We start from the raw sequence: 57,671 nt of genomic DNA on the forward strand, positions 1-57,671 counted from the left end.
TCTCCAAACGTAACACAACCGCCCAGGGCATCCTGAGGCGGTTTTTTTGTGTCTTTTCGGTGGGTTATGCCGTCTCGGAGGCGTCGCGAGCGTGCCAGCGAATGTTTTTGAGTGCCAGGACGTCGATTTACAACTGGGGGTATTCTTCGGGGCGAGATGCCTGCCTCGGCCGAAGACATCTCCGTGACTCTGAAAGACCTCGAAGTGGGCTACACCACCAAACGTGCCGAGCGCCGCCGTCTACTGCGCAACCAAATACGCGGTTTGGGCGATCACGGAGGGGTTGCGCCAGGAGCATGACGACATCCGCACGACGATCATCTCGCCGGGGGTCGTGGCGACCGAATTGGGCAACGACATCACTGACTCTGATATCGCCTCGGCGCTGAGCACGTGGCGGCAGAAGTCCCTGACCCCGTACGCGATCGCGCGAGCGATCCGCTACGCAGTGGAGCAGCCCGAAGGGGTGGACGTCAACGAGGTCATTGTCCGCCTGACGGCAGCAGGCATGTAGGCGAGGTTGCGAAACTTTGTCCGGGCGGACTTCGAGTCTGCCCGTACTGGGTGTCGAGGTGAACGGACGTTCTCCATCGAGTCGAACGAAAGAAGCCATGAATGTCCGCGATTGTGTTGTTGGAGATGCCTGATATCGATGTGAACGCCAGCGATCATCATCGATCAGTATGTCTATTCATATGGTCGGGAGGCGAGCGCTCCAGCGAGCAGATATCATCCCCTCAGGCCCCTAGGCGTTCCGGTTTTACCTTGAGCGTGACCACGACGCCCTCTTCGGCCCAGTCATAGTCTATCGAGCCGCGTAAATGTCCCGTCACGCTGCGTTCGACGAGCATGCTGCCATAGCCTCCTGGGCCGGTCGGCTTGCGGACCTTGGAACCGCCACGTTCCGTCCATACGACGGTCACGGCTTCGTTGTACGCGGAGCAGGAAACGTCGAGCGTTCCCGTCCGCGCGCGGAAATCCACTTCACCTCATCATCGATCATGATCCGAAAATCGATTTTGTACGGCCCGATCAGCGCGCGTGTTGCATTGAAGGCGGCGCGAACCCTGTCCCGATCGGCCGGGTGAATATGTGCGAAGAGATCCTCGAACTGGACGTTGATGCCGCGGGGGATACCCCAAAGATCATAGGCCTTGTCGTCCATCGCGAAGGCATCGGTGTCGACGTTCCACGACCAGAGCGTGACGCCGGCTGCCTCGATGGCCCGAACCAGATTCTTGGTTTCCCAGAGCAGGGGTTTTAGTCCTTCGGGGTGCTCGTCATTGAAACTCCTGTATCGGCCGGGCGCGCTGGACGGAGACTGGCAGCGGGGACGAGCGGACAGCGATAAGCGCGGCTATTCGCTGTCCGCTTATAGATGCCGGCATTCAAACGCCAAGTCGCGTTCGTCCCATCCGATGATCGTAAGCAGGCGACCGCGCCGACACTTGCACATGAGTCGACCGCCGACCTGCTGGATGCGCTTTCAACGAAGTCTATCGCGGGGTAGGCTGCAACGGCATCTCTGACCCTGAAATCTTCGATCGGAGCAGTGTAATGGCAGAGAGGTTGGTAGACGTGCTGGACCGCAATGGCGCGTCATTCATACGTACCCCGTCACGCTGGACGAGACGGGCGAGGCGGTCGGCGATGCGGATTATCAAGCCAAAGCCTTGCAGACCGCCGCGCACGGGCAGCTGGTCGCCGATGCGGAACTCGAAGGCTTGATCGCGCAAATGCATCAGAGCCGGGGCGGGCGTATGGAGCCCCTCGATGACAAGATCAGCTTGAGTTCCGAAACGAAACTCGGCCTCGAACAGGCCGTGAGCGACCGGGCCTATGCGCTTTGGGACGAAGACGGTCAGCCGGAGGGGCGGGCGGACGAATATTGGCATCGCGCGCTCGATCAGCATCTTCGCGAGCGTGTCTATGTCCTTTGGCAGCAAGGGGGGAGTCGCGAAGGCGGGGCCGGCGAAGATTGGGATCGGACTCGCGAGTTCGAGGCGCGGTAGCGCTTGCCCACACGGCCGATCTTGTAGCGGCACGCCTGCGCGGGCGAAACGCGATGGCGCTCGACCTCGCGCTGCGAGCACCGGGGCTAAGCCCACCGTATCAGCGTGATTTCTCTGCCGCGATCCACTTCATCATCTCGGCTTCCATCGCTGGCAGGGGGACCGAGCCCATGTTGAGCAGGGCGTCGTGAAAGCGGCGCTGGTCGAAGCGGTCGCCCAATTCCGCCTCCGCTTTTGCACGCAGCGCGCGCATCTTCATCTCCCCGAGCTTGTAGGCCAGCGCCTGGCCCGGCCAGCTGATGTATCGGTCGACTTCGATCTCGACGTCGAGCTTCGCGAGTGCCGTATGTCCGGCGAGGTAGTCGATCGCCTGCTGCCGGCTCCATCCCATCGAATGGATGCCGGTGTCGATGACGAGGCGCGGGGCGCGCCACATCTCGAAGGTCTCACGACCGAATTCCTCATACGGCGTGCGGTACATGCCGAGCTTGGTGCCGAGCCATTCCGAATAGAGCCCCCAACCTTCGCCATAACCCGAGAAGTATGTCTGGCGGCGGAAGGCGGGGCGGCTGGGGGCTTCCAACGCCATTGCGGCTTGATGGCTGTGACCGGGGACGCATTCGTGCAGCGTCAGCGCAACGATGTTGTAGAGCGGGCGTGACTTCAGGTCGTAGGTATTCATGAGGCATGCGCCGAGCCCACCGCGACCCGAGGTGTAGACCGGCGCGATCGCGTCGGGCACCGGCTGGATGGTGAAGCGGTAACGGGGAAGAGTGGTGAAGACATCCTTCAGCCGACCGTCCATCCGCTTCGCCACATAGGCCGAGAAGCCGAGCAGCTCGTCGGGGGTTCGGGCGTAGAATTGCGGGTCGCTGCGCAGGAACGCGAGGAAGTCGGCGAAGCTGCCCTTGAAGCCGGTGGTGGCGATCGTCGCCTTCATGTCGGCGTCGATGCGCGAAACTTCCTTGAGGCCGATCTGATGGATCGCTTCCGGTGTGAGATCGAGGGTCGTGTATTCGCGGATCTGGCTTTTGTAGAACGTCTCGCCGTCGGGCAGTGCGGCGGCGCTGACCGTCGTGCGCGTTTTGGGCAGGTAGGTGCCGCGGTAGAAGACGAGGAGCTTCGCATAGGCAGGGGCCGCGGCGGTATCGATCGCAGCCAGTCCCTCGGCGCGCAGCGACGCCTGCTGGCTTGCCGGGATCGAAGCGGGCATCGTCTTGAACGGTTCGGCGAGCGGGTTGTCGGCGCCCGGCTTGGTGAAGGCGGCAATGGTCGCATCGCGCCCGGCGAGCGACACGCGTGGCGGCGTGAAGCCGCGCTTCAGTCCGGCGCGCATGTTGGCGATGTTCTGGTCGAACCAGCGCGGCACGTCCTTGAGCCGGCCGATGTAGCGGCGATAGTCGTCGGCGGTCTCGAGCGGGGCATAGGGCTTCACTTCGCCCCAGAAGTAGGAATCGCTGTTGAGCGGCGCCTCGTAGGTGCGGAAGTCGATGTTCGCGACTTTCCCGCGGAGCGATTCCTCGAGGACAGCGGCATTCAATCGTTCTTCGGGCGAAAGTTGCGCTGCGGGAATACGCGCGATGCGGTCGAGAACTGTGCTCCAGTAGGTGCGCCGACGCGCCCAGTCAGCGGGGGCGACGGCGGGGAAATGATCATCGGACTTGCTGCGCAAGCCGTCCGTAATCTGCGCGAACTCCTTCTGTCGCCATTCCCATTCGGCGTCGTAGATCGCCTTGAGCTGCGCATCAGCCGAGCTCGGCTGGGCCCACGCCGTTGCTGGAGCAAGTGCGAGAAGCACCGTCGCCGCGACATATTTAAATCTCATCGTGTCCCCATTTCCCGCTTGGTGCGGCAGTCGTATCTGCCTCGGTCGGCAAGGGGAAGCGCGCTGGCTTCGCTTTGGTCGGCCGCGTGAATTCGACCGTGTCGTGTCCTCGTTGCCGCATCCTGGCGGCTGTGGATGAAAGAACGGCTGAAGTTAGGAAGCGTCTAGGACGCTCGCGAATGTCCACAACCGGATCGGAAAGGCGCGGTAGGAACGGGCTGTTTCCGCCGCGAATGCAGCTTACACCGGTAAGCGGTAGGGCTCGCGGTAGCGAGGCGTAATGAGTGCGTTGGCCTCGGCATCGCCCTTGAACTGTCCAGCCGCAGCATCCCATTCGACCTTCCGGCCAGTGCGCCAGGCAACGTTGCCCATTTGACAGACGATGGCGGTGTTGGCCGCTGACTCGATCGGGCAGGCGGGGGTACGAGCACGATCCTTTACGCAGGCGATAAAGTCCGCGGTGTGCCGATCGAGCCCGTCGTCCTTGGCCTGGGTCACCGGAATTTCACGGGTCAGGGCCCTGCCGTCACGCATCTCGGGCGAGACCCACCATTTGCTGCGGTCTACAACCAAGGTGCCCAGCTCGCCCACGAAGGCCACGCCATGATCGTGGCCGCCGAACGGACCGCGGCTGATGCCGACCGCATGCTCCCATTCCACCGAATAGTCGCCAAAGTCGAAAAGGGCGGTCTGGGTGTCGGGGGTCTCCATAGCCGAGTCCGGATAGCCGTACGCTCCGCCTAGCGAACTGACCGAATTGGGTACCTGCGCCCTCATCCCCAGCAGCGCGATGTCCATCAGGTGGACGCCCCAGTCGGTCATCAGGCCACCTGCATAGTCCCAGTACCAGCGCCAGCTGAAGTGGAAGCGGTTAGGGTTGAAGGCGCGCTGCTGCGCCGGGCCCAGCCAGCGGTCGTAATCGACCCCCGGCGGCGGCGCCTGGTCGGGCTTCGGCGCAACGCGCGTCATCCATCCCATATAGGCCCAGGCCTTGACCTTCCGCACCCGGCCGATGCCACCCGAATGGACATGGGCGATCGCATCTGCCCAATGCTGGTTGCTGCGCTGCCATTGGCCGACCTGAACGACGCGGTTGTAGCGTTGTTTGGCGGCGACCATCGCGCGGCATTCAGCGATGGAATTGCCGAGCGGCTTTTCACAATAGACATCCTTCCCCGCGGACATCGCATCGACGAGTTGGAGCGCGTGCCAGTGATCGGGGGTGGCGATGATGACCGCATCGACCGATTTGTCGTCGAGCATCCGGCGGTAGTCGCCGTAGAGGCGCGGCGCGCGACCCGATGATTTCTTCAGCTCTGCGCCGCGCTTGGCGAGGACCTTGGCATCGACGTCGCACAGTGCGACCGGCGTGACATCGGCACCCTTGCACATCGCGGTGAGGTCCGCCCATCCCATGCCTTTGCAACCGATCAGCCCCACCTGGACCTTGTCGTTGGCCGATCCGCGGCGGCGGGTCTGGGCGAAGGCTTCTTTCAAGGGAACTGCGCTGGCAGCCGAGGCGGCGAGGCCGCCGACCAAGAGAGCTCGGCGATCGAGGCTGTCGGTCATTTTGATCCCCCCTGATTATCGTTGCAACATTGGTAGCGCCAAATCGTCGGGCCGCAAGGCCGCAGGGCGCGCGCTGGCGGACCGTCGAAGCTTGCGGGGTTGTAAGGCAATCCTGAGGAGCGACATGGTGACGATGCGGTTTATCGTTTCTCTGCTCATCCTCCTTACCGGCTGCGAGGGACCGACCCCGTCAGCAGGTGCGACTATCCCAGGCGTGGTCGCCGGATCGGACACGCGGGGACTCGATGCCGCATCCATGCGCGACATGCAGGCACGAGCCTCAGCGCTGCCGCGGCTTCGTTCGCTCCTCGTCCTTCGAGACGGACAGACGCTGACAGCGCAGGTGTTCAACGGCGGTCCCCCGCTGGATCGACCGGTCAACATCAAGTCGGCATCGAAGTCGGTCATGTCGGCACTGATCGGCATCGCCATCCAACGCGGTGTCTTTGAGGGCGTCGACCAGCCGATCCTGCCGCTGCTCAGGCGTGACGCGCCCGCCGATCCCGACCCACGGCTAGCCAGGGTGACCATCGGCAACCTCCTGTCGATGCAGGCCGGACTCGAGCGCACCTCTGGCGAGAACTACGGTCGGTGGGTATCCAGCCCCAATTGGATACGGTTCGCGCTGGCTCGCCCCTTCGTCGCTCATCCCGGTACGGCAATGCTCTACTCGACTGGGTCCACCCACCTGCTCTCGGCGGCGCTCACACGCGCGACGGGACGGAGTACGCTCGCCAACGCGCGCGCATGGCTCGGCGAGCCGCTTGGAGTTACGATCCCGTCCTGGCCGGCGGACCCGCAAGGGATCTATTTTGGCGGCAACGAGATGAGGCTCTCGCCGCGCGCACTTGCCCGGTTTGGCGAGCTCTATCGGCTAGGCGGCATCATCGATGGCCGGTGCATCCTCCCGGCCAAGTGGATCGAGCAGAGCTGGACACCGCGCGCCGTCTCGCCGTGGAGTGGGAAGGCGTATGGCTTCGGCTGGTTCCTGACCGAGATGAAGGGCCATCCGGTGCGGTTCGCCTGGGGCTATGGTGGCCAGATGGTCTACGTCATCCCCGATCTACGGATGACGGTCGTCATGACGTCGGATCCGAACGGCGCAAGGGACACGGGGCACATCGATGCGCTGCATGGCATCGTCGAGAACGCGGTCGTGCCTGCTGCCGAGCGGGGTGCGTCATGAGTTTTGCGTCGCTGCCATCCGCTGAAAGCGGGAACAGCACAGGGGAGGCGTGATTAACTCGTCGGCATGGCCGAGTGAAAGACGCCCACGACCAGCAGCACGAGGACGAGGGATACCGCGCTCGACAGCGCGACAAGGATCGCCGCCGCCTTGCGGTTCGTGTCGAGAAGGGTCGCGAACAGGGTCACGTTGCTGGCGATCGGGAACAGGGCGACGAGCCCGACGATCACGCGGTCGCGTGGGCTCAATACACCGACGAAGGCCGCTTCGAGTGCGAGTGCTGCGCCGAGCAGTATCACGCCGGCGACCTGCCTGACTGCGAGGATGCGCGTCATCAGTCTTGGCCGCCAGTCGTCGCGGCCGGTTTCGGCAAGGTTGAGGCCGATCACCGCCATGCCCAGGACCGACACCAACGTGCCGGCGATCGAGACGATAGGCGCTGCCGCTTCAGGCATCGTGACGCCGCCCCACTTTGCCAGGAGCGAGCCGATGACCACATAGACGAGTGGCACCCGCAACGCCTTGGTAGCGGCCTTGCGCGTACCTTCCTTGGTACGCGCGATGAGGAAATACCCGATCGTGTTGCCGTACAGCGCGCTGCCGATATACGCACAGATCACCGTCGATACGCCGACCTCGCCGAACAAGGCCTGGCTGACGGGCACCCCGAAGAACGCAACGTTGAAGAACGAGAAGGATGCCGACAGCAGTTTGGGGTCGAAGTCGTCGCCGAGCCGCTTGGCCAACCGGTATGCCGGGATGCTCATCAGTGCCGAAACGACGAACATCAACGGTGGTATCACCATCAGTTGTTGCACGTCCGCGCCGAGCACCTTGTCGATGACCAGCAACGGGATGAGGCCGAAGACGAGTGCCTTCGAGCACAGCTTTGCCGCCCAGGGAACGCGGGAGCCGACAGCCCAGGCGAGCAGGATCACCCCGTAAAGCGGCAGGAGTGCCGCCGCGATGTTACCGATCGCGCTCATTGCTGGCGCAGGATGTCGTCGACCGCACGACCGGCGCATTCGACATTGAACCAGACCGCGTTGGTGTCGCGCAACTCGCCGTTCAGCAATTGGCCGAGCGCGTATAGCCGTGGTGCATCGCGCGTGGCGGATATGATCCGACACGTCGCCCGGTGCGCGATGGCCCCACCGACCGGGTGTGGTTGCAGCCAGTCATTCGCGAGCAGATCCTTGACCAGCGTCTCCTTCATCTCCTCCAGTGCCGTGGCCTGTCCGGTGGCGTTGACGACGATCGGTACGTCGAGCGTATCGCCATTCTCGAACCGGACCGTGAAGCCCGTACCGGTCTCGCTGGCAACGGTTTCATCGATCCGGCCACGTACGCTGAGCAGTCCCCGCGTCATCGCATCCGCCAGGCGCCGCGCGTTCACCATCGGCGTGACGAAGCGCGCCGCGGCGAAATGCGGTGCCAGCCAACGCCCGAACCGTTTCTGGTCGGCGGGGCGCAACAGGTTCCATATCGCCGTCGAATCGTGGCGCGTGGCGGTGAGGATGCGCTGGAACGGTTCGTCTCCGGACTCCGCGGCGGCGATATCGCGCAGCAAGGCAGCCTCGGCGTCCCCGTCGTAGCGATCCTCCGCCTGCCAATCGATCGCACGTCCCGCGGCGGTTTCGGCCTCCAGACGAAAGAGGCGGAACAGATCCGCCACCGAGAATGCGCTGCCCCGCTCGCGGATTAGGCGATGGACATTTTCCAGCGTGAGGTGCTGGCGGTCATAGCCTGTCTCGGGCGCGGGGATTTCGACGCGTGGCAACATCCCCTCCTTCGATACAAGATGGATGTGGCCGCGGTGCCCATCGTCGAGCAGTGTCATGACCGCGTCGATGGCACTGAGGCCGCTGCCGAGGACGACGACGGACTGATCCCAGTCGATTTCCTGGGTCATGCGGTGGGCGGGGTAGGGGGAGTCGAAATAGCCGGGCGTACCGTTCAGATTGCCGAACCGATCCGGATCGGGCGTGCCGATCGTCAGAAGGACGACGTTTGTGGCGATCGTCGACCCGTTTGCGAACCGAACCGTCGCCGCGGCGTGATCGCCCTCGATGGCGACTGCTTCCTCGCGGTGAACCTGGACATCAATGCCGGCGGTGCGCGCCTGCCGGAGCGCATTGTCGAGAACTTCCTGCATGTAGACGCGGTATTCGCGGCGTTGCGGGTATTCGACGCCATCGGGATCGAGCGGCGTGCCCGATGCCGCGCGCCGCGCCTCAAGCCAGGTTCTGAAATGACCGGGCTCGCGGTCGTAGAGCCCCATGAGACGGGATTCCGTGTTCAGAAGATGGCCGGGCTGCACCGTGCCGAACGCCAGTCCGCGCGCAAGTTCATCGTCACGCTCGACCAGATGGACCTTCCACCCGTCGCCTGGATCATAGCATAACCGGGTAACCGCCTCGGCGAACGCAGCGACGCCACAGGCGCCCATGCCGATAATAGTCAATGTTTTCGGCATGATATCCCGTTCGCTGAGGAACGGCGACAACGCGCGGGCGCTGTTTCGTGCCACGACGAACGTGAAAATTATGTCATTTTGATTCTGCGTCCAGTTCGACAGCCTTGGCCTGTTGCCGAGAGCGGGATTCCTGAAACGTCAGGAATTAATCGTCAATACTGTCCAACTCACGGATATCCATGATTGTCAGGGGGTTACTCTTTCGATCATGATCCGGGAGACATTATGAAAACGATCCTTGCTGCCGCCGGCGTATTGAGCCTTGCAAGCGGTGCCGTCGCACAGAAACCGCCGTCGGTGGTGGGGCTGAAGACCCAGGCAGAGCCTTATGCGACTGCATCCGTGGTCAACCATCCCAAGACGATCGGCTGGCCCGAAGGACGTAAACCGAAGGCGCCGCACGGGTTTGAGGTCGTCAAATTCGCAGGTGGCTTGGACTACCCTCGCCAGGCGCTGTTGCTGCCCAATGGCGACGTGCTGGTCGCAGAGGCGCGTACTAAGCCCAAGCTGGATGCCGAGCCGGACGTCCAGCGTGGCCAGGCGCTGTCGAAGACCACCGGCTTCAGCGCCAACCGTATCACCCTGTTACGCGACGCGAACCGCGACGGTGTCGCCGAACAGCGTTTCGTTCTGATCGAGGGGCTCAACCAGCCGTTCGGGATGCAGTACGGCAACGGTCGTCTGTATGTCGCCAATACCGACGGCGTCGTCAGCGTCCCGTTCACGCCCGGCCAGACGCGCGTGACCGCCACGCCGCAGCCGCTAGTGTCGCTGCCTGCGGGTGGCTACAACAATCACTGGACGCGAAACCTGTTGCTCAGTGCAGATGCGCGGACGCTGTATGTGTCGGTCGGATCGGCATCCAATGTCGGCGAACACGGCATGGACGAGGAGACCCGAAGAGCGGCAATTCTCGCAGTCGATCTTCGTACCGGACGGGAGCGGCTCTATGCCTCGGGGCTTCGTAACCCGGTCGGCATGGCTTGGGCGCCGGGATCGAATGTGTTGTGGGCCGCCGTCAATGAACGCGACCAGCTCGGCGACGATATCGCGCCGGACTATCTCGTCGGCGTGCGTGACGGCGGGTTCTACGGATGGCCCTACAGCTATTACGGGAGGCAGGATCCACGTCATGCGAACGACAAGCGCGAGTTGTTGGCGACGACGTTGATGCCCGATGTTGCCGTTGGTCCCCATGCCGCGGCGTTGGGCGTGGCGTTCGCAAAGGGAACGCCGGCCGCGCAACAGATTGCGTATGTCGCGCGGCATGGCTCGTGGAACCGGTCCGCGTTCATCGGGTATGACGTGCTCGCGGTACCATTTGCAAATGGGAGGCCGACGGCCGCGCCGCAGCCGTTCCTGACCGGGTTCGTCGCGGACGAGAAGACGAATGAAGTCTATGGTCGACCGGTGAGCGTGCAGACGCGCGACGATGGTGCGATCTTTGTCGTCGACGATGCCGGGGATACCGTGTGGATGGTGCGACGCACCTCGTGAACACGACAGCCCTGATGGCTCTCGCAGCGACGCTCGTCTGCGTCGCCGCGCCACCCGCGTCGGCGCAGACCGTGCCGTTCATCGACACCGAGGATGCGACGTTATCCGAAGTCGACGTGGGCGACGGCGCCGTTCATCCGATCGTCTCGTTCGATGTCCGTAACGGCGATTACGCGCGCGGAGCGTATGATGACGATGACGCCGGCCTCGGCAGAGTTCCTGTCCATGTCGCGATCGGCGGCGCCGCCGTGCTGAAGCGCCGCGCGGATGGGGAGGGGGTCCTGTTCCTGACAGGGCAAAGTTCGAACGGCTTCCATGCGCCGCGATCCGACGAAAGATCCCGACCGCGCAGCTGGTACGAGAGCAACACGATCGTCGGTCTCGCATGGCGGCCTGTCGATGGGCTGTCGGCAGCGGGGGCGTATGCCATCAAGGCCAGTCCCAACGGGGTGGCGGGCACGACCCATGAAGCCAGCCTGACGTTCCTCTACACCGGCAAGGACGTAGTTGGGTTTCTCGCGCCACGCTTTGCCGCGACGACGCGGACGAAGGGGCAGGGGGGCTTCTACACGATCGTCGGTATAGCCCCCGCGTTCCCGCTTACGCGCGCGGAGGACGGCCCGACGCTCACGGTGCCGGTTTCGGTCGGCGCCGGTTGGCGCAGCTTCTATGCAGCGGATAGCGGAGACAGGGTTTACGGCAGCGCCGGGATGAGCGTTGCCCAGCCGTTGAAGATCGCGGGCGCAAAGGCATCGTTGCAGGGCGAAATCCTTGCTCTCGTTCGAGATCCTCAGCTTCGAAGGCTCGACGCTCCCGGCGGCACGACCGCGTCTGTCGTGCCGTTGGCGACGATATCGATCGCCATGGCCTGGTGATGGAGCTTTGCGCGTCTTGACCAGCGACCGCCGGGCGTGGACGAGAGGGCGCGAGGGCGGCCAATCGTTATGTGCGGCATCGCGGGTTTGATGCTTGGCCCTGCCGTCGCGCTCATCGAGCGTTAAGCCGAACCGGACCTATACGCTGCCTGGTACGACAGGAGCGACCCCATGAAATATCTGATCCCCCTGGTCTTTGCCCTCACCGCAACCGCCTCGGAAGCCCGATCGTGGCAGCGTGACTATCCGAGCTGTGAGGTAGTGCAACAGCGTCATCTGAAGAGCGGCTCGGGCAAGACTGCGATGCAGGACCATATCTCGATGCGGGCGAACATGCTGCAGGCTGACATCGGCACCGCCAGCAAGGCGCGCCCGATTACCAAACAAACGTCGCAACGCTTGTGGAACCGCGTCGATGCGATCCGCAAGGCGAGCGACCGACTTGCCGCCAAACAGGGCTTCCTGAGTGCGGCGGAGCGAGCGAGCTACGATCGTCAGCTTGATGCGATCGCTCTCCAGCTCTGCAAATAAACGCCGCACCGTCACCCGATCAGACGCCTGCTAACCGCATGATCACGTCAACTCGGGATCGACATCGCCTTCATCGACCCGACACACACGACGGCAATGCCGACGCGCGACAGGATTTCGAGCGGGCGATTGCGCCGACCCGCGCCGTGTTCGCGAAATGGGATCGTCTCGCGACCACTGCGCGCGAGAAACGTGATCTGGAAACCGTGAAGACCGCGCATGAGAGCCTGATCGGCGCGGCGCGCGATGTGTTCGTTCTCGCCGGGCAGGGGCGCCGGGCAGACGTCGTGCGGCGGGTCGACGATCGGCTGGATACGGGGGATTATGCCGCATTCCGGGCTTTGACCGAACGCATCGCCCAAGCCGATCAGGTACGTGGACAGGTGATCCGCGACGAAACCAGGAAATTGCGACGGTCTGCCAATGTGATGGCTGAGGTCGCGATCCTTGCTGCGCTGTCGTTGTCGCTGTTGATCGCAGCCTATCTCGCGTCCGATCTGTTCGGCCCGCTCCGCCAGTTGGGCAAGGCGCTCGACGGGCTGGCCTCGGGCGATACGGCCGAACGTCTCGATCAGGATCGCAAGGATGAAGTCAGGGCCGTGGCGCGTGCCTCCAATCGGACAGCCGAGGCGATGGCGTTGCGTGAGGCGGCCCACCACGGCGGGGCCCGAGATGCGAAGTCCGACGGCCTTTCTCGCCTGACGGTGCACCGGTTGGTCGACACCTTGGAGAGTCGCATCGCTTCGCTCAGAAGGTCGGAGACTATGGAGGAGACGTTGATCGAGGTAGAGCAGATCATGCGTTCGATCGGCCGCGTGACGCAGATCGGCCATCCGGTCGATCTGCACCTCGAACCCTGTGATCCATGCCGTCCCTCACAAGTCGCACTCACGCGGTTCGGTCCGGAAATCGCCGCGCGGGGGGATCAGTTGCGAACTCGCCGCGCGGATCGCCACCAGCGGGGCTATCGCGACCCGCCGTGCCGCGTTGCGGCTGCGCTGGTGGTGGTCGGGAGTCGGGATCGCGGCGACGCTGGCAGGGGCGGCGGCCGGTACGGCAGCGGTGGCGATGAACGTGCCGATCGATCTCGGCCACCGGGTGGGTGCCGCCGCCGATCCGGGCGCGATAAACGGCAGCACGTCGTTCGGCGACATCGCGGGATCGGATCGATAGATGACGGCGAAACTGCGCATCGGGCTGCTCGTTTCGATCATTCTCAATCTGTTTCTCGCGCGCGCGCTGGTCGCCGGCTACGCGTCGCTGCGCACCGATACGCGCATGCTCAACGCCGGTTCGCTCCGCATCGCGGGGGCCGAATTGTCAGCGGCCGACCGCCGGCCGTTCCGGCGCGCGCTGCGGCAGGCGCGGCGTGCGATGCGGCCGACGATCGCAGTCTCTCGCAAGGCCAAGGCGGAGGCCGCCGCGCTCCTGCGGCGAGATCCGGTGGATCAGGTCGCGGCGCTCGCCGCGCTGGATCGGGCGCGAACCGCGGACATGGCAGTACGCTCAGCGGTCGAGCGCCGCGCCGTCGCCTTCGCAGGCCTGCCCGTTGCGGATCGTGCGAAGCTTGCGGACGCAGTCGAACATCGCGCGGGCCGGGCGATACCCGGCCGGGAATGACCTTGCGCCGGGTCTTCGTGGCGGGGCGTCGGACGATTGAAGTTGTGACCCGTTATCGCGGATCGGAAGGGCGGACGCGCGGAATTTTCGGAAATGTAGCAGTAATCGCCGCAGTGATGGATAAATTCGGCCGGACGATCTTTCATCTGCCTCGTTCCGTTGACGAGCCGGTTGCAGGCGACCCGCATGATCTCGACCTCGCTCAATCCGTCTAGCTGCTTGCCAAGTTAGCCTTCTTGCCGTTCCGCCGGCGCGGCGATTGGTTTCGCTAACCGCCATACCGTCCAATCAACGCTCGCCGTAGCATCCGGTCCTCCAGCGAATAATACAGCGCTATCAGGTTGCCAGCTGCCACGGCCGACGCTGCAAACGCGATGTCGGTTGCCTCGCGGGTCACGGCAGGCGGCGGCACGAGCAGCGGTTCGAGCCCACGCCCTGTCACTCGCGCGAAATCGGGACTGAAGCTGATCCAGCCGATCCGCCAGCGCGCGTCGTGCGTCGCGCCGTTGTAGAACATCACCGGATCCTGCCCCGCCTCCTGCCAGATAGGCCCGGTCGACAGATGCCAATTGTCCCAGCTGTCCGCGCGGATGTCGAACGGATCGGGAAGTACGGTCCACGGGCCCTTTGGCGTCGGGCCGCCCGCCATGCCGATCCGCGACGCGCCCTGCGCGGCATATTCGTAGAATAGGCGCCAGTCGCCGGCCGCGGTCCGCGCGAGCGTCGCTTCCTTGATATTGCCTTCGCCCGGCGGTGCCTTCAGCACCAGGTCTTCCTTGACCAGCGCGGTAAGGTCGGGACCTGCGGCCAGGATCATGCACCCTTGGGTGCGCGCTTTATCGACGCCGGTATAATAAACGAGATACTCGTGGCCAGCCATGAGAACGGTTGGATCCTCGCAGCCGCCCAGGTCTTCCGCACCAGGGCCAGGCGTGATCGCAAGACCCGGATCCATGAGGAAGGTCAGCCCGTCGCGGCTTTCCCCGCGCGCGATGATCCCGGTCGGATCACGGGGCTCGAGCGGATGCGGTACGCCGCGCACCATGATCCGGTACAGGTCGCCTTCCTGCCAGACGAACGGACTCATAAGGTCCATGCCCTCGATTACCGACGCGGCGGAAATCGTGACGGTGTCGACCTGCTCGACTGCGTACGTGATTGTCATGCGCCCTGCGCCACGGTGAGCGATAGCGCGCCGTCGATCGTCACGGTGGTACCGGTGATATAGTCGGCCGCTGGCGACAGTAGAAACGCGACCAGCGCCGCGACCTCGTCGGGCCGCCCGGCGCGCTTCCATGGGATCGCCGCTTCCTTCGCCGCGAGCTCGTCCGGATGATCGAGCGCGGACTGGTTCATCGGCGTCAGGATCATTCCCGGCGCGACTCCGTTCACCGCGATACCCTTTGGGGCCAGTTCCAGCGCCAAGGTCGCGGTCAACTGCGACAGGCCGCCCTTTGCAGAATCGTAATCCACTCCGCCCGGGCGCGGCGCGTGTTCGTGAATCGACGATATGTTGACGATCCGGCCCCTGGCATTCTTCGCTTCGAGCGCGCGGACCAGCCGACGGCAGGTCAGGAACGGGCCATAAAGATCGGAACGGATGACCCGGTCGAACTGCCCGAGTTCCATGTCGACCAGCATCACGCCGCTCATGTTCAATCCGGCCGAATTGACCAGCAGGCTGACCGTGCCGAACGCCTTTTCCGCTGCCGCGAACAATCGTTCGACCGCGGCTTCGTCACCGACATCGGCTTGGACCGCGATCGCGCGATCGTCGCCGCCGATCGACGCGCAGACCGCCTGCGCCGCTCCCGCATCTTTGAAATAGGTGATCACGACACGGGCACCACCGTCGCCAAGCGCCTTGGCACAGGCGGCACCAATTCCAGACTCACCGCCAGTGACGATAGCGATTTCATTGTCGAACAGGGTCATCACCGCTGAACCGGCGGGATGACATCCCAGTTGCATGAATTCGCTGCCATGAAGGCAGCCGCCGCCCGGTTCGTAGACAGGGGGCTGGGGCGTCGGTGACCTTTCGATGCCTTAGGCTGACGTGCAGCGCCCAACCTAGCCGCTGAGGCATGACGCAAGTCAGCCAGATCGTTGTCATTTGTCTGTCGAACAGCCGCAACGCGCTTGCCATGAAAACCCGCGTCACGGCTGGGGCATACTAAAAAGCGCGCAGTTATTGCTGCATCGTAACATGCACGTCACAAGTTTCACGCATGCAACATCGAGCCGGATAGCGGTGATTGGGAGCGCTATGTGCTAAATATTGAATGGTTGCCGACGTTCGTCGCTGTGAAGGCCAGATAGAAACGGCAAATCTCGCAAGCCCTGTGCTTGCCGCTGCAATGCGACTGCGAGCAACGATATCTGAGTAGCTCGATTATTGGTTGGCAGGTGGTGCAAGAGCCGGTGCATCACCGAGCGTGAAGTGCCGCTCAACTCTATAACATCTAACACTATCTCGAACTCATCGAGTTCGGGATGCGAAGTCGCACGTCTGGAGCTCGGCTCGGGAAGTGTCACTGACCTATATGCATCGGGGGAAGCAGAAAAATGATCCGCAATTTGAAGCATGTCGACCGCATGGGGCACCTCCTGCTGGGTGCCGCGATCGCAGCGCTATCCGCCGCGCCGGCCCTCGCCCAAACCGTACAGGCTCCAGCCGGTGAGGAAGCCGAGACCGATGAGGACATCGTTGTAAGCGGCTATCGACGCAGCCTCAAGAAAGCGATCGAGATGAAGCGCGATACGATCGGCTTTTCGGACTCGATCATCGCCACCGATATCGCCGATTTCCCCGAGCAGAACCTGTCCGAAGCGCTGCAGCGCGTGCCCGGCGTGACGATCGAGCGCGAACGAGGCCTTGGCACGCGCGTCAACGTCCGCGGCCTGCCGAGCGAATTTACTTTTGTGTCGATCAACAAGCTGGCGACCGCCTCGGGTTCGGGCGGGCGCGACGTGGAATTCGACATCTTCGCCTCCGAACTGATTCAGTCCGTCACGGTGCAGAAGTCGCCGGTGGCGGCAGACGAGGAAGGCGGCATCGCCGGCTCGGTGCTGATCCGTACCGCGCGGCCTTTCGATAATCCCGGGCTGCGCCTGGTGGGCAGCGCCGACGGCGCGTACAATTCGATCTCCGAGAAGATCGATCCCAACTTCTCGTTCCTGGGAAGCAAGACCTTCGGCGACTTCGGCGTGCTGGTATCGGTCGCCAAGCAGCAGCGTAGCAACCGCACCGACTCCAATTCGGGCATCAACTTCCGACCGATCGCACGTTGGACCGACCGTACCGGCACCGTCTACCGCAACCAGGCGATCGCCGTGCTGCAGCGCGACGCCGGCATCACCTTCACCAATGCCGACAAGAACAAGATCGTCTTTCTCGATAAGGTCGGCGATCGCGTCTACCAGAACGATCAGGATCGCCTCGGCCTGTCCGGTTCGGTGCAATACAAGCCGAGCGAGAATTTCAACATCGCCTTTGACGCGTTCCTCGGCTCGTACGATACGACCGAGGACGAATATGACGCCGCCGGCTATGCGGCGTCGAGTAACTCGACGCTCGAGACGATCCACGATTTCGACGCCACGACGCTGGCCGACAGCGGCATCGTCGTGCTCCGCGATGTCTCGTACACCAACACGCAGCACGAATTCCTGAGCAAGGAATATATCAACGAGACAGACTATCGCCAGTTCGGCAGCGAGATGAACTGGTCGACGGGCAACTGGAAGATCAATGCGCTGGGCGGCTATTCCGGCGCGAAGAAAACGCTCGATACCTCGAACCTCAAGCATGTCGCCTATGCGCCGTCGCGCACCCGCTATACCGAGAATGGCGGCGAGACGATCCCGAGCGCCGATCCGCGCACGATCGACATGTACAATGCGCCGAACGCCTATCTGTTCGAGGCGTATGAAACCTTTCGCGAGCAGATCAAGGACGACAAATACGCCGCGCAGATCGATCTGAGCTATAATTTCGAAACGTCCTTGCTCAAGCGCTTCAACTTCGGCGGCCGCTACACCAACAAAAGCAACGAGCGCGAATATGGCGAGGAGAAGATCCAGGGCCCGACGCGCGGCAGCACGGCCTATGTCAATGTCCGCAAACTTGGCGACAGCCCGCTCGAGAACGTGACCGACATCACAGGTGGCAAGAGCTATCAGGCACGCGACCTTAGCTGGGCGCAGGTTTCCAACGAATATGCGCGCGACTTCTTCCGGCCCGACGGGTTCGTCACGCCGTTCAACGACGCCAATTATTACAAGGTCCAGGAAGAGACGATCGCCGGTTATGCGATGATCGACCTCGAATTCACCGTGGCCGTGCCGGTGTTCGTCAATTTCGGTGGCCGGTATCTGCGCACCAGCATCCATTCGGAAGGCTTCCAGCAGGTCCAGAACCCGAACGGCTCGATCGGGCTGACCCCCGCGCCGGTGTCCAGCGACGGCAGATATGAAAAGTTCCTGCCGTCGTTCAACGCGCATGCCGAGTTGACCGACACCCTGTTCCTGCGCGCCGCGGCCTCCCAGACGCTGATCCGTCCGGCGTTGACCGATCTTGCTTACAAGCGGATCGCGAGCATCGGCAATTTTCGCTACACCGATGGCAATCCGGGTCTTGAGCCCACTCTGGCCGATCAATGGGAGGTCGGCGTCGAGAAATATCTGCCCCGCGGCGGCATTCTCGCAGCGTCCTATTTCTGGAAGAAGATCAAGGGCGTGGTGCAGAGCCAACTGACCGGTGTGGTGCCCGGCGTGACGGTCTACAACGCCAACGGCTCGGTCAACGGCGTCTATGAGTTCGACGTCTACCAGCCCGTCAATGCCGAGGGGTCTTACAAGGTCAGCGGCGTCGAGGTGAACGCGGTTATCCCGTTCGGCATGTTCGCGGACTGGGCGGACGGCTTCGGCATCAACGCCAACGCCACCTTCCTCGACAGCTCGCTGACAGGCGAGTCCGACCTCGGCATCGATACCTCGCCGATCGGTCTTGCTGACAAAACCTACAATGCCACGGTCTTCTTCGACAAGGGGCCGCTCTCGCTGCGCGCCTCGTACAATCGCAAGGGCGCCTATGTGGAGCGGATCGAGCGTAACATGTATCCGGTGTACCGCGATGCGTACGGCCAGTTCGACGTCGCCGCCAGCTATCAGGTGACGCGCAACTTCCGCGTCGAGCTGCAGGGCATCAACGTGGGGAACGCGAAGACCACCGGCTACACGATGGATCCGCCTTTCCCGACGACCTACGAAGCCTCGGGCAGCCGCATCAGCCTGGGCGTCCGCGGGCAGTTCTGATCCTCCGCAGGCCCCGCCGCGGAGGTGGGGCTTGCCACGCAATATCCAGTTCCGGAGCATCCCCATGATCTCGCATATCGCCCTTGCTGCGCTGCTTGCCGCGTCCGTCCAGCCTGCGGTCGCCCAGCGGGCAGCACCCGATCTGTCGCGCTCGGCGCGCGGCGATGTGCGCGCGCCCGGCGGCGCACGGCGTCTGTCCGGCGACATGCGCGAAACCTATCGTGCACTCGCCGACAAGAGCGAGGTGCGCAACGTCATCCTGCTGATCGGCGATGGCATGGGCGATTCCGAGATCACCATCGCGCGCAACTATGCGGAGGGCGCCGGCGGCTATTTCAAGGGCATCGATGCGCTGCCCTTCACCGGCCAGTACACGCATTATTCGCTCGATCGTGAAACCGGCAAACCCAATTACGTGACCGACAGCGCGGCCTCGGCGACCGCATGGGCATCGGGGGTCAAAAGCTACAACGGCGCGATCGGCGTCGATATCCATGGCAAGCCGCACAAGACGCTGCTCGAGCGCGCCAAGTCGGCCGGGCTCGCCACCGGCGATGTATCGACCTCGGAAATCCAGGACGCCACGCCGGGCGCGCAGCTCGCCCATGTCGTGCGGCGCAAATGCTACGCGCCGGCCGCGACGAGCACACTCTGCCCGCAGAACGCGCTGGAGAATGGCGGCGCCGGTTCGATCACCGAACAGCTGCTCGATACCCGCGCCGACCTGGTGCTGGGCGGCGGCGCGGCAAGCTTTTCCGAGGCGGCAACGGCAGGCCGGTACAAGGGCAAGACACTCTTCCAGCAGGCGCAGGTGAGGGGCTATCGCATCGTGCGCGATGCCGCCGAGCTCGAAGCCGTCTCCCGCGCCGACGACACGCGGCCGCTGATCGGGCTGTTCGCCGACGGCAACATGCCGGTGCGCTGGACCGGTCCGCGCGCCAGCCACCACGGCAACATCGACAAGCCCGCCATCACCTGCCAGCCTAACCCGGCCCGCCTGGCTACGGCCCCCAATCTGGCGGCGATGACCCGCAAGGCCATCGCCTTGCTCAAGAACCGGCCCAAGGGCTTCTTCCTGCAGGTCGAAGGCGCGTCGATCGACAAGCAGGATCATGCCGCCAATCCGTGCGGCCAGATCGGCGAGACGGTCGACCTCGACGAGGCGGTGCAGGTCGCGCTGGAATTCGCCGAGGCCGACGGGCACACCCTGGTGATCGTCACCGCCGATCACGCACATACCAGCCAGATCATCGGCAACGGCGCCCGCGCGCCCGGCCTCACCGCCGCGCTCAATACGCGCGAGGGCGGTGTCATGACGGTCAATTACGGCACGGCCGAGGAGGGCTCGCAGGAACATACCGGCACACAGCTTCGCATCGCGGCCTATGGTCCGCATGCGGTCAACGTGTCGGGACTGCTCGACCAGACCGATCTGCACTACATCATCCGAAATGCACTCGGACTGGATCGAGTGGACTAGACATTCCAAGATCAAAAAGTGAGATTTGCCGGACGTGAAGCCGCTCACGCCGGACTTTATCGCACATCTGTCGGCGCAACCTGGTTTCCGAGCCGATTGGTATGGGACCGTGTTTAGTCCGCCGTCCGCTAAAAGCGAGACGGTTGCGCTCGACCAGCGATGATCGCCCAAAGTCGGACGTAACATGCCGGTATGGGTGTCCCAGTAAGCTGCCGTTCCTTAATGCCGGAAGCGTTGCCGCAACTTCGTCGCGAGCGAGACGATCAGCGCAGCAGGAATGCCGCCAACGACGCATCCCGCCGCAACCCAAAGCGCGAGCATCACGAGCATAATTGCGAACATGCCGAGTTCTTGCCATGCCGCGATCTTCCATGGCTCCATGAAGATTGCGCCAAAGCCGTAGGATACGAGAAACGGCGCTCGAAAGCCCGGACCATTCTTTGATAGGACTGCCGCGCCAACGATCCAGAAGGCAGTGATTAGCGCAGCGAGCGGGAGCACGATGAGGCCGGAAAAGTCCATCGGGTAGAGTTAGTGGCAGCTTTGACTATGATCCAGCCGCAAACCCGCCCGGCCGCTATCCTTCCCAAACCGGACATTCACGCAACTCGATCCTAATCAGGAATGCCGTTCGCTTCGCAACGTGGCTCAAGTCAGGCATAAGGCTGCCGATATGAGGGGTCTGCGCGTTGGCGGAGGTAAGGCTTAGGGGAGGTTGGGGTTGGCTGCTTCTTGCCACGCTCACGCTTTCAACCATCGGCGATGAAATCTCGCTCATAACCCTGATGCTTCGTACAGCCGGTGATTGCACACCATTCGCTGTGCCGATGCTACTGGTCGCCGGGCTGCTGCCGGGCCTGTTGGCCACACCTCTCATCGGTAGGCTCGTCGACTCCCGCGATGCGGGCAAGCTGCTAGTGGCAACGGCGCTGACCAATGCCGTCATCATCGCGTGGATGGCTTGGCATCCTGATCTAACCTCTACCATCGTCGGTGCTAGTATCCTCAGCGTGGCGTTCGCGATCGGCGGGACGGCCAGTTTCGCCCTCATCCCCGTCCTAGCCGCAGGGCTGGGCATGACGCTGCCACGCGCCAATGCGGTGTTGGAGTTCGTGCGCAGTGCGGGGATGCTTGCCGGGCCGGTCGTGGGCGGCGCGCTGGTGGCGTGGGGCGGGACCGGGAACGCGCTGCTGATCGATGCTGCCAGCTTCGCGCTTCTAGCCGCCGTCGTGCTGGCGAGTGGCCTTCGCCGCCCCGTTAAAGCGGAAGAAGACGGCGAGGCCAGAACCCTGCTGTCCGAATATTTGCCGGTCCTGCGTGATCGTAGGATCATGATCATGATCGGCGCGCTGACGCTAGAGGTCTATGCGACCGCCATTGCCGATGTAGCATTCGTGTTTCTCGTGACCGTCACATTGGCGGCCGGCCCGACCGTGTTTGGTTTGCTGACGGCATGCTGGGCTGGAGGAATGATGGCGGGGGCTGCTGCATCGGGAACTATGGCGATGAAGCGGCCGGCACCGATCGCCTTCGTTTCCGGGACTGTGATGGGCGGAATCATGCTCGCGATCGGTATCAGCATATCCACAACGATTGGCAGCATCGCATTCGTGGGGATTGCGTTCGTCATCGGGGGTGCAGCTAACAGCGCCCACAACGTCGCAGTCCGAACGATGCTGCAACGTGAGGCTCCGGCTAACGCGCAAGGCAAGGTCGCCGCGATCTACAGCGCCAGCACAAGCAGCGCGGGCATTCTTGGATATATGACTGGAGGTTTGTTCGCGCCGAACGGGGCGGTCGATGCCTATGTCCTCGGTGGTACGCTCGGGGTTGTAGCAGGTTTGGTGGGATGGCTGCTGTTCATCTCTATCAAAGTCCGCCCTTCATAATCGGTGGCGGAAAGATCTCGATCATTCCTACCGCATTGGCTGTACTAATTTTCCATCCTTTTCGGGAAGGCCGCAGCGCCAGCCGACGTCCGCTAACACTATCCGCCTTACCCAATAGCGGTCGGACCGTAATCCTCCCCATCCCGGCCATTCGGCTCACGCCCAACTGCGTTCGTTAGCTCCGGGCAACCGCTGCCATCACCTCACCGTCAAATACAGCCGTTGCGAATTGAGCTGTCCGCCTTCGCGCTGCCTTGCGTTTCAATTAATCGTATGACGGCCCAGCGTATCCGGCACATTCTCAGAGCGCGGCGGAGCAGGGCCCGGGTCGCACCAGCTCCGGGCTTTTCTCGTTACTTGCTGAACTATGGTGGCGGGGAGGTCGAGTTGCGCGTCGTCAGAACGGCGGGGACCGTGACGGGTGTGGTGGTCGTCAGACGCGCGCCGAGATCGGCGATGATCAGGCTGACTGCTTGCGCGGTGACTTCGGCGATCGGCTGGACGATCGCGCTCAATGGCGGATGCGCCAGGCGGATGATCGGCGTGTCGTCGAAACTGATCAGCGACAGGTCGCGAGGGACCACCAGGTTCCGCTCGCGCGCCAGTTCGAGCGTCGCGAGCGTCATCTGATCGTTGCTCGCGATGATCGCGGTCGGCGGCTCGGCCAGCGCCAGCAATTGCGCCGCCGCCGTGCGTCCCGACGCGTGGCTGAAGTCCCCCACCGCTAACAGGTCGTCGTCCGCAACGCCCGCCGCCTGCATCGCCGAACGCCAGCCATCGACCCGCCACGCGCTGAGTTCATACTCCGCCGGTCCGGCGATGAATCCGATCCGCCGGTGGCCGAGTTCGAGCAGATGCTCGGTTGCGATCGCCGCGGCGCGCGTGTCGTCCATGATCAGCCGGATACCGGGCCCGTCGGTCAGCGAGCCGATCCGCGCGAAGCTGATGCCCTGCGCCTCGAGCAGATTGATGATCAGCGGATTGCCCGAATGCGGCGGCGTCAGGATCACGCCATCGGGTTGCAGCGCGGCGATCGCCGCCAGCAGCTCGCGTTCGATATGATCGCTGTGCGTGTCGACCAGCTCGACGATCAGGCGGTAGCCGTGCTCGGCGCAGGTCAGCATCCCGCCCAGCATCATCTGGTCGAACCAGTCAGTGCCCTGCCGCGCGCGCCAGTCGGCGATCGTCCGCTCGCGGTCGTTGAGCGCCAGGATCAGGTAGGAACGGGAGCCACCCATGCGCTGCGCGGCGATCGACGGGACGTAGCCGAGCTTGTCGATCGACGCCTGGACGCGGGCCATCATCTCGGGCCGGACGCCCGAATCCTTGTTCACCACGCGGCTGACGGTCTGGAGCGAAACGCCCGCATCTGCCGCTACATGCTTGATCGTCACCGCCTGACGTCGCCTTGCCATGCGTCTGAACTCAGGCTGCTACGGCGGGCGAGGGGGCACGGGCTGACGCAGTGCCGCAATAGCGCGCGACGTACTCCGCATGTTCGGGCAGCCCCGCCACGGTCGTGTTGGTCCCGTCGCGCAAGCCCCCGAGCAGCCGCGCCAGTTCCTCGTCGCGCAGCTTGGTCGCGATCGGGTGATAGCTTTGCGGCACGATCCCCTGGCCGAGCATCACCTGCACCCAGCTATTCTCCGCGAACAGCTCCTCGTTCTTGCGGAACACGCGGCCGGTTTCGCGGAACAGCTCGATCTTCTGTTCCAGCGACTCCGGGATCGGCATCGCCGCGCAGTGCCGCCAGAACGCGCTGTCGCGGCGCTCGGTCGCCTTGTAGTGCAGGATCAGGAAATCGCGGATCTGCAGCATGTCGGTATGCTGCTGGTCGTTGAACTCGGCGACGTCGCGCGGACTGACCGCGCCCGACGGGAACAGCCGCAGCAACCGCAGCACGGCGCGCTGGATCAGGTGGATGCTGGTCGATTCGAGCGGCTCCATGAATCCGCCCGACAGGCCGATCGCGATGCAGTTGCGATGCCATTGCTGCCGCCGCGCACCTGTGACGAAGCGGATCATGTTCGGCTCGGTGAGCGTCTTGCCCTCGATATTGCCGAGCAGCCGGTCGAGCGCGGCATCGCGATCGAGATAGCGGCTGCAATAGACGATGCCGTTGCCGGTGCGATGCTGGAGCGGGATGCGCCATTGCCACCCCGCGTCGTGCGCCATCGCCCGCGTATAGGGGAGCGCCGGGCGGACGCTCTCGGTCTGGATCGCGATCGCGGAATCGCACGGCAGATAATGCGTCCAGTCGTCGAACCCGGCGTGCAGCGCGCCCTCGATCAGCAGCGCGCGAAAGCCGGTGCAGTCGAGGAACAGGTCGCCCTCGATCCGCGCACCGGATTCGAGCACCAGCGCGGCGATGTCGCCACTCTCGCCGTTCAGCTCGACCTGCGCGATCTTGCCTTCGAGGCGGCGCATGCCGTCGGCTTCGGCCATCCCGCGCAGATATTTGGCGTAGCGCGTCGAATCGAGCTGGTACGCGTAGTTCATCCGCTCGTCGGGCAGATGCGCGAACTTGCCCTGCAACGCCGCGCGCAGCTCCAGACAGTAATCGTCATAGGGCTGGTCATGCCCCTTGGTCAGGCCGTGCAGCCAGAAATGCTGGAAGCCCGCGGACCAGTGATCCTTGCCGGTGATTCCGAACGAGTGGAAATAGCTTTCGCCGCGGACTTTCCAGTCATCGAACAGGATGCCGAGTTTGAACGTCGCCTGCGTCTCGCGCATGAACTCGGCTTCGTTGATCCCGAGCAGGCGGTTGAAGGTGATCATCGGCGGGATCGTCGATTCGCCGACGCCGACGGTGCCGATCGCGTCGGACTCCACAAGGGTGAGTTCGATCGTGCTGCCCATCGTGCGGGCGATCGCGGCGGCGGCCATCCAGCCGGCGGTGCCGCCGCCGGCGATCACGATACGACGCATTGGGTGTTCGGTCATCGGCTGAGCGCTCTCAGGAGGAAGGCGCGGAGGCGACCCGCGGTTTCGGTGGTGAGTGGCGCGAGCACGCCGCGCGCCGCCTCCGGAATATGGTCGACGACGTCGGGACCGTTGGCGAAGACGTAATGATCGAACATCTCGCGCCAGTGCGCCTTTTCGTCCGCCGGCAGATCGCGGATCGCCAGCATCGCGTGGTTCAGCGCGTCCTGTGGCTGGCCGAGCCACCGCGGCGTCTCGCGCCACCAGTAATTCACCAGCACGTTGAAGTCGGACAGCCCCTCGACATGATGCCACCACATCGCCGGGATGTAGAGCGCATCGCCCGCCTCCAGCTCGGCGACCTGACCGTGCTCCAGCGCCTCGCGAAACCGGGGATGCGCGGCGAAGTCGGGATCGTGGAAATCGACCATGCTGACCGCGCGGCCCGCCGGCGTGTTGTCGACCGGCCCGAGGTAGAGATTGCGGAACTGGTCGCGCGGAAAGACGGTGAAGCGCCGCCGGCCGACCGCGACGCAGGCGAGATTGTCGGGCACGTCGTTATGCGCGGCGATCCGCGTGCGCGTGCCCATCCAGATGCTGGCGAGCGGCGTCCGTTCGCCGAGATCGACATGGTTGGCCTCGTGCAGCCCGGCGAAGAACTGGTGCATGTCGATCGACGCGAGATAGATCGCGTGGGCGTCGGCGGCGTGTTCGTTGGTGTCGATCCGTGCGAAGATTTCGGGCAATTTCGCGCGCAGCATCTGGAAGTTCATCGCGTGCGCGGCGTCGTAGAACAGCCGGCCACCGCTGTCCGGCATCGCGACGGAGACCGCGAAGTGCAGGTCGCGTGCATGGTGCTGGATATAGTCGCGCGCCGTCCGCGCGGAGTGGAGCCCGGCGCGGACCATCGGCCAATCCGCGATCAGCCCGCGCACGATGAACGGCGTGGTCGCCTCCCGCAGCTGCACGTCGAGGTCCGCGGGATCGCCGATCGTGATCTCGCGGATCCGTGGCATGGTCGCGAAGATACCCGGCTCCGCGTCAGCCACGCGCCGTCCGCCGGTTCTTGCGCGCGACGAGATCGCCGATATTGCCGAGCGAGGCGAGCGCCATGAAGATCGGCATCATGTGCCCAGACGCGTGCAGGTCCGCTACCGCAACGCCATCGAGCGCGACCAGTCGGTCCTCGTCGATGACGTGGTAGCCGACCAGCCGGTTCTTCGACCCATCGTCGAGCGTCACGTCCATCGTCAGCGGTTCGAGCAGCTCGTACCGGCGCAACGCGGCGAAGAAGTCGGCGGACGCGACATAATCGGTGTCGAGCGCACGCAGCTGATCGGCGATCCGTTCGAGATACGGAGTCGGCCGGCCGGTATCGTCGAACACGCGCGTGCCTTCACCTGCTCCGATCCGCGGGCTCGTCATGTCGATATGGACCTGGCGGACGTCGCCAGCGCCGCGCCCGACCAGGAACGGCTGGCTGTCGATCGCGAGGGGCCGATAGCGCGCGTCCCATCCGGCGTCGGTCAGGAACAGGTTCTCGCCCGGCTCGAACCCGAACATCGCCAGCGCGATGAAGGTGTCGCGCGTCTGGTCGAGCTGGAACAGGATCGGATAGTGCGTCTGGACGCGGCGGAACTCGCTCGGGACGGTGATGCAGGTCATCACCGCGTCGCCCAGCTCTGGCGCGCGCTCGGTCCGGATACGCAGGTCGCGGTGGTCGTCGGCGGTGAGGATGACGTGATCGGACATCAGGCTGACAATTCCATAACTTGGGCGGTCGCATGCCGCAGGGCGTCGAGATAGGCGCGATTGGTCGGCAGGCCGGCGGCCAGCATACGCCTGCGCTGATCGACCTGTGCGAGCAAGGTTTCCGTGCGCGCCCGGTCCGCCGTGGCGATCGGTCCGCGGGTCGGCGGCGGAAAGCCCATGCCGTACAGGACGTAGTGATAGCTCGCGGCTGGAAAGACCTCGTCGATCATCGGGAAATCGGCGCGCGACGGCGGCTGGTGCCGCCAGAGCGTCAGCAATTCGGCGAGGCGCGGCGGGATCGATGCGGCGTCACGGTGGTCGCGCCAATAGGGTTCGTCGCGTTCGCTGAGCACGTAATGCAGCTTGAGGAACTCGACGATCCGGTCCCAACGATAGCGGAACAGCGCGTTGAAGCGCGTCGCGTGGATATCCATCGCGCCGTGGTGGCTGGGGAAATTGTCGAGCAGCGCATCGATCGACAGTTCGATCAGGACGATCGCCGACGCTTCGAGCGGCTCCAGGAACCCGGCCGACAGCCCGACCGCGAGGCAGTTCCGCTCCCAGAATTTCACACGGTGGCGCGACTGGAACTTGAGCTCGCGGAAGGTCGGCAACGGCGCGTGGGATGCGGTGGCGCGGAGATACTTGGTGAGCGTGTCTGCCGCCGCATCGTCGCTCAGATGCGCGGAGGAATAGACGCAGCCGACACCGCGCCGGGTCGGCAGGCCGATGTCCCAGATCCAGCCCGCGGCGTGCGCGGTGGCGTTGGTCTGCGACGCGATCGCGCTGTCGGCCGCGACCGGCACCTGCACCGCGAGCGCGCGGTCGTTGAACAATTCGCCGCCGCGGTCGATCGCGCCTATGCCGTAATGCTCGCCGATCAACAGCGCGGCGTGGCCGGTGCAATCGAGGAACAGGTCGCCAGCGATCGCGCCTGACGCGCGCGTGCGCACCGCGGCGATGTCGCCGTCGTTGTTCGCATCGATCCCGACGACGTGGTCGCGGACGTGGCGTACGCCGAGCCGCTCGGTCGCGTGGCGCATCAGCAATGCGGCGAGCTTGCCCGCGTCGAGATGGTAAGCGTAATTCAGCGTGCCCGCATAATCGGGCATCGCCCGCTGGCGTGGCGCGAGGTCGCGGTGGCAGATCTCGCCTTGCGCGCCGACCGTGTCCGCGAACTTGCCGCCGTTCTCTGCCCAGGCTGCGACGAGATCGCGGGGGTCGCCGTCGACGGGCGCGGTGAAGGGGTGAAGATAGCTGTCGTCGGCGGCCCCGGTCCGCCATCCGTCGAACCGCGACCCTTGTTTGAACGACGCGTCGCAGGCGAGGAGGAAGTCGGTCTCGGCGATGCCGATCCGTTCGAGCGTGCGGCGCATCGTCGGCCATGTGCCCTCGCCGACCCCGATCGTCGCGACGTCGGGGGATTCAACGAGGGTAACGGAGAGCGGCCGCTGCACGCCGCGATCGGCGCGCGCCGCGATCAGGCACGCGGCGAGCCAGCCCGCCGTACCGCCGCCGACGACCACGATGTTCGTGATCGGGTGGTCGCTCGTTGCTTCGGGGCCGGTATCCTTGGCCATCGTCCGCTGCCTGTTTCCCTATCTGCGCCTGCCAACTTGCTCCGTCCGCCGCGGCTGCGTCATCCCTGGCGGCCACCCTTCGTCGTCATCCTGACGAAAGTCAGGACCCAGGGTAGCTGAAGACGGTCCTCATTGGCTCTGGGTCCTGACTTTCGTCAGGATGACGGAGCGTTTCGAGGCCGTCCATACCCTGTAAATTCTCCCCCTTGCGGGGGAGGATCGTGAGGGGCCACCTCAGAAGGTGAAGCGCACGCCGCCCGAATAGCGTGCATACCCCGGCTGCGCGAAGGTCGCGAAATTGTCCGAGCGACGATGCCCGCGACGGCCCTGGCCGGTGAGGTTGATCGCCTCGACGAACACCGCGAGCCCCTTGGTCATCTGGACGCTCGCACTCGCATCGACCTGGCCATACGCCTCGACATAGGTCGGGTCGAACGCGCCACCCGCATAGAACTCGCCGCGCCAGTTATACGCGACGCGCGCCTGGATGCCGTTCTTGTCGTAATAGCCGACCGCGTTGGCGCTGTCGCTGAGCCCGGTCAGCGCGAACTGGCCGACATTGGGATCAAGCGTGTTGTCGTATTTCGCATCGCCGTTGACGATCGTGTAGTTCAGGATGACGCCCAACCCGGTTTCCCAGAAGCGGTGCTGGATCGCGAATTCCCAGCCGTTGATGTTGGCGGTCTGGTCGCTGTTGAACGGCTGGCTCAACTGGAAGTTGAACAGATCGTCCTCCGGCAGGCCGAAGATGTTGCCGTTCAGCAGCCCGGAATCGCTGGTGCCGGTGACCTGCGAGGAGGCGGGGAAGTTGCGCAGGATGTAATCGCGGACGCGCAGATTGTCCGTTGTTCCCAGTGCCGCCACCGCCTGACGATAGCGGGGGCCCGAGCCCGGATTGCGCAGGTCGAACGCAGGCGTGTTGATCTGGTTTGTGCCGATGAAGTTCTTCACGTCCTTGTTGAAGTACCCGACCGAAATATAGCTTTCGGGGCCGTAATACCATTCCGCCGACAGATCGATGTTCTTCGACTTGAAGGGAAGCAGGTTCGGGTTGCCCTGGCTGCCCGTGCCGCCGCCGATCCGCGGGTTGGAGTCGATGTTCAGGCCACCCTGCAGGCTGCCATAGTCGGCGCGCGTGATGGTGTGGCTGTACGACGCGCGCAGCTTCACGTTGCGCATCGGTTCGATGTCGAAATCGACCGCGGGCAGCCAGTTGTGATACTTGCCCTTGAGCGAAGTGAACGAATTGGCGCCGTAGGTTAGCGCGAATTCGTTGGCGCCGGTCCAGCGCGTCCCGTTCGGGATCGGCACCAGTGCCGACGAGTTCACCTGCGTTTCGTCGTAACGGACGCCGCCGATGATGTGCGCGGGCATGTCGAAAACCGAGAACTTGCCGTTGAATTGGATGTACGGCGAGATCGTCTGCTCGCGGATGCGGCGATCGTTGGTGTAGTTGGCAAGGCAGGTGCCGGGCGCGGCCACCCCCGTCTGCGGCGCGCTGCATATATTATATTGCGAGCGCAGCAATTCGGCCATCTGCTCGAACTTGAAGGTATAGATCGACGGCGGCAGCGCGGGATCGTTCGAGCCCGAGACGCCCTGGAACTTGTCGGGCAGGCTGGTGAGGTTGAAGAAATCGTCGGGCACCGCAGCCGCGCCGAACGAGGCACCGCGGGGGTCGATGCCGCCCCAGGTCTCGTTCTGGATGAAGCCATAGGCCGAGCGGACCTTGTTATCGACGTACGAGAAGCCCCAGTCGATGCTATCGAGGAAATCGCCGTCGTGGTCGTAATGCCCCTTCAACTGGAGCTGGTTGATCTCGTCCTTGAAATACGCGTTGCGGAACGCGTTGCCGGTCGGCGTGATCAGCGATGCGTTCAGCGGGTCGATACCCGGATACATGTGGTACGAGATGATCGGCAGGTCGTTCTCGAAGTTCACGGTCTGCGACTGGACGCCGAAGATCGCGCCGCCGATCGACGTGCTGCTGCCGTAATCGTTGGTCGGCTTGGAGACCGCGGTCGAGTGATGCGCGTCGAGCGACATCGTGACGTTGCCGGGCGCTTCCCAGGTCAAATTGCCGCCGAGCGACTTGTTCTCGGACTTGTTGGCGCTGAGCGCGCTGCTGTACGACAGATCCTTGCCGGGCGCGAAATTCTCGGAATAGAATAGCGGGCCGGCCGAGGGGCCGTCAGTCCACGCGCTGCGCGTGTCGCCGAAGTTGAACCAGATGCCGACGCTGCTGTCGCGCACCTCAACCTTGTTGCTCGAATAGGTGAAGTCGAGCGTCGCGGTCAGCGTGTCGGTCGGCTTGGCCTGCAACACGAGCTGGCCGTTGATGCGCTCGCGGTCGATGTCGATGACGTCGTAGGCGGCGCTCTGCGGGATCTCGTAGACATCGGTCGGACCGGGGCGGTTGGTGATGTTCGCGCCGCCCGGCGTGCCCGGTTGCGCCAGCGTGCCCCAGTTGTTCTCAGCCCCCAGGAACCCGTCGCGGAAGCCGACGCTGGCCGAGTTGTTGCTCGCCTTGCGCCGCTGGTACGCGCCGCTGAACAGCACGCCGATACGATCGTCGGCGAAGGTCGTCGACAGGATGCCCGACACTTCCGGCGTGATCGGGTCCTTGCCGTTGCGCGAGCTGTCGAGCACGCCCTTCGCGGCGATGCTGCCGCGTGTGCCCGGCTTGTCGAGCGGACGCGGGGTGCGGATGTTGATCGACGAGCCGATCCCGCCCGACGGCACGGCGGCGCGGCCGGTCTTGTAGACCTCGACCGCGGCGACGCCTTCGGACGCGAGGTTGGCGAAGTCGAACGAGCGCGATGCGGGCGCGCTGGCGCCGTCGCCGAGCGTCGAGGTCGGCATCTGGCGACCGTTGAGCGTGACGAGGTTGTATTCGGGGCCGAAGCCGCGGACCGTGACGGTCGAGCCTTCGCCGTTCGAGCGGTCGATCGACACGCCGGTGATGCGCTGGAGCGACTCGGCAAGGTTGGTGTCGGGGAACTTGCCGATGTCCTCGGACGAAATCGCGTCGACCACGCCCTGGCCGTTGCGCTTGATGTCGATCGCCTCGCGCAGCGATGCGCGGATGCCGGTCACGACGATATCGTCGGTGGTCTCGTTCGGATCGGCGGGGGTGGCCTGCGGTGCGATGTCCGAGGAGCCTGGATTGCCGACCGTGGCGGCGGCGTCCTGCGCCATGGCGATACCGGGCAGGCCGACCAGTGCCAGTGCCGAAGTGCCGATGACGAAACGCGAAAGCGAGCGAGCTGCGAAGCCACGCATGATAGTCCTCCCCTGTAGACGGCGCTATGACCTGCGCCTTCCCGTGAACGTTCACTTCGCATTTTGTAACACTGTGTCAAGCACGGTAGCGCTACACTTGTGAACGTTCTCAAATTTGGTTCTCGATAGTGGCTATGACGCAACAGAGGGCGCAATCGCGGCGGGTGAGGTCAGTCGGGCCTGAGGTGGCGCAAGGCGCGTTTCCTCGCGAAGGCGGAGATCCAGACTGGGCTTCCGTCTTTGCGGGAGAACGAGATCCGGTCACGACGATCCATGGGCCCATCCGAACCACCGGCGGAGCAGTTGCCTGTCCGGCCCGCCGCAGCTTAGGGTTGCGGTATGGCGCGCCCTCCCGTTTCCCGCGATCCAGCGCCGCGCCGCGATCGTCGCTCGACCGCGTTCCTGCTGGTCTTCGCGCTCGCCTATGCCGGCGGGGTCGTCGGCTACCTCCCGCTGCTGACGCTGTTGCTGCCGATCAAGGTCGACGCCGTCGCGGGCACGGGCCGGCTGGGCACCCTCACCGCGATCGTCGTCGCGGGCGCGGTGGCGGCGAGCGTGTCGAACATCGCGTTCGGATGGCTGAGCGATCGATCGGTCGCGCGGGGCAGGGGACGTCGGGGATGGCTGGCCGGTGGAGTCGTCGCCACGGCACTGTCCTACGCGGCGATGACGACGGCCGCGACGCCCGGCGCGCTGATCCTTGCGGTCGTCGCGTTCCAGGTCGCGGTGAACGCGGTGCTGGCGCCACTGCTGGCGATCATGGCCGACGAAGTGCCCGATGCGCAAAAGGGCGTGGCCGGCGGATTGCTCGCGATGGCCTGTCCGGTCGCGTCGGCACTTGCGGCAATGCTGATGGCGACGGCGGCGCTGGACGAAGCGGCGCGTCTATCGATCGTGCCGCTCGTGATGGCCTGTGGCATCGTGCCGTTATTGCTGACCAGGTCGCGGACGGTGGCGCGGATCGAGCCGACCTCGCCCATGAAGGCCATGCTCCGCCGCGACCTCGCGCTCGCCTGGAGCGCCCGGCTGTTCGTCCAGGTCGCGGGCAGCGCGCTGTTCGTCTATCTCTTCTATTATCTCGAAAGCGTCGCGCCGACGCTGGCGCCGGGCACGATCGCGGCGCGGATGGGGACGGTGATGCTCGTCGCCTACACGCTGCCGCTGCCGATCGCGGTGCTGGTCGGCCGGTTCGCGGATCGCTCCGGGCGGACCAAGCCGTTGCTGTTCGCCGCCACGATCGTTGCGGCGGCCGGGCTGGTCGGGATGGCCGTCGCGGACGATTTCGATGGCGGTGCGGTCGCGTTCTGCATCTACACGACGGGTGCGTCGGTGTTCCTGGCGCTGCACGCGTCGTTCGCGATGCAGTTGCTGCCGAATGCCCTGCATCGCGGGCGCGACCTGGGGCTGCTGAACCTCACCAACACGCTGCCCGGCCTGCTCGGGCCGACGCTCACCTGGGCGCTCGCGACGCCGACCGATTTCGATGCGGTGATGCTGGTACTCGCCGCACTGACCCTGTGCGGCGGCGGGACGATCCTCGCCGCGCGCGGTCGGCGTTAGCGCGGCTGCCAGTACCGGACGTAATCGACCGTCATGCGCTGTGGGAAGGCGGCATCGTCAATCCCCTTCTGGCCGCCCCAATCGCCGCCGACCGCGAGGTTGAGGATCAGGTCGTAGGGGCGCGTAAACGGCCACGCCGCCTTGCCGCCGGGCTGGTCGTTGGCGACGCGCATGATCGCGCGACCATCGACGCCGATCGTGATCGTATCGGCGCGCCAGTCGAGCTGATAACGGTGATATGCGGTGCAGGCGGTTGCGATCTTCGTCTGGGCGCCGCGCTGCGTGCCCTTGACGTGGTTGAAGGCGCCGCTGTGCAGCGTCGCGTGGACGGTGCCGGCGTCCCAGCCGACCATCTCCATGATGTCGATCTCGCCCTCGTCCGGCCATTTGCCGCCCGACGGGAGCAGCCAGATCGCCGGCCAGCTGCCCCGTCCGCACGGCAACTTCGCCCGGACCTCGTAGAAGCCGTAGCCGCGAGGCTTGCGCGAGACGAGCTTGGCGGAGGTGTACGCCTGGCCGCCCCAGTCGGCGAACCGCGTCTTGGTGAGTTTCTCGCGCCGCGCCTCGATCACCAGCGCGCCGTCCTCGATCCGCGCGTTCTCGGCGCGGTCCTTCGCATAATATTGGCGTTCGTTATTGTACCAGCCCTCGGCGTTGCGCGACACGTCGAAGCGCCATTTGGTCTGGTCGATCGCCTTGCCGTCGAACTCGTCGGCAAAGCTCGGCTTCCCCCTGGGCGCAGGCATCGGCGCATCTACGCCGTAGTTGGTTGCGCCCAATGTTGCGGCTTGCGCGGCGAGTATCAGCAGGATCATCGAAAGGCCCCTCGTCGTCATGGATAGCGCGTCGGTGTCTGGCGGACGGCACCCGGTCGCCGCTTGGGTCCTGACGGTATCGGCGACCGGACTAGGCCAAGCGTATCCTTACCTCAACCGCGTCATTCGATTGCGAGGAACGCGGTGACCGTCAGTCGCCCAAGCGCCGGATCCGCCGAGAGTATCGCGTCGCGTGCGATGGCGCCGCTGTGAAGGACGTAGCTTCGATAGAGCAAGGCGCGGTTATACGTGGCTTCGACCAGCGCCGTGCGTTCGAACAGCGCGGTATCCTCGGCAATGTACCCCGCGGGCGGCATCGCCTCGACCTCGCTGCCGAGCCGCGCGAAGAATTCCGGTGCGCGCGTCTCGTCGATCGTCTCGAACCCGGTTCGACGATGTCGGAAGAACGCGGTCCCGTCGCGATGCGCAGGCGACAGATAATGGATGAGCGCGATCCGGTCGCGGCCATAGGCGTCGACATGCGGAACGCGCTGCCGGATATCGAGTGCGTCCGGAGAGATCGTCACGATCGAGAATTGCGCATCGACGACGCGGATTCGGCGGCATGATCCGAAATCGCGTCCCAGGCCGCGGGCGACGATGGGAAGCTGGTCCTGCAGGTAGGACTCCGGGAGCCGGGAGCACAGGCCGGGGTAATGGGACCCGGCGGGTCCGAATGGGGCGTGTGCCGCTGCGCTGCGCAACGCGTCCGGGTCGGTTGCGAAGCCGTCGATGACGATCAGCGGCTCCGCCTCGGTACCGATACGCTGCCGGGTGATGCTGCGCGGTGTCATGACTGTCGGTCGCCCATTGCCGGGGGATGCCACGAGGTCGGTGCAAAGTCTTCAGCCGGTTCAGACGCGGTAGCGGGTTTCCAGCAGGTCGAGTTCGCGGATGAGCTTCTGCGCCGTGACGCTGCCGATCTGGCGCTCGCGGACGCGCTCGACCACCGACGCGCGCTCTGCCTTGATGCCGGCCAGCCGGAACGTCCGCTCGAGTTGATCTTGCAGCCGAGCTTCCGCGGTCGCCTTGGCCGAGCCGCTACGGCTTTCGATGCGTTCGCGGTACAGGTCCATCACCCGGGTGCCGGCTGCGGCGAAGAAGTCGGCATTGCCGTCCCGCTCGGCAAGATCGTGTTGCGCACGTTCGACCGCACAGATCGCCGCCTCGGCGGCGGCGACGCGCGCTGCGTCCTCCTCGGCTTGCAGCGAAGGTTCGGGCGGCATGGTCAGCCCGTTCAGCAGGATCGGCAGCGCGACGCTTGCCACGACCAGCGAGACGATGATCACCCCCGCTGCCAGGAAGATCGCGAGATCGCGGGCAGGGAAGGGCGACCCGTCGGTCAGCGTCAGCGGAATGGTCAGCACGCCGGCGAGCGTGATCGCGCCTCGGACCCCGGCCAACGACATGGCGGCAACAAGGCGCCAGTCGGGGCTCTTCTGCGTCGTCTCGTTCCCGTGGCGCCGCCGAAACATCGTCAGGCGGAAAGATACCCAGACCCACCCGAAGCGCAGCATCGCGAGGCCGGCGACGATCGCCAGCACATACAGGCCGAGCCACGCCGGCCCGTGATGCCCGGTCAGCAGCACTGTCGCCTTCGCACCGGCAAGGATGGCGGGAAGCTGCTCGCCCAACAGCACGAAGATGATGCCGTTCAGCGCGAACTGGATCGTGTCCCACACCGAATTGCGCCGCATCCGGGTGGTCGCCAGCGCCTGACGCGACCGTTCGGCAAAGGTCATCGTGACGCCGGCCGATACGGCGGCCAGGATCCCGGATGCGTGGAGATGCTCGGCAAGGAGATAGGAGCCGAAGGGGATCAGCAGGCTGACCAGGATCTGCGAACCGGGTTCCTCGCCGAAGCGCCGCGACACCCAAGCCTTGATGTAGGTCGCGACGATCGTGACGACGATACCGACGGCGAGGCCGGCACCGGCGACCCAGACGAAGCTGGTGGCGGCGGTGGTCGCCGAGAACGTACCCGTCAGGACGGCGGCGATCGCAAACCGCAGGCACACCAGCCCCGACGCATCGTTGAGAAGCGATTCACCCTCCAGGATGTGCATCATCCGTTTGGGGATCGGAACGCGCGCAGCGATCGCCGAGACGGCAATCGGGTCGGTCGGAGACACCACGGCCGCAAGCGCGAACGCGACGGCCAGAGGCATTGCGGGGATCATCCAGTGGATGAACAGACCCATGCCGATCACCGTCAGAAGTACCAGGCCCAGTGCCAGTTCGACGACGGTCGACAGATCCTTGAGAAGCTCGTCTTTGGGTATGCGCCAACCGTCCAGGAACAGCAGCGGGGGCAGGAACAGCAGCAGGAACAGCTCCGGATCGAGTTCCACACGATACGACGTCGATAGCCCGATCACCGCGCCTAGAAGGATCTGAACCAGCGGCGTCGGTATGGATACCGGCACCATGCGGGACACTGCGCCGCTCGCCACGACCGCGAGCAACAGGACGAGTACAATCGAGACGGATTCCAAGCGATGCTCCCAGGGTAAGCCCGGGTGTTATCGGTTTTCACCGACCGGCGACACCCCGCGTCTCGCTTTGCTTGATCGCGCGCATGAGGCTGCGGGTATGGCCGGACAAGTCACTCTGTTGCCGCGCAGGCCTTCAGCGGCGCCATTAGCTGCACGGGAGCAAGCATTTCGCCCGGCAAAAGGCGGTCGGTCGTGCTAATCACCACAGACCGCGCCGATGCAGCCGCCGTCGAGAGGACAAGCCGGCGCATCGCCCGACCTGCCCTCGTTGCGAACGTCGTCAGCCTAGAACCGCATCGTCCCGCCGAACGCCACGGTCCGCCCGCTCACGGTGTTGGTCATCACCCGCTTGGCGGTGCCGTCGGCATATTGGACGATCGGCTCGTCGGTGATGTTGATCACGTCCAGCGACAGCTTGAACTGGCGCGTGACGTTGACATAGGCGGACGCGTCGAGGTTCGTCGTGCCTTTGATATATTCGCCGATATTGCCGTTGCCGCCGTCGCCCCAGCGATAGCGCGAGCGGGTCGCGACGGAGCCCCGCACGCCCCAGCGATCGGTATCGTAATACAGCGTCGCGTTGGACGAGAATTTCGACAGCGTCGGCAACGGCAGGCGAACCGCGACGCCCGCGTAGAACACGTCGGTCGATCCCTCGGCGAGGGTGACGTTGCCGAGCACGCCGAGCTTGTCGAACGGCGCCGGGAGGAAGTCGAAGTCCCGCTTGGCCGCGATCTCGATGCCCTTGATCGAAGCGCCCGGCCCATTGACCGGCCGCGTATAGTTCACCAGCACCGACGGATCGACGCCGACGGGCAACAGTGACGACGGATACCCCGTGCTGTTGTACGCGACCAGCCGCGTCTCCGACGTGATGTACGAGTCCATGTGCTTGTAGAACGCACCGATCGCCAGCGAACCGCGCTGGCCATCGTAATATTCGAGCGACCCCTCGACGGATTCGGCGATGAACGGCGCGAGGTTGGGATTGCCCGCGGTGATCGTGCCGCCGAACGAGGCAAGGTTCAGCGTCCCCGCCGCGCGCATGTCGCTGAGCGCGGGGCGGCTCAAATTGCGGTTGCCGCTGATGCGAAAGACCAGCGACCGGCTGAGGTCGAACGCCAGGTTCGCCGCGGGCAGGAAGCCGTCGTAACTGTTGGTCACGTTGACCGGGACCAGCGCGGTGCCGACCAGCGCCGTCCCCGACGAGCCGAGATCGGTATGATAATAGCGCACGCCCAGATTGGCGCGCAGGCCGATGCTGCCGACCTGCGTCTTCAGGTCATATTGCAGATACGCGCCATAGGTCTTCTCGACGAGGTCATAGGCAGTGCCGGCGACGGTGTCGCTCGCGTCGACCATCATGCTCTGGCCCAGCAGCGCGTAGGTGGCCGCCACGTTGCCGATGACATAGGGGGCAAGGCTGCTGTCCGACAACACGCTGGTAGGGACGTCGGGCACGCCGGGTTTGCCCTCGTAGCTCGGTGCGACCTTGCGCTGCCAGCCGCTGTTGGTGAAGCGCTTGAACCCGCCCCCCGCCTTGATCGTCGAGCCCGAGCCGACCGTCCAGGCGAGTTCCGCCTTACTGTTGTAGAACTCGCTGCGGATGCGGTCAGCGCGCGTTTCCAGGCCCTGCAAATCCCATTGCGACGCGTCGGCGATGTCGAAGCCGTAGCTGGTTCGCGGCGATCCCGTATTCAGGCCGCTGAACGCGTAGCTCTTGTCGACGGCCTCCAGATACACCTGGGCATAGCCGGAATTGAACGTCGATCGGGACCAGCCGCCGAGAAAGTTGACCGTCAGGTTGCTGGTCGGATCGGTATGTCCGTTCAGCGCGGCCTGCCAGAAGGTCGTCTGGTCCTGCGTCACCTTCGATTCGGTGCGCATGTCGACGTGATCGAACGACGCGCCGACGATGTTGTTATACTCGTCGAAGCTCACACCCGTCAGAACCTGCGTTCCGGTGACGTTGTTGGCGGCGATACCGTTGGTGCCCGCAGCGCCGATCACGCCCGACCGGCGATCGTTGGTCAACTTGCCGTACAGCACGTCGAGTGTCAGGTCGGTGCGGTCGTCGGGGTGATATTGCAGCGCGGTGGTGAGGCCCAGGCGCTCGCGCTTGTTGAAGAAAGTCGCATAGGTCTGCGCGCGGCTGTTCCATGCGCGATTGGCGCCGGTCGCACCGACCAGCACCGCCCGGTCCGCCGCGGAAACGCCCGGGCCGACATTGGCGGCACCGAAGTTGAGCTGTGACCAGTTCCAGTTGCGATAGCCGAATTCCACCGTGTCCGCGGTGCTGTACGCCACCGAGGCGAGGAACCCGAAATCGCCCCACCGGTCCGAGATCAGGCCGACCAGCCGGGGCGTGACCGACTTGGTATATTGGTTCGACTGGCCCTTGGCGGACGCCACCACGGTGAGCCCGTTGAAATCGAACGGCTTGGCCGTGTGCAGCCCGACCGTGCCGCCGATGCCACCCTCGTCCTGCTCGGCCGCGTAGGATTTCTCGACGACGACCTTGTTGAACAGTTCGGACGCGAAGATGCTGTAGTCGAACGAACGCGAACGGCTGACAGACGATCGGCTGTCGAGCCCCGACGAGGTGTTGGTGAGCACCTCCATGCCGTTCAGCTGGGTGCGCGTGAAGTCCGCGCCCAGGCCACGCAGCGAGATCTGCCGGCCTTCGCCACTGTCGCGCGTGATCGCGACGCCGGGGATGCGTTGCAGCGCTTCGGCGAGGTTCTGGTCGGGAAACGCCGCGATATCCTGCGCCAGGATCACGTCCTGCGAGCCGGTCGCGGCCTTCTTGATCTGCTGCGCCTTGGCAACGCTCTCGCGATACCCCGTGACCACGATATCGGTACCGCCATCTGCCGACTGATCGGCCAGCGCTACCGGCGCGGTCGCCATCTGCGCTTCAGCGCCGCCAAGTGCCACGGCAGAGGTGTTCGCCCCCGCCGTGGCATAGGACATGCGCCGGACGACCGTCACGGTGCAGCCGACGATCCTGCCGTCGAGATCGCTACCCGCGGTAAGCCGCGCAAGCGCTTCCTCGGCGGTCATTCGCCCGTGCAGGCGTTGGCTGCGCGCACCTTTCAACAGCGATGGCGAAGACGCCAGTTGCAGCCCCGTCCGCCGCGAAAAGGCCAGCAGTGCCTCGCCGAGGCCCTGCGCCGGCACGTCGAAGGTGAAATGGCGCGGCGCTGACTGCGCGCTCTGTGCTGCTGCCGGCGTTGCAACGCAGGCGAGCGAGGCAGCAGAGCTTAATAGAAGATGCGGTAGGCGGATCTTGCTGAACATGTTTTTCCCCGGATGTCTTGAGGGGGAGACGGTAAATGCGCGTGAAACCCGACAAAGTATTTGGTTTCAATTATGTGACATGTCGTCGCGGCGGTTGGCGCGTGAACCAAGCGATCCGAAACCTCGCATATACTTGGTATTTGCGATCTTCATGACGCTCTCCGAGATTGTCACAAACAGGGCCTAGAGCGCCGGGACGAATAACCCGGATATCCCATGCCCGCGTCGTCGCATCAGATCGAGAGCCTCGCGGGCGAACCCCCGGCTGAGGACTGGCGCGCGATTGCCGCCACGCTCAGCCGGTATGTCCGGGCGCGCACGAACCGCGCCGACGTCGCCGAGGATGTCGTGCAGGAGACGCTGTCGAGGCTGGTGCACCAAAGCCGCCTGCAAAAGCTGGTCAGCATCTATGCGCTGGGCTTTCGGATCGCCGCGAACCTGCTGGTCGACCATCACCGCCGCGACAAGAGGTACGTCGCCGAACGCGAGGAGGAGCCAGCCAGCCAGGCGCCCTTGCCCGATCGCGTGCTCGTCGGGCGGCAGGAGCTTGCTATCCTCAACGACGCGCTGGCGGCGATGCCACCGCTGCGCCGCGACGTACTTGTCCGCCGCCGATTGCAGGGCCAAAGCTGTGCGGCGATAGCGAGGGATCTGGGGTTGAGCCCGAAGGCAGTCGAGAAGCACATTACCCGCGGTCTTGCCGATCTCCACAAGGCGATGCCGGGGAACGCGGTCATGCGTGGCGGCGAGCGATGAGCCGCGAGAACCAGATCGTGGAGGAGGCCGCCGGCTGGATCGACCGGCTCAACCAGCCTGCTTTCGATGCTGCGGCCGGGCCCGACTTCGACGCCTGGATGGCGGCGTCGCCGCGCCACCGCGAGGTCTTCGCGGATCTCCAGGCGCTGTGGCATTCGGAGGGCTTGGTGGAGGCGCTGGGCCAAGCCGGACGCGCTCCGAGCATTGCTCAAGCGCCGCCCGAACCGGACGCTCGGTTCCGCAGAAACTGGGCCACGGCGCCCCGGTTGGCGACGGCCGCGTGCGCGATGCTGCTCGCGATCGTTCTGCTCCTGCCGATGCTGTCGACGAGCACCTATCGTAGCGGCGCGGGCAAGATCCGGTCGGTCGTGCTGGCAGACGGATCGCGGGTGGACCTGAGCAGCGATACCGAACTGCGCGTCCGTATCCTGCCGTGGGAACGCACCGCGACGCTGATGCGCGGCGAAGCGTTCTTCGACGTTCGGCATGAGGGCGTCCGCGCGTTCCGGGTCACCAGCGGCACCACGTCGGTGCGCGTGTTGGGTACCGCGTTCAACGTCGACCGCCAAAGCCCGACGCGGACTGCGGTGTCGGTATATCGCGGCGCGGTAGAGGTCGGCGTGGACGGTGCCGCCAATCTCGTGGTGCGCAAGGGAGACGGCGCGCGTGTCGTCGACGGGCATGTCGTCGCGCAGCCGCGCATCGCGGAAGGCGCGCCCGATTGGAAGTCCGGCTGGTTCGAAGCGTCGGATATCCCGCTCGGCGTGCTGATCGGCAAGGTGCAGCGCTATTCGGCGCGGCCGATCCTGTTGCAGGATCGCGGCTTGCAGGCGCTTCCGATCAGCGGCCGCTTCCACATCGCCGATACCGACCGGGCGCTGCAGGCGGTGCAGGCGGCCTATCATGTCGACGTCGCTTATGGTCCGAAGACGATCTCCATTCGCCCAGGAGCCAGGGCGGAAAACCACTGAAATCACCGTTGCCGGCCGCTTTGCGTGTCGGGTTTCGCCGGGCTGGTCCGTCTTCCGAGCATGACAGGGTGCGATGCGATGCCGGGCGTGGTCCGGCGTGCAGTCCGCGCCCTGCTGCAAGGGAGTGTGCCGCCGTGACTCAGTTCGATCGCCGCAATCTGGTCAGGGCCGGTCTCTCCCTATCGCTGCTCGGAGGATTGGGTGCGCCCCGCCTGCTGGCGCGGGCGACGTTCACGCGCGATCCGTTCACGCTCGGGATCGCCTCGGGCGAGCCGTGGCCGGACGGGTTCGTCATCTGGACGCGGCTGGCCCCCGAGCCGCAGACGCCCGATGGCGGGATGCCGCCGCACGACGTTCCGGTCCGCTGGGAGGTCGCCGAGGACCCCGGTTTCCGCAAGATCGTCCGCACCGGCGCGGCGGTGGCGGAAGCGGCGCTCGCGCACACGGTCCATGTCGAGGTCGACGGACTGCGGCCGCATCGCCCCTATTGGTACCGTTTTCTCGTTGCCGGCGCCGGCGCGAGCCCGATCGGCACCGCCCGGACCGCGCCGGCGGCGGGGGCATCGCTCGACCGGTTGCGGCTCGCGATGCTGGGCTGCCAGGATTTCGAGACGGGCTTCTTCACCGCCTATGCGCACGTCGCGCGCGAGCCCGATCTCGACGCGGTCTTCCACTATGGCGATTACATCTACGAGATGGCGGCGCGGAACGAGCCCAGCCCGCGCAAGCATCTCGGCGCGGAGACCTATACGCTGGACGCGTATCGCCGCCGCTACGCCCAGTACAAGGCCGATCCCGATCTCCAGGCGGCGCATGCCGCGGTCGCCTTCATCATGTCGTTCGACGATCACGAGATCGATGACAATTGGGCGGGCGAGTTCGACAAGGACGGCAACCCGCCCGCGATCTTCGCGCACCGCAAGGCGGCGGCGCTGCAGGCCTGGTACGAGCATGTGCCCGTCCGTCGCGCACAGCGGCCCGGGGTAAACGGCGCGCACGCCTATCGCCGGCTCGATTACGGTACGCTCGCGCGGATGCACGTTCTCGACACGCGCTCGTTCCGCAGCGATCAGCTCTGCGAGCGCCCCGGTCTGCCGCGCGCGCAGCTCGACGCGTGCGTTCCCGTCGACCGGCCGGAGCGGACGATGCTGGGGGCGGCACAGGAACGCTGGCTCGACCAGGGGCTCGCCAACCGCGCCCGCTGGAACTTCATCGCGCAGCAGGTGATGGTCATGCCCTATGATGCCCGCAAGGACGGCGCCACGACGCCGCTGATCGGCAAGGACAACTGGAACGGCTACCCGCTGTCTCGCCAGCGGCTCGTCGACGGTATCGTGCGACGGGGCCTGACCAATGTCGTGATCGGCAGCGGCGATCTTCACCAGAACGTCATCGGATCGGTGCCGCGGGGCGCGGAAGACGTCGGCGGCCCCGCGATCGCCACGGAGTTTCTGGCGACCTCGATCTCCTCGGGCGGCACCGGCGGGCTGCACTATCCGGGCGAAAACCGCACGCTGAACAATAATCCCAACGTCGCCCTCCTAAACAACCAGCGCGGCTACCAGCTGTTCACCGTGACGCCGGATCGCTGGCTCGCCGAGGTGAAGGTGATGGACCAGGTCGATCGTCCCGGCGGGTCGATCTCGACGCTGGCGAAATTTGCGGTGGATCCCAAACAGCCAGGCCCGCAGCCGGCCTGAAAAGCTGGTCTACCCGACTGCGCCACCGCGGACGTGGTTTCGCCGTGGTGAATTGCTACAAGCGCGGCTGACCCTCGTCCCGCGCGCTTACCCCGCGGTCGCTTGACGGCCCTCGACGACGATCGTGCCCGCTGCGTTTTGGGTGGGAACGGCGATCGTCGACGAACCGGTCGCGACATCCTGCATCACCGCGACGCGCTTGCCCTTCATCGTGGCGGTGCCGCTCCCGGTCCAGTTGTGGACGGTGACGGCGATCGATTTCCACCAGGGCTTGAAGCTGCCCTCGGGCTTGGCGAAGTCGATCGACAGGCCGCTCGGCGTTATCGTGCAGCGCACCGTCTGGCGGAAATAGCCGCGGCGAGTGTACGCGAGCGTGTGGCCGTCGTCCTCGTAGAGCGTCCCCATGCAGTCTGCGCCGGGATAGACGTCGAGGCGTAGCGGACCGTTCGGCGTCTCGCTGGTGCTCTGGACCAGCGGCTGGCGGGGCAGGATCGTACCGGCGCGAACGAACACCGGCAAATGGTCGAGCCGCGGGGTTTCGGTCACGCGGTCGCCGAGCGTGCGCGCGGTCGGGACTGCCTGCGTTGCGGATTGGATCGGACCCGCGGCGGCAGGCTCGGGCGTGCCGACGCGCTGTCCGGTCCAGTAATCATACCATCCACCAGCTGGCAGGCAGACGTCGTAGGTCTGTGGGGATTCCGGTTTGGGTGGTGGTGCGATCAGCAGCGACTTGCCGAGCGTGAACGCCATCGACTGGTCGCACGACGCGGTCGCGGCGGCCGGGTAATCGTAGAAGACCGGGCGCATGATTGGATCGCCGAACCGGGCGTTCTGGTCCGCCAGCGCGTAGAAATACGGCATCAGGCGATAGCGCTCCTCGATGAAGCGGCGGCGGATCGCGAGATGATCGGGGCCGTCGACCCAAGGCTCGACGCGCGGCGTGCCGGTCGCCGAATGGTTGCGGAACACCGGCGTGAACGCGCCGATCTCGGTCCAGCGCGTCAGCAGGTCGGGGCTCGGCCCGCCCGCAAAGCCGCTGACGTCGGCGGCGCTGTAGCCGAAGCCCGACAGGCCGAGGTTGATGATCTGCTGCACCGACAGCTTCAGATGATCCCAGGTCGCGCTGTTGTCGCCGGTCCAGGTTACCGCATAGCGCTGCCCGCCGGCATAGCTCGCGCGGGTCATCACGAACGGGCGCTCGTCGGGGCGCAGCTTGAGCAGGCCGTCATACGTGGCGCGCGTATTGAGCATGCCGTAGACGTTGTGCGCCTCTCGGTGATCGGTGATGCGCGCTGCGAAATCGTCGCTGTCGATGCGGTGGCGGGTGTCGAGCGGCATCGTCTTGGTCGGCGTCTCGAAGATCGCCGGCTCGTTCATGTCGTTCCAGAACCCTGCGATTCCGGCGTCGAGAAAGCCCTTATATTGCTCGCCCCACCAGGTCCGCGCGGCGGTCTTGGTGAAGTCGGGGAATACCGACGGCCCCGGCCAGACCGGCGCGACATAGGGGCTGCCATCGGCGTTCTGGATGAACGCGTCGGCCTTCATCCCGCTCTGGTAGGGTGGGTAGCCCTGCTCGACCGCGGCGATATGGAGGTCGGTTATCGCGACCAGCTTGATCCCGTCCGCCTTCATCTCGGTGGCGAGCTTGGGGAGGTCGGGGAAGGTCTTGGCGTCGGTGGTGAAGGGGCGGTTGCGATCCTGATAGCCGATGTCGAGCCAGATGACGTCGGTCGGCACGCGGTCGCTGCGCAGGCGTGCGGCGATCTGGCGGACCTTGTCGGCGCTGCCATAGCTGTAGCGCGACTGTTGATAGCCGAGCGCCCATTTCGGTGCGAGCGGGGCGTGGCCGGTCAGGTCGGCATAGCGCCGCGTGACCTCCGCCATCGATGGCCCGGCGATGAAATAATAGTCGATCGGGCCGTCGGGACCGCCGAACGAGAGCGTCTCGGCATCGCGGTGGCCGAAGTCGAACCAGGTGCGATACGTGTTGTCGAGCAGGATGCCGTAGCTGCCGCCCGCCCCGCCGGAGCCGATGAAGAAGGGTATCGACTTGTAGATCGGATCGTCCGCGCTGCTGAACCCGAACGCGTCGGTATTCCAGTCGACGAAGCCGTGGCCGCGCCGGTCGAGCCCCTGGGTCTTGTCGCCGAGGCCATAGAAATGCTCGGCGATCGGCAGCGTCTTCGAGATCGCGAACGCCTTGCCGTCGGTCGTGACGGGCGCGGCATCGGCGGAGATGATCTTGCCGTCGAGCGTCTCGAAGGTGATCGCGCCGCCAGCACCGACGCGGACGCGGACGCTGGCGGTGGCGAAGCCGTCGGGGGCGGCGGTGACGGCGATCTTCTGGTGGCGGATCGCGGCGGGGACGGCCCAGCTGGCGTCCTCCGGGAACAGGCCGTTCTTATCGACGCGGACGCGGACCAGACCGTCGGTCATCGCGGTGATCCGCGTGGTGGTTGTGCCGACATGGACGTCGACACCGTCGCTCCGTGGAGTCAATGTGGGCGCGGGTGCGGCGGCCGCTGCGGGCGTCTGCGCGTAGACGTGGGCGCTGCACACGCCAGCGGTGGCGGCGAGCAGGAGGACTAGGCGTTTCATACGGTATCCTTGTGGTCCGCCAAGTGGCGGAGGCGAGAGGCGTGCGACCCGAAATTCGATGCGCAACGGGTCAGGAAATCGTCGATCTTCGGCAGGTCGATGGGATCGATGTCGGCGCCGGGCGGGATCAGCCGCGCGGCATCGGGAAAGGTGCCGTAGCCGGCGAACAGGCAGTGCCAGCTGATCGCCGAATAATAGCGGCCGAGCCCGGCACGATCGATCGCCGCGACCATGTCGGCGCCGGTAAACCAGGTGGACATCAGCATCTTGAGGTCGTCGGACAGCGCTTCGATGCCGCGCGCTTCCGCCCAATAGCCGGTCGGATCGTCGTGGCGCTGGTTCAGCCGGTAGTGCGCGACGATGTAATCGCGGACGCCGTCGTAGCGCGCTGCGATGCGCGTGTTGAACGCCGCGCAGACCGCGTCGGTCGCGCCGCCCTGATCGACCATGTCTAGGAACGCTTCGACGGTGGCGATGACGAGATGCAGTGCGGTCGCTTCGAGCGGCTCGAGGAAGCCTTGGGCGAGCCCGACCGCGAGTGCGTTGTGCGACCAGCTGTCGCGAACCCGGCCGACGCGCATCTTGAGGTGGCGCGCTTCGCCGGTCTCGGCGCCGATGTGTGCGCGCAACTCCGCTTCGGCCTGTGCTTCAGTCAGGTGGCGACTGGAGTAGACGTAGCCGTTGCCGTTTCGACTGGTCAGCGGGATGTGCCAAGCCCAGCCGGCCGATAGCGCGGTCGCTAGCGTCTGGCTGGGGATCGGCGCGCCGGGGGTATGCGCGGTCGGCATGACCACCGCGCGGTCGTTGAACAGCGCGTCGGCGTAGCTGACGAACGGCATTGCGAGCGCACTGAAGATCGTGCTGCGAAACCCGCTGGCGTCGATGAAGACATCGCCTGCGATGCGCTCGCCATCGGTATCGATCAGCGCGGTGATATTGCCGTTCGGGGCGCGCTCGACGCTGGCGATCCGGCGCTGGAGATGGACGACGTCCAGCGTTTCGGTCGCGTGCTTGGCCAGGAATGCGCCGACCTTGTACGCATCGAAATGATAGCCGTAGCTGACCTCGAACGGGAAGTTCGCGGCAGGCTGTGGTGCGCAGTTCGTGGCGGCGAGGCGAGCGGGGAGCAGGAAATGGTTGGGATGTGCGTCGACATCGCGCCCGGTGCGGCGTGCCCGCGCATTGTAGAAGAATTGCGGTGCGGTGTGGCCGTCGAGCGCGGTGGGGAAGGGGTGGAAATACTGCTCGTACCCGGCGCGGTCGGACCAGCCTCCGAAGCCGATCCCGAGCTTGTAGGTTGCGTCGCACGCCGGCATCCACGTCGTTTCGGCGATACCGAGCGTGTCGAAGAAGTGCTTCAATTGCGGCGTCGATCCTTCACCGACGCCTACGATGCCGATCTCCGGGCTTTCGATCAGCGTGACGCGGACGCCGCGGTCGCGCCAGCGATGCGCGATCAGGCACGCGGTCATCCAGCCGGCGGTGCCGCCGCCGAGGATGACGATGTGCTGGCCGAGCCCGTCGATCACCGCCGCAGCACCAGCCCGGACAGCGGCGGCAGCATGGTCGTGTCGGCACCATCGGTCCCGAACAGCATGTCGCCGTAGGTGGCAACGCCGACCGGCCAGCCACGCGCGTCATCGCCGAGGTTGAACACGCAGAGTAGCGTCTCGTGCCCAGACTCCCGCTCGAACGCGATCACGGCATCGTCGCTGTGCACGATCCGCATGCTGCCGATCCGCAACGCCGGATGCGCTTTCCGCGCTGCGATCAGCGTCCGCGTCCAGTGCAGCAGCGATGTCGCATCCGCTTCCTGCGCATCGACTGCGATTGCACGATGATCCTCGCCGAACGGCAGCCACGGCTGGGTGCTGCCGAATCCGAGATCGGGCGCCGCACCGATCCACGGCATGGGTGTGCGCGCGCCGTCGCGGGACAACGTCAACGGCCAGTTCGCGATCGCCTCGGGATCGAGCAGGTCGTCGAAGGCGATGTCGACCTGCGTCAGCCCCAGCTCCTCCCCCTGGTACAGGAAGATGTTGCCACGCAGCGCGACGAGCAACAGGATCTTCATCCGCGCGAACGCCTCACGCTGGTCGGGCGTCGTCCAGCGCGAGATCGCGCGTGGCGCGTCGTGGTTCTCGAACGCCCAGCTCGGCCAGCCCAGACCCGGGGTATCGGGCCAGTTGCCGACCGCATCGACGATCAGCTCGGGCGTCAGCCGGTCCGCGTACAGGAAATCGAATCCGTACGCGCTGTTGAGCCGGCCGTTACCGCCGGTGAACAGCTTCATCTCGCGGTCGCTGTCGTCGCCGCCGACTTCGGCGACGGTGAACCCGGCGCCATATTCGTCGAGCAGTGCGCGGATGCGCTCGATGAAGCCGACGATGTCCGGATGGCTCTGGTTGTGCAGCTTCAGCTGAAAATCGAACGACCGCGTCCGCGCGCGATTGGTCGCGGGCGCCGGCGGGTTATCGGTCAGCGCGGGGTCGTGCATCGCGAAGTTGATTGCATCGAGGCGGAAGCCGTCGACGCCGCGATCCAGCCAGAACCGCGCCGTCGCGATCAGCTCGTCCTGTACCGCGGGGTTATGCCCGTTGAGCTGCGGCTGGTCCTTGAGGAAATTGTGCATGTAATATTGCCCGCGCCTGGCATCCCAGGTCCAGGCGGGACCGCCGAACACCGACTGCCAGTTCGACGGCGGGGTGCCATCGGGCTTGGCATCCGCCCAGACATACCAGTCCGCCTTGTCGCCGCTGCGAGACGCCCGGCTCCGGCGGAACCAGTCATGCTCCTCCGACGTGTGCGAATAGACCTGGTCGATGATGATCTTGAGCCCAAGTTCATGCGCGCGTGCGATCAGCGCGTCGAAATCGGCGAGCGTGCCGAAGATCGGATCGACGTCACGATAATCCGACACGTCATAGCCGAAGTCCGCCATCGGCGAGGTGAAGAACGGTGACAGCCACACCGCGTCGACGCCGAGGCTGGCGACATAATCGAGATGCGCGGTGATACCCGGCAGGTCGCCGATCCCGTCGTCGTTCGAGTCCGCGAAACTACGGGGATAGATCTGGTAGATCGTCGCGCCCTTCCACCATGGGTGGTCGGCAGCGGACTCAGGCAATCGTGCAGGCATCAACGAGGCTCCGCGGCGCAGACGGCATAGCCGAACGCGGGCAGGGTTATAGTGACACTGCCGGGGGCGGCAGCGCTGGGCGCGCATGTGCCGGCGAGCGTTGTGAAGCGTGTGGAAACGGTCTCGACCTGTACCGCCTGCGTGATCGGCTTGGCCGAGGTGTTGAACGCGAGCAGAGTTTCCGCACCCGTCGTTGGATCGAAGCGCGAAACCGCAAGCAGGCCCGGCGTTTCGCTCCGGCTGCGGATGACCGTACCGCCACGGGTGAGCGCGGGATGTGTGACGCGCACCTTCGCCAGTTCGGCGATCTGGCGGAACAGCGGATTGGTTTCTCCGAAACTCTCGGTCGCGGTCGTCTTCGTCGTGCCGAGCAACCGATTGTCGTTGTAGATCGCGACCTTCGACGCGGACATGTCCTCGCGCGCGTCCTGGTCGTTACCGTCGCCGACGAAGCCCTGTTCGTCGCCCGAATAGATCGTCGGCACGCCGCGCAACGTCAGCAGCATCGCGTTAGACAGCAGCACGCGCTTCAGCACCTCCTCGTCCGACGCCTGCGGGAACGCCTTCCGCACGTAGGTGGCGAAACGGCCGTCGTCGTGGTTGCCAGTAAAGGTCGGCAGGATCGCCGCGGTGTCGGCGCCCTTCGCATACAGCACGTCGCCGTCGAACAGCGCCTCGAACGCATCGGTGCCGCGCGTGCCGGCGACCGTCTCGACCACCGCCTGGCGGAACGCGAAGTCTAGCACCGCGGGCAGCTTGTCGACGATCGTGTGCTGCGCGAGCACCGCCGGGCGGACCTCGTGGTCGGAGACTTCGCCGAAGATGTGGAAGTTCGGGATACCGTTGGCCTGCGCGCGCGTCAGCATCGCCGGCACGAACTGCGCCCAGAATTCGGGGTTCACGTGGCGCGCGGTATCGATGCGGAAGCCGTCGACCTTGAACCGGTCGATCCACGATCCGAAGGTGTCGATCATGCCATACACGACACGCGGGTTCTCCGTCATTACGTCGTCGAGCCCCGAGAAATCGCCCATCGTCGAGCTCTCGTTCATGAAAATCGTGTCGCCGCGATTATGGTAATAGATCGGGTCGTTGAGCCACGCCGGCACCTTCACGGTCCGCTCGGCAGCGGGCACGTACGGCGTGTAGGCATAGGTCGTGTCGGTCAGCTTCGCGAAGTTCGCCGCGGTCCGCATGTCGTCCCCTGCGAACCCGCCATTGATCGCCTTCCCGCCGACGCCGCCCTTTCGCTGGTACGGATAGGTCGCGCGGTCGCGGTACGGGCAGGGCATGCCGACCGCGCATTCGCGGTACTGGATCACGTCCGCGGTGTGGTTGATGATGATGTCCATATACACCTTCATCCCGCGCGCGTGCGCCGCGTCAACGAAGGCGGTCATGTCGGCATTGGTGCCGAAATGCGGATCGACCTGCGTGAAGTCGGTGATCCAGTATCCGTGATAGCCCGCGGATTCGCGGCCCGGCGAACCCTGTACCGCCTTGTTCTTGAAGATCGGCCCGAGCCAGATCGCGGTCGCGCCGAGATGCTGGATGTAATCCAAGCGCTTGGTCAGGCCCTTCAGATCGCCGCCGTGATAGAAGCCCTTGGCGGTCGGATCGTAGCCGGTTTTCAGGCGGTCGCCGGCGATGCCGCCGCGGTCGTTGCTCGGATCGGCATTCTCGAACCGGTCTGGCAGGACGAAATAGATCACTTCGTCCTGCGGCGCGCGCGCGCGATAGTCGGCGGGCGGTACGGTTGCCGCGCCGGACAGCGCAAGCAGGATGGCGGCGGCGATGCTCATGCGCCGAGCCCTACCGCCGCTGCGCAATGCTGCACGACGAACGCCGCGTGATCTTGCATCTGCGCCACTTCGCGCGCGTTGAGCTTCTCGATCGTGTCCATGAATTCCCCCAGGTCGTTCGTCGATATCGCGTCCGCCAATGGATGGTGGCCCGCCGGTATGATGCCTTGCCCGGCCAGCACCTGGAGCCAGCCCACTTCGGTGAACAGTTCCTCATGCTCGCGGACGATGTGGCCGTTGCCGCGCCAGAGGTCGATCTTCGCGGCGAGCGTGTCGGGCACCGCCATGTCGCGGCACTGGCGCCAGAACGGCGTGTCGTCGCGCGCCGTCGCCTTGTAGTGGAGGATGATGAAGTCGCGGATGCGCTCATATTCGAAGTCGCTCTGGCGGTTGAACTCGGTGCGATCGGCGTCGGCGATGACACGGCCCGGCAACAGCTTCAGCAATCGCGAGATCGCCGACTGGATCAGGTGGATGCTGGTGGATTCGAGCGGTTCCATGAACCCCGCCGCCAGCCCGAGCGCGACGACGTTGCGGTTCCACATCCGTTTGCGGCGACCGGTGCGGAACGTGATCGTCCGCGGGTCGGCCATCGCCGGGGTGTCGAGTCCGCTGAGCAACGTCGCGGTCGCCTCGTCCTCGCTGATGTGCGCGCTGGAGAAGACCACGCCATTGCCGGTCCGGTGCTGCAACGGGATCCGCCACTGCCAGCCGGCGGCGTGTGCGGTCGAGCGCGTGTACGGCGTGAACTTTTCGCTCAGCGCCGAGGGCACCGCAATGGCGCGGTCGCACGGCAGCCAGTGCGTCCAGTCCTCGTAGCCGGTGCCCAGCGCCTCCTCGATCAGCAGCCCGCGAAAGCCGGTGCAGTCGATATAAAGGTCGGCGGCGACGGTCGTGCCGTTCTCCAGAACCAGGCCGGAGACGTCCCCGTTATCGCCGTCGCGCGTGACACGGACGATCTTGCCCTCGATCCGGTTGACGCCGCGCGTCTCGGAATAGCGTCGCAGGTAACGTGCGTAGAGCCCCGCATCGAAATGATAGGCGTACGGCATCGACGGCAGCGTCCGAGCGGTACGGGCAGGCCCCCGCTGCATCCGCTCGGCAAGCGCCGCATGCGTGTTGAGCGAATAGGCACCGAGATCGCCAGCGAGCCCGAGCGACCGCGCGCGCAGCCAATATTGGTGGAACGGTAGCAACCCGACGTCGCGCCCGACATCGCCGAACGCGTGCATGTAGCGATGGCCCGGCTTGAACCAGTCGACGAACTCGATGCCGAGCTTGAACGTGCCGCCGGTCGCGCGGAGAAACGCATCCTCGTCCAGCCCGAGCGCATCGTTGAACAGATGGATCTGCGGGATCGTCGCTTCGCCGACGCCGACCGTGCCGATGTCGTCGGACTCTATCAGGTCGATCTCGTACCCCGTCTCCAGGAACCGCGCGAAGGTGGCCGCCGCCATCCAGCCGGCGGTACCGCCACCGGCGATCACGATACGCAAAGGGTGATTGGCCATCGTCCGCGTCCCCGCTTGAAACCGTCAGGTGCCGCCGTCGCGGGGCAAAATGCGGGGCGGCGTCAACCGCCCCGCCATCGACATCGGAACTTGCCCGTTAGAACTTGTACGTGATGCCGACATAGTAATCACGACCATAGCGCTGGTAGTCGATCACCTGGCGCGGGTCGTCGTTCTGGTAGGTCACGAACGGCCGGTCGGTCAGGTTCTTCGCCTGCGCCAAAATCGCGAAATTGCGCAGAGGGCCGGACTGGAACTCATAGCCGATCTGCGCATCCAGGATCGCTTCCGCCTTGGCGGTCCGATAGGTCGGGTTGGCCGACAGACCGGCGACTTCGGCAAGGAAGCTGGAGCGGTAGCGATAGTTTGCGCGCGCCTGGAAGCCCCATTTCTCGAAGTAGATCGTGCCGCTGCCGGTCCATTTGGACAGGCCGGGCAGGGTGATCGCCTCGGTCGGGTTGCTGCCGTACTTGATCGTCGACTGCGTGTAGTTGCCGCTGGCGAACATGCCGAACCCGTCGAGTGCGGACGTGATCGCCTTGAACGGCAGCGACAGGGTTGCTTCGACGCCGAGCACTTCGCCGCGACCGGTATTGTCGGGCAAGGAGACGTTGCCGATCGTCTGGCCCGCCGCGATCACCTGCGCCTGCTGCGCCGCGGTCAGGGAGGGGAGCAGCGCCGAGAAGTCGTAGGGCAGCGAATTGTTCGGATCGACGAAGTCGGTCAGGTGCTTGAAGTAGCTCGACAGCGCGACATAGCCGCCACCGCTGAAATACTTCTCGAACGACAGATCGATGTTGGTCGACTGATACGGCTTCAGGTTGACGTTGCCGCCGGTCGAGGTGAACACCGGGAACAGGCCGGCAGGCGTCTGGCCGATATTGGTCAGGTTGATCGCCACGTCCTGCGTGACGCGCTCCTGGTCGAGGCGCGGACGGACCATCGTCTGCGATGCGCCGACCTTGACGAAGCCCAGCGGGATCAGTTCGACCGACATCGTCGCGGACGGCAGGAAGTTGGTGTATTTCACCGACTCCTTCACCGGTGCGATCGTCACCGCGCCACCGACGACGCTGGCGATCTGCCCGGTCGAGCTCTGGTCCGAATGCACGACCTGCGCACCGATCGAGCCCTTGAGGGGCTTGTCGCCGACCAGGCCGTCGAGCGTGACCTTGGCGTAGCCGGTCCACACCTTTTCAAGCACGACGTTGTCGCGCACCAGCGCAGACGGCCGGCCATCGAACGCCGACTGCAGCGTGTTGTTGTAGAGGTACAGCGGGTCGAGCGTCAGCATCTGCGGGATGCCGAGATAGTCGAGCGCGACATTGGTCCCAAGCTGCGCCTCGCTGGGAACGTCGCTGCTGAGCGGCGAGCCGCTCGACACGGTGCAGCCCAAGCCGCCGCCCGGCGGGCACAGGAAGTAGGAGGTGTAGGCGCTGGTCTTCTTGCGCTGGCTATAGTTGCCGCCGGCTTCCCAGCCCTTGACGACGCTGTCCGAGAATTCGCCGTTGAGGCTTGCGCGCAGCGACTTCAGATCGTCCTTGAAGCTCGGCCGGTTGAGGAAGCCGGTCTGGACGACCTGCTGCGTGCCGTTGTTGCCCCACCCTTGCGGATCGGTCAGCTTGAAGACGTTGGTATCGGTGTAATCCAGCGTCGGCGAGAAGGTGTAGGTGCCGTTGCCGTTCTGCTTGACCGTGACAGTATCCGCCGCGCCGCTCTTGGCGAAGCCGGTGCCGGTGTTGGTCTCGAGCAGGAAGTCGGTGCGATCGGCATGGCTCCAGCTGGCGTCGACGTTCAGGTGGATCGTGTCGGTCAGCTTCAGATCGTTGTTCCAGCCGAATGAGTAATTGTCCGCCTTGCGCTGGTTATAGTCGTTGCGCTGCACGCCGAAGACGTTGCCGAACGTCGCGTCGGTGACGAAACCGTCGCTGCTCGTCACGCCCGAAACCGTCGTGCCGCCGACCGTACCGGCGCTGGCCAGCTGCCCGGCGAGCGGGAATTCGATACCGCGCAGGATCTGCGTTTCCTCGAAATGCGAATACAGCGCGTCGAAGGTCGAATGGAAGCTGTCGGACGGCTGCCACTCGATCGTCGCGACGCCGCCGTAGCGCTTCAGTTCGTTCGACTGGACATAGGGCTTGGCGCCGTTGACCAGGAACGGGTCGGCCGCGGTGCCGGTGCCGCTATAGCCCCAGGCGTTGTAGCGCTCGTTCTGCGACGGCGTCTGCGTCGCGGATACGCCGATCGCGATGCCGAGCGTGTCGTCGGCGAACTTGTCGACATAGGTCGCAGAGGCCCGATAGCCGTAGCGCGTGCCGTCCGGATTGAGCTTGTCGATGCCATTCATCTGGCCGCGCGCGCTGATCGCGACGATCCGGTTGGGCTGGTCGAGCGGACGCAGCATCCGCAGGTCGACCGTGCCGGCGATCCCGGCGGCGATCAGCGAGGCGTCGGCCGACTTGTAGACGTTGACGTTCTTGAAGAATTCCGACGGATATTGGTCGAACTCGACGCCGCGATTGTCACCGGTCGTGACCTGTTCGCGGCCGTTGAGCAGCGTGGTCGAGAAATCGGGGCCGAGGCCGCGGATCGACAGGCGCTGGTCGCGACCTTCGAGACGCTGCGCGGTCACGCCCGGCAGGCGCGCGAGCGAGTCCGCGATCGACACGTCGGGCAGCTTGCCGACGTCTTCGGCCGAGATCGAGTCGACGATCAGCACCGACTGGCGCTTGATCTTGGCGGAGGATTCGAGGCCGGCGCGAATGCCGGTCACGACGATATCGTCACCGCCGTCGTCCGCCGGGGTTGCTGCGGCCGCGTCCTGCGGCGCGGTCGGCACGGCGTCGGCCGGCTGCGGCGTGGGCTCTGCGGCGGTCGTGACGGCATCGACCTGCGCGGGCGCGGTCGAATTGGCGTTGGGAACACCGGGGGCGACCTGTGCGAACGCGGCGTGGCCCGGCAGGATCAACGCGGCGGCGAGCGCTGTGGCGCTGACGCGGAGCGCGAGGCGGCTGTGCGCGGAAACGCCGTTCGTGGCGCGCGCGCGGCACGGTGCAAAATTGCTCATGAATACCCCTTTGGCGGGAATGATCCCGCGCATCCTCAATGACTTGTGTCGGTAGCCTCGACGTCGTGCTTTCGCGTCGATTGTCGCAGGCCGGCTATATTTCGGCCGGGGTCGTTGCAAAAGGGACGGGCATACGTATTCACTGGTTCATGCAGTCCCTGTCTCTTCTCGACCACTTTTGCCGACACAGGCTCCAATGATGGGTCGTCGCCCGACCTCGTTCGATATCGCGCAACTGGCCGGCGTGTCGCAGCCGACGGTATCGCGCGCGCTACGTGGATCGAAGTCGGTCAATCCGCAGACTCGCCAGCGGATCGAGGCGATCGCCAGAAGTCTGCACTATGCCGTCGACAAGCACGCCTCGTCGTTGCGGAGCCAATCGGCCAACACGCTGGCGCTGCTGTTCTTCGAGGAACCCGCCGAAGACGATTCCACCATCAACCCGTTCTTCCTGTCGATGCTCGGCTCGATCACGCACGCCTGCGCGCGCGCCGGGTACGATCTGCTGATCTCGTTCCAGCAATTGTCCGGCGACTGGCACGTCGATTACCAGGACAGCCGCAAGGCCGATGGCATCATCCTGCTCGGCTACGGCGATTACGAAGCCTATCGTGCGCGCCTCGATCACCTCACCGAACAGGGGACCAAGGTGGTGCGCTGGGGCGCGGTCGGCACCGGGCCGGCGGGGATAACGGTCGGTTCGGACAACCGCGGCGGGGGCGAGGCGGCGACCGCGCACCTAATCGCGCAAGGGCGGCGCCGGATCGCGTTCCTCGGCGCGGCGGATGGACGGTATCCCGAACTCGAGGATCGCTACCGCGGATATCGCGACGCGCTGGAGGCGGCTGGGCTGACGGTGGACGATGCATTGCAGGTCGATGCGATCACCACCGAAGATGCCGGGCAGGACGCGGTTGCCGAACTCGCGCGGCGCGGTGCCGGGTATGACGCGATCTTCGCGGCGAGCGATAGCATCGCGATCGGCGCGATGCGCGCGCTGGCGGCGGCGGGGCGAGCGATCCCGGACGACGTCGCGATCGTCGGCTTCGACGACATCGCGTCCGCGCAACTCACCAATCCGCCGCTGACGACCGTCACACAAGACGCGCGCCGGGCAGGGGAGGCGCTCGTGCGCACGCTGCTGGCGAGACTCCGCGGCGAAGTGTCCGAAGACGCCCCCCTACCAACCCGACTGGTGATCCGCGCGAGCAGCGGAGCGTAGCGTGCAACGATCCTCCCCCGCCAGGGGGAGGTGGCAGGCGTCAGCCTGACGGAGGGGGAGGCATGAGCAACCGCTGTTGCGTAACCTCCCCCTCCGTCACCTTCGGCGCCACCTCCCCCTGGCGGGGGAGGATCGAATAGCCTGCGGGGTGAGCGGGCTCGCTCAGTCGTCGAACAGGAAGAGATTCAGCGTTAGCCGCCCGGCCAGCGGGTCCGAACTCAGCACCACCTCGGGCGGCAGATACGCACAGTGCAGCGTATTCCCCGCATAGACGAGCGCCCGGTTGAAGCGCGCCGGCTGAACCCCGACACACTCGTACAACGCCGTGTCGCCGGCAATGTAGGACGCTTCCGGCATCCCAAACGTCTGCACTCCGGCTTCCAGTTCCGTCTTGAACCGATCGAGCCGCGACGCATCGACGCTCTCGAACCCCGTCGACCGCTGCCGGTAAAAGGCGGTGCCGCCTTGCTCGCCATGCCCCAGGAACAGCAGCACCGCGATCCGCCGCGGCTCCACGCCATCGAAATGCGGCAGTCGCTGGATCGGTGCCAGATCGGTGGGCGCGGTTGTAACCAGCGAATAATAGGCTTCCGACACCGCCGGCGCCGGATCGAGACCGAAATGCTCCGCGAGCAACGGCGCGATCCGGCGGCGCATCGTTTCCGCCAGGCGAGGCGGGACCTCGGCCCGGACACCGGGATAATGCGGGCCGATCGCGGTCATCCGCAGGCTCGCCGCATCCTCGCGCAGCGCGTCCGGATCGGGCCAGAAATCGTCGATCGCGATCAGCGGACGCTGCTCCCGGCCCTGAAGATGCAGCGTGGTTTTCGGCATGACGGTCATCCCGGCCTTCATGCCGCGCGCGTGCTCGGAGAGGCAAGGTATTCGTATGCATGGTTGTTTCGACAGCCGCTTGGCGTCAA

The 57,671-nt window shown here is 65.1% G+C and carries 43 protein-coding genes and 1 pseudogene; 17 read left to right on the plus strand and 27 right to left on the minus strand.

Annotated features, from left to right (window positions below; translation table 11 throughout):
* Positions 1-223 precede the first annotated feature (223 nt).
* Positions 224-514: pseudogene (locus H8S47_RS18825) on the plus strand (SDR family oxidoreductase); the annotation flags it as partial.
* A gap of 223 nt (positions 515-737) precedes the next feature.
* Here H8S47_RS18825 and H8S47_RS18830 read toward each other — a convergent pair.
* Positions 738-923, minus strand: coding sequence for a hypothetical protein (locus H8S47_RS18830; protein WP_235982680.1), 186 nt, complete (start codon positions 921-923; stop codon positions 738-740).
* Complete coding sequence (locus tag H8S47_RS18835) at positions 920-1,165, minus strand: PAS domain-containing protein (RefSeq protein ID WP_235982681.1); 246 nt, start codon at positions 1,163-1,165, stop codon at positions 920-922. The genes H8S47_RS18830 and H8S47_RS18835 overlap by 4 nt, the downstream gene beginning before the upstream one ends.
* Positions 1,166-1,673: 508 nt before the next feature.
* On the opposite strand from H8S47_RS18835, the gene H8S47_RS07470 reads away from it, so the two are divergent.
* Positions 1,674-2,012: a DUF2934 domain-containing protein gene (locus H8S47_RS07470; protein WP_214654995.1), complete on the plus strand. Its 339-nt coding sequence runs from the start codon at positions 1,674-1,676 to the stop codon at positions 2,010-2,012.
* Positions 2,013-2,112: 100 nt separating this feature from the next.
* Here the strand turns inward: H8S47_RS07470 and H8S47_RS07475 are convergent, their stop codons facing one another.
* Positions 2,113-3,837, minus strand: coding sequence for a DUF885 domain-containing protein (locus H8S47_RS07475; protein ID WP_187503275.1), 1,725 nt, complete (start codon positions 3,835-3,837; stop codon positions 2,113-2,115).
* A 240-nt stretch (positions 3,838-4,077) separates the two neighbouring features.
* Positions 4,078-5,406 carry a Gfo/Idh/MocA family protein gene (locus tag H8S47_RS07480; RefSeq protein WP_187503276.1) on the minus strand — a complete coding sequence of 443 codons (1,329 nt, stop codon included), beginning with the start codon at positions 5,404-5,406 and terminating at the stop codon, positions 4,078-4,080.
* Between the two features lie 133 nt (positions 5,407-5,539).
* Here H8S47_RS07480 and H8S47_RS07485 point away from each other — a divergent pair, with 133 nt between their 5' ends.
* On the plus strand, positions 5,540-6,592 hold the full coding sequence (locus H8S47_RS07485; RefSeq protein WP_187503332.1) for a serine hydrolase domain-containing protein: 1,053 nt from the start codon (positions 5,540-5,542) through the stop codon (positions 6,590-6,592).
* Positions 6,593-6,645: 53 nt separating this feature from the next.
* Here the strand turns inward: H8S47_RS07485 and H8S47_RS07490 are convergent, their stop codons facing one another.
* Together H8S47_RS07490 and H8S47_RS07495 are read right to left on the minus strand one after the other, a co-directional pair.
* On the minus strand, positions 6,646-7,578 hold the full coding sequence (locus tag H8S47_RS07490; protein ID WP_187503277.1) for an AEC family transporter: 933 nt from the start codon (positions 7,576-7,578) through the stop codon (positions 6,646-6,648).
* Entirely contained in the window at positions 7,575-9,122 is a 1,548-nt protein-coding gene (locus H8S47_RS07495) for an FAD/NAD(P)-binding protein (RefSeq protein WP_187503278.1), read from the minus strand. The genes H8S47_RS07490 and H8S47_RS07495 overlap by 4 nt, the downstream gene beginning before the upstream one ends.
* Positions 9,123-9,293: 171 nt before the next feature.
* Between H8S47_RS07495 and H8S47_RS07500 the strand changes: the two genes are divergently transcribed.
* The 3 genes from H8S47_RS07500 (at position 9,294) to H8S47_RS07510 (ending at position 11,971) form a co-directional block, all read left to right on the plus strand.
* Complete coding sequence (locus H8S47_RS07500; protein ID WP_187503279.1) at positions 9,294-10,565, plus strand: PQQ-dependent sugar dehydrogenase; 1,272 nt, start codon at positions 9,294-9,296, stop codon at positions 10,563-10,565.
* 14 nt (positions 10,566-10,579) lie between these two features.
* The gene (locus tag H8S47_RS07505) at positions 10,580-11,440 is read left to right on the plus strand and encodes a hypothetical protein (RefSeq protein WP_187503280.1); all 861 of its coding nucleotides are present in this window, start codon (positions 10,580-10,582) and stop codon (positions 11,438-11,440) included.
* A 171-nt stretch (positions 11,441-11,611) separates the two neighbouring features.
* Positions 11,612-11,971, plus strand: a complete 360-nt coding sequence (locus H8S47_RS07510; RefSeq protein ID WP_187503281.1) for a hypothetical protein — start codon at positions 11,612-11,614, stop codon at positions 11,969-11,971.
* 47 nt (positions 11,972-12,018) lie between these two features.
* Here the strand turns inward: H8S47_RS07510 and H8S47_RS07515 are convergent, their stop codons facing one another.
* Positions 12,019-12,819, minus strand: coding sequence for a hypothetical protein (locus H8S47_RS07515; protein ID WP_187503282.1), 801 nt, complete (start codon positions 12,817-12,819; stop codon positions 12,019-12,021).
* A gap of 10 nt (positions 12,820-12,829) precedes the next feature.
* On the opposite strand from H8S47_RS07515, the gene H8S47_RS07520 reads away from it, so the two are divergent.
* The 3 genes from H8S47_RS07520 to H8S47_RS07530 are packed head-to-tail and all read left to right on the plus strand — an operon-like array spanning position 12,830 to position 13,806.
* Positions 12,830-13,144 carry a hypothetical protein gene (locus H8S47_RS07520; protein WP_187503337.1) on the plus strand — a complete coding sequence of 105 codons (315 nt, stop codon included), beginning with the start codon at positions 12,830-12,832 and terminating at the stop codon, positions 13,142-13,144.
* On the plus strand, positions 13,145-13,591 hold the full coding sequence (locus H8S47_RS07525; RefSeq protein WP_187503283.1) for a periplasmic heavy metal sensor: 447 nt from the start codon (positions 13,145-13,147) through the stop codon (positions 13,589-13,591).
* Positions 13,588-13,806 (plus strand): hypothetical protein, encoded by a 219-nt coding sequence (locus tag H8S47_RS07530; protein WP_187503284.1) that lies wholly within the window; start codon positions 13,588-13,590, stop codon positions 13,804-13,806. The genes H8S47_RS07525 and H8S47_RS07530 overlap by 4 nt, the downstream gene beginning before the upstream one ends.
* Before the next feature lie 53 nt (positions 13,807-13,859).
* Here H8S47_RS07530 and H8S47_RS07535 read toward each other — a convergent pair whose 3' ends face one another.
* Positions 13,860-14,756: a glycoside hydrolase family protein gene (locus H8S47_RS07535; RefSeq protein WP_187503285.1), complete on the minus strand. Its 897-nt coding sequence runs from the start codon at positions 14,754-14,756 to the stop codon at positions 13,860-13,862.
* Positions 14,753-15,526, minus strand: a complete 774-nt coding sequence (locus tag H8S47_RS07540) for an SDR family NAD(P)-dependent oxidoreductase (protein WP_187503286.1) — start codon at positions 15,524-15,526, stop codon at positions 14,753-14,755. Before H8S47_RS07540 ends, H8S47_RS07535 begins: the two co-directional genes overlap by 4 nt.
* Positions 15,527-16,156: 630 nt before the next feature.
* Between H8S47_RS07540 and H8S47_RS07545 the strand changes: the two genes are divergently transcribed.
* Together H8S47_RS07545 and phoA are read left to right on the plus strand one after the other, a co-directional pair.
* The gene (locus H8S47_RS07545; protein ID WP_187503287.1) at positions 16,157-18,907 is read left to right on the plus strand and encodes a TonB-dependent receptor; all 2,751 of its coding nucleotides are present in this window, start codon (positions 16,157-16,159) and stop codon (positions 18,905-18,907) included.
* A 64-nt stretch (positions 18,908-18,971) separates the two neighbouring features.
* Complete coding sequence (gene phoA, locus H8S47_RS07550) at positions 18,972-20,387, plus strand: alkaline phosphatase (protein ID WP_187503288.1); 1,416 nt, start codon at positions 18,972-18,974, stop codon at positions 20,385-20,387.
* A gap of 219 nt (positions 20,388-20,606) precedes the next feature.
* Here phoA and H8S47_RS07555 read toward each other — a convergent pair whose 3' ends face one another.
* Positions 20,607-20,909 (minus strand): hypothetical protein, encoded by a 303-nt coding sequence (locus H8S47_RS07555; RefSeq protein WP_187503289.1) that lies wholly within the window; start codon positions 20,907-20,909, stop codon positions 20,607-20,609.
* Positions 20,910-21,214: 305 nt separating this feature from the next.
* On the opposite strand from H8S47_RS07555, the gene H8S47_RS07560 reads away from it, so the two are divergent.
* Positions 21,215-22,276 (plus strand): MFS transporter, encoded by a 1,062-nt coding sequence (locus tag H8S47_RS07560; protein WP_235982682.1) that lies wholly within the window; start codon positions 21,215-21,217, stop codon positions 22,274-22,276.
* 365 nt (positions 22,277-22,641) lie between these two features.
* Here the strand turns inward: H8S47_RS07560 and H8S47_RS07565 are convergent, their stop codons facing one another.
* The 6 genes from H8S47_RS07565 to H8S47_RS07590 all read right to left on the minus strand — a co-directional run bounded on the left by H8S47_RS07565 (position 22,642) and on the right by H8S47_RS07590 (position 31,812).
* A complete protein-coding gene (locus H8S47_RS07565; RefSeq protein ID WP_187503291.1) occupies positions 22,642-23,691 on the minus strand; it encodes a LacI family DNA-binding transcriptional regulator in 1,050 nt (349 codons plus the stop codon).
* Positions 23,692-23,701: 10 nt separating this feature from the next.
* Positions 23,702-25,219, minus strand: a complete 1,518-nt coding sequence (locus H8S47_RS07570; protein ID WP_187503292.1) for a tryptophan halogenase family protein — start codon at positions 25,217-25,219, stop codon at positions 23,702-23,704.
* Entirely contained in the window at positions 25,216-26,247 is a 1,032-nt protein-coding gene (locus H8S47_RS07575) for a cupin-like domain-containing protein (protein ID WP_187503293.1), read from the minus strand. Before H8S47_RS07575 ends, H8S47_RS07570 begins: the two co-directional genes overlap by 4 nt.
* On the minus strand, positions 26,240-26,950 hold the full coding sequence (locus H8S47_RS07580) for a SapC family protein (RefSeq protein ID WP_187503294.1): 711 nt from the start codon (positions 26,948-26,950) through the stop codon (positions 26,240-26,242). The genes H8S47_RS07575 and H8S47_RS07580 overlap by 8 nt, the downstream gene beginning before the upstream one ends.
* A complete protein-coding gene (locus H8S47_RS07585) occupies positions 26,950-28,530 on the minus strand; it encodes a tryptophan halogenase family protein (RefSeq protein WP_187503295.1) in 1,581 nt (526 codons plus the stop codon). Before H8S47_RS07585 ends, H8S47_RS07580 begins: the two co-directional genes overlap by 1 nt.
* A 234-nt stretch (positions 28,531-28,764) precedes the next feature.
* Entirely contained in the window at positions 28,765-31,812 is a 3,048-nt protein-coding gene (locus H8S47_RS07590) for a TonB-dependent receptor (protein WP_187503296.1), read from the minus strand.
* A 339-nt stretch (positions 31,813-32,151) separates the two neighbouring features.
* On the opposite strand from H8S47_RS07590, the gene H8S47_RS07595 reads away from it, so the two are divergent.
* Complete coding sequence (locus H8S47_RS07595) at positions 32,152-33,372, plus strand: MFS transporter (protein ID WP_187503297.1); 1,221 nt, start codon at positions 32,152-32,154, stop codon at positions 33,370-33,372.
* On the opposite strand, the gene H8S47_RS07600 is transcribed toward H8S47_RS07595, so the two are convergent.
* The 4 genes from H8S47_RS07600 to H8S47_RS07615 form a co-directional block, all read right to left on the minus strand.
* Positions 33,369-34,187 carry a glycoside hydrolase family 16 protein gene (locus H8S47_RS07600; protein WP_187503298.1) on the minus strand — a complete coding sequence of 273 codons (819 nt, stop codon included), beginning with the start codon at positions 34,185-34,187 and terminating at the stop codon, positions 33,369-33,371. The genes H8S47_RS07595 and H8S47_RS07600 overlap by 4 nt on opposite strands.
* Before the next feature lie 122 nt (positions 34,188-34,309).
* Positions 34,310-34,981 carry a DUF6445 family protein gene (locus H8S47_RS07605; RefSeq protein ID WP_187503299.1) on the minus strand — a complete coding sequence of 224 codons (672 nt, stop codon included), beginning with the start codon at positions 34,979-34,981 and terminating at the stop codon, positions 34,310-34,312.
* Positions 34,982-35,041: 60 nt separating this feature from the next.
* Positions 35,042-36,682, minus strand: a complete 1,641-nt coding sequence (locus tag H8S47_RS07610; RefSeq protein ID WP_187503300.1) for a Na+/H+ antiporter — start codon at positions 36,680-36,682, stop codon at positions 35,042-35,044.
* A 285-nt stretch (positions 36,683-36,967) separates the two neighbouring features.
* The gene (locus H8S47_RS07615) at positions 36,968-39,982 is read right to left on the minus strand and encodes a TonB-dependent receptor (RefSeq protein ID WP_214654996.1); all 3,015 of its coding nucleotides are present in this window, start codon (positions 39,980-39,982) and stop codon (positions 36,968-36,970) included.
* A gap of 216 nt (positions 39,983-40,198) precedes the next feature.
* Between H8S47_RS07615 and H8S47_RS07620 the strand changes: the two genes are divergently transcribed.
* The 3 genes from H8S47_RS07620 (at position 40,199) to H8S47_RS07630 (ending at position 43,409) form a co-directional block, all read left to right on the plus strand.
* A complete protein-coding gene (locus H8S47_RS07620; RefSeq protein WP_187503301.1) occupies positions 40,199-40,738 on the plus strand; it encodes an RNA polymerase sigma factor in 540 nt (179 codons plus the stop codon).
* A complete protein-coding gene (locus tag H8S47_RS07625; RefSeq protein ID WP_187503302.1) occupies positions 40,735-41,709 on the plus strand; it encodes a FecR family protein in 975 nt (324 codons plus the stop codon). Before H8S47_RS07620 ends, H8S47_RS07625 begins: the two co-directional genes overlap by 4 nt.
* 134 nt (positions 41,710-41,843) lie before the next feature.
* Complete coding sequence (locus tag H8S47_RS07630) at positions 41,844-43,409, plus strand: alkaline phosphatase D family protein (RefSeq protein WP_187503303.1); 1,566 nt, start codon at positions 41,844-41,846, stop codon at positions 43,407-43,409.
* Between the two features lie 87 nt (positions 43,410-43,496).
* Here the strand turns inward: H8S47_RS07630 and H8S47_RS07635 are convergent, their stop codons facing one another.
* The 6 genes from H8S47_RS07635 to H8S47_RS07660 all read right to left on the minus strand — a co-directional run bounded on the left by H8S47_RS07635 (position 43,497) and on the right by H8S47_RS07660 (position 55,526).
* Positions 43,497-46,007, minus strand: coding sequence for a glycoside hydrolase family 31 protein (locus H8S47_RS07635; protein ID WP_187503304.1), 2,511 nt, complete (start codon positions 46,005-46,007; stop codon positions 43,497-43,499).
* A complete protein-coding gene (locus H8S47_RS07640) occupies positions 46,004-47,536 on the minus strand; it encodes a tryptophan halogenase family protein (protein ID WP_187503305.1) in 1,533 nt (510 codons plus the stop codon). The genes H8S47_RS07635 and H8S47_RS07640 overlap by 4 nt, the downstream gene beginning before the upstream one ends.
* Positions 47,533-49,146, minus strand: coding sequence for an alpha-amylase family glycosyl hydrolase (locus tag H8S47_RS07645; RefSeq protein WP_187503306.1), 1,614 nt, complete (start codon positions 49,144-49,146; stop codon positions 47,533-47,535). The genes H8S47_RS07640 and H8S47_RS07645 overlap by 4 nt, the downstream gene beginning before the upstream one ends.
* The gene (locus H8S47_RS07650) at positions 49,146-50,948 is read right to left on the minus strand and encodes an alpha-amylase family glycosyl hydrolase (protein ID WP_187503307.1); all 1,803 of its coding nucleotides are present in this window, start codon (positions 50,946-50,948) and stop codon (positions 49,146-49,148) included. Before H8S47_RS07650 ends, H8S47_RS07645 begins: the two co-directional genes overlap by 1 nt.
* Entirely contained in the window at positions 50,945-52,459 is a 1,515-nt protein-coding gene (locus tag H8S47_RS07655) for a tryptophan halogenase family protein (RefSeq protein WP_187503308.1), read from the minus strand. Before H8S47_RS07655 ends, H8S47_RS07650 begins: the two co-directional genes overlap by 4 nt.
* A 97-nt stretch (positions 52,460-52,556) precedes the next feature.
* Complete coding sequence (locus H8S47_RS07660) at positions 52,557-55,526, minus strand: TonB-dependent receptor (protein WP_187503309.1); 2,970 nt, start codon at positions 55,524-55,526, stop codon at positions 52,557-52,559.
* A 199-nt stretch (positions 55,527-55,725) separates the two neighbouring features.
* Between H8S47_RS07660 and H8S47_RS07665 the strand changes: the two genes are divergently transcribed.
* On the plus strand, positions 55,726-56,748 hold the full coding sequence (locus H8S47_RS07665) for a LacI family DNA-binding transcriptional regulator (RefSeq protein WP_187503334.1): 1,023 nt from the start codon (positions 55,726-55,728) through the stop codon (positions 56,746-56,748).
* Between the two features lie 162 nt (positions 56,749-56,910).
* Here the strand turns inward: H8S47_RS07665 and H8S47_RS07670 are convergent, their stop codons facing one another.
* On the minus strand, positions 56,911-57,603 hold the full coding sequence (locus tag H8S47_RS07670) for a DUF6445 family protein (protein WP_235982683.1): 693 nt from the start codon (positions 57,601-57,603) through the stop codon (positions 56,911-56,913).
* Positions 57,604-57,671 lie beyond the last annotated feature (68 nt).

Source organism: Sphingomonas albertensis (assembly GCF_014358075.1).
In the GTDB taxonomy this organism is placed as follows: domain Bacteria; phylum Pseudomonadota; class Alphaproteobacteria; order Sphingomonadales; family Sphingomonadaceae; genus Sphingomonas; species Sphingomonas albertensis.

Excerpts from the sequence above, each read along its gene's own strand:
- H8S47_RS18835 (WP_235982681.1), bottom strand. The coding sequence starts at position 1,165 with ATGGACGACAAGGCCTATGATCTTTGGGGTATCCCCCGCGGCATCAAC.
- H8S47_RS07475 (WP_187503275.1), bottom strand. The coding sequence starts at position 3,837 with ATGAGATTTAAATATGTCGCGGCGACGGTGCTTCTCGCACTTGCTCCA.
- H8S47_RS07480 (WP_187503276.1), bottom strand. The coding sequence starts at position 5,406 with ATGACCGACAGCCTCGATCGCCGAGCTCTCTTGGTCGGCGGCCTCGCC.
- H8S47_RS07485 (WP_187503332.1), top strand. The coding sequence starts at position 5,540 with ATGCGGTTTATCGTTTCTCTGCTCATCCTCCTTACCGGCTGCGAGGGA.
- H8S47_RS07490 (WP_187503277.1), bottom strand. The coding sequence starts at position 7,578 with ATGAGCGCGATCGGTAACATCGCGGCGGCACTCCTGCCGCTTTACGGG.
- H8S47_RS07500 (WP_187503279.1), top strand. The coding sequence starts at position 9,294 with ATGAAAACGATCCTTGCTGCCGCCGGCGTATTGAGCCTTGCAAGCGGT.
- H8S47_RS07505 (WP_187503280.1), top strand. The coding sequence starts at position 10,580 with ATGGCTCTCGCAGCGACGCTCGTCTGCGTCGCCGCGCCACCCGCGTCG.
- H8S47_RS07510 (WP_187503281.1), top strand. The coding sequence starts at position 11,612 with ATGAAATATCTGATCCCCCTGGTCTTTGCCCTCACCGCAACCGCCTCG.
- H8S47_RS07525 (WP_187503283.1), top strand. The coding sequence starts at position 13,145 with ATGACGGCGAAACTGCGCATCGGGCTGCTCGTTTCGATCATTCTCAAT.
- H8S47_RS07530 (WP_187503284.1), top strand. The coding sequence starts at position 13,588 with ATGACCTTGCGCCGGGTCTTCGTGGCGGGGCGTCGGACGATTGAAGTT.
- H8S47_RS07535 (WP_187503285.1), bottom strand. The coding sequence starts at position 14,756 with ATGACAATCACGTACGCAGTCGAGCAGGTCGACACCGTCACGATTTCC.
- H8S47_RS07540 (WP_187503286.1), bottom strand. The coding sequence starts at position 15,526 with ATGACCCTGTTCGACAATGAAATCGCTATCGTCACTGGCGGTGAGTCT.
- H8S47_RS07545 (WP_187503287.1), top strand. The coding sequence starts at position 16,157 with ATGATCCGCAATTTGAAGCATGTCGACCGCATGGGGCACCTCCTGCTG.
- phoA (WP_187503288.1), top strand. The coding sequence starts at position 18,972 with ATGATCTCGCATATCGCCCTTGCTGCGCTGCTTGCCGCGTCCGTCCAG.
- H8S47_RS07555 (WP_187503289.1), bottom strand. The coding sequence starts at position 20,909 with ATGGACTTTTCCGGCCTCATCGTGCTCCCGCTCGCTGCGCTAATCACT.
- H8S47_RS07560 (WP_235982682.1), top strand. The coding sequence starts at position 21,215 with ATGCTACTGGTCGCCGGGCTGCTGCCGGGCCTGTTGGCCACACCTCTC.
- H8S47_RS07565 (WP_187503291.1), bottom strand. The coding sequence starts at position 23,691 with ATGGCAAGGCGACGTCAGGCGGTGACGATCAAGCATGTAGCGGCAGAT.
- H8S47_RS07570 (WP_187503292.1), bottom strand. The coding sequence starts at position 25,219 with ATGACCGAACACCCAATGCGTCGTATCGTGATCGCCGGCGGCGGCACC.
- H8S47_RS07580 (WP_187503294.1), bottom strand. The coding sequence starts at position 26,950 with ATGTCCGATCACGTCATCCTCACCGCCGACGACCACCGCGACCTGCGT.
- H8S47_RS07585 (WP_187503295.1), bottom strand. The coding sequence starts at position 28,530 with ATGGCCAAGGATACCGGCCCCGAAGCAACGAGCGACCACCCGATCACG.
- H8S47_RS07590 (WP_187503296.1), bottom strand. The coding sequence starts at position 31,812 with ATGCGTGGCTTCGCAGCTCGCTCGCTTTCGCGTTTCGTCATCGGCACT.
- H8S47_RS07595 (WP_187503297.1), top strand. The coding sequence starts at position 32,152 with ATGGCGCGCCCTCCCGTTTCCCGCGATCCAGCGCCGCGCCGCGATCGT.
- H8S47_RS07600 (WP_187503298.1), bottom strand. The coding sequence starts at position 34,187 with ATGATCCTGCTGATACTCGCCGCGCAAGCCGCAACATTGGGCGCAACC.
- H8S47_RS07605 (WP_187503299.1), bottom strand. The coding sequence starts at position 34,981 with ATGACACCGCGCAGCATCACCCGGCAGCGTATCGGTACCGAGGCGGAG.
- H8S47_RS07615 (WP_214654996.1), bottom strand. The coding sequence starts at position 39,982 with ATGTTCAGCAAGATCCGCCTACCGCATCTTCTATTAAGCTCTGCTGCC.
- H8S47_RS07620 (WP_187503301.1), top strand. The coding sequence starts at position 40,199 with ATGCCCGCGTCGTCGCATCAGATCGAGAGCCTCGCGGGCGAACCCCCG.
- H8S47_RS07625 (WP_187503302.1), top strand. The coding sequence starts at position 40,735 with ATGAGCCGCGAGAACCAGATCGTGGAGGAGGCCGCCGGCTGGATCGAC.
- H8S47_RS07635 (WP_187503304.1), bottom strand. The coding sequence starts at position 46,007 with ATGAAACGCCTAGTCCTCCTGCTCGCCGCCACCGCTGGCGTGTGCAGC.
- H8S47_RS07645 (WP_187503306.1), bottom strand. The coding sequence starts at position 49,146 with ATGCCTGCACGATTGCCTGAGTCCGCTGCCGACCACCCATGGTGGAAG.
- H8S47_RS07650 (WP_187503307.1), bottom strand. The coding sequence starts at position 50,948 with ATGAGCATCGCCGCCGCCATCCTGCTTGCGCTGTCCGGCGCGGCAACC.
- H8S47_RS07655 (WP_187503308.1), bottom strand. The coding sequence starts at position 52,459 with ATGGCCAATCACCCTTTGCGTATCGTGATCGCCGGTGGCGGTACCGCC.
- H8S47_RS07660 (WP_187503309.1), bottom strand. The coding sequence starts at position 55,526 with ATGAGCAATTTTGCACCGTGCCGCGCGCGCGCCACGAACGGCGTTTCC.
- H8S47_RS07665 (WP_187503334.1), top strand. The coding sequence starts at position 55,726 with ATGGGTCGTCGCCCGACCTCGTTCGATATCGCGCAACTGGCCGGCGTG.
- H8S47_RS07670 (WP_235982683.1), bottom strand. The coding sequence starts at position 57,603 with ATGAAGGCCGGGATGACCGTCATGCCGAAAACCACGCTGCATCTTCAG.